This window comes from Sedimenticola hydrogenitrophicus (assembly GCF_025175675.1).
Lineage (GTDB): Bacteria > Pseudomonadota > Gammaproteobacteria > Chromatiales > Chromatiaceae > Sedimenticola > Sedimenticola hydrogenitrophicus.
On the sequence record NZ_JANIOA010000011.1, the window covers coordinates 57,672 to 115,342 of the forward strand.

Sequence of the window (57,671 nt, forward strand, 5' to 3'; positions counted from 1 at the left end):
GCCTCGGGGATCAGCATCATCATGGCGTGGGCCAGGGAGTAACCCCCTTGCACCAGCAATTCCAGGGCGTTATCGAACGACGCGGAGTCGGACTGTCCCTCCGGGATCAACGGCCATACCTTGGCCAGGTCGTCACCCAGGATCTCGGAGGCCATGGAGTGCTTGCGTGCCGCCATCCAGTTGACGTTGCCGCGCAGGGTATTGATCTCGCCGTTGTGGGCGATCATGCGGAACGGATGGGCCAGATCCCAGGTCGGGAAGGTGTTGGTGGAGAAGCGCTGATGGACCAGCGCAAGCGCCGAGACCATGCGCTCGTCCTTCAGGTCGGGATAATATTCGCCCACCTGATCGGACAGCAGCATCCCCTTGTAGGTGATGGTGCGGGAGGAGAGGGAGGTGAAGTAGAACGACTCGCCCTTCTCCAGGCCGGTTTCACGAATCACCTTCTCGATCTGTTTGCGAATGACAAACAGTTTGCGCTCGAAGGCCGCCCGCTCCGGGCAATTGGCTCCACGGCCGATAAATACTTGTTTGATGGAAGGTTCTGTTGGCTTTACGCTGTACCCAAGACCTTCATTATCCACCGGCACCTCGCGCCAGCCGATAATCTGCTGCCCCTCATCCTCGACAAACCGGTTGACCGTGCTCTCGGCCCGTGCCCGCGCCGCCTCATCGCGCGGCAGGAACAGCATGCCGACCGCATACTCGCCCGGTTCCGGCAGGGTGAAATCCAGCTGCTCACGGAAAAAGTGATCGGGTATCTGAATCAGGATACCGGCGCCGTCACCCGCGCGCGGGTCCGCGCCGACCGCACCACGGTGCGTCAGCCGCTCCAGGATTTCCAAGCCCTGTTCGACAATCCTGCGGCTCTTACGGCCCTTGATATTGGCGACAAAACCGACGCCACAGGCGTCGTGTTCGTTACGGGGATCATAGAGTCCCTGCTTCGCTGGCAAAGCGCCTTGGCCCATCGTAAACCTCATCTCATCGGGGCAGAATACGGCAACAACTGCTCTCTACCCGTTGTAAACATGGACGTAAGACCCGAAAAAACACTCTTCGAGGTTCGTCCAAAATGGCCGAAGAATGTCCATCACAAGGAATTCCGGCCGGACAGAACCCTGCAGGATAATGGAAAACTTTATTCCAGGCCAGCAATTTACTGAACAGCTTTAATTTCCCTAGATGGAGTGGGTATCCGCTACGGATTTCCGTCCTTTATTTACCCATGGCCGCCTGGACGGAGGCAAAGGTACGGGGCCAGACACCGCTATTGCGCAGCGCGGGCGGCAGGGTCTCCCGGCCCTTGAGGGCGCTGGATCGGTCCCCATAGACGCCATGGATCACCGAGTACCATGGTTGGCCCGACCGGGTCGTCTTGAAGTAGGCAACGTCCCCGCGTAGCCGGTGTTGCTCGATAAACCGCCTGGCGGCCGGCTCATCCCTGACACCCACCAGCTGCAGTGTGTAGGCAACGGGACTCCGGGTCAATATCCAACGCTCGTCCCGAAGGCGCTTCCCGGCGGTGGGGGTCGCCGAATCCGCGCCATCAGTCGCGGCGGCGGGCCTTGCCGCGAGCCCTGGCGACTCGGCAGCGGCATCCTCTTCGACCACGGGCGTGCCGCCCGCCCCGGGAGCGTCCTCGCCGGCCGGCAGATTATCGGGTGGTGACGCCTCACCGGCAGGTGACACATCGTTAACCGCGCTGGCCACTTCCCCGGCGGCCGGCGCTGTGCCGGGTTTGGGTGTGGCCGGTTCATCCGTCACGCCCGGTTGCGACGCCATCGCCTCCGCGGCAGTCGGCGGGATGACCGCCGGCCCTGGCGCCTGCTCTGTTTCCGTTGCTGTTTCCGGTTCCGGTTCCGGTTCCGGTTCCGTTGCTGTTTCCGCTTCTGGTTCCGGCCCCGCTAACAGCTGCGGCGGCTGGTCCGTCCGGGGAGCCGTCCCCAGGGGCGGCGCTTGCTCCAGCCGCTCCCCTATCCCGGGGCCTTCCGTCTCGCGCGCCGTTCCCGACCCGGGTTGCGGAAGTTGCAGGGGATGCAACCTCCCATCTGTGAAGCTCGTAACGCCTTCCACGGCCGGATCGGCTTCCGTCTGATCGAACAGCCGATTGATCTCATCCTGAAAAACCAGTGTCAGCAGCAGCAGTACCAGCAGCAAGGGCGCGCCCATCAGCACCGACAGCGGCAGGTCTGACACCACCGCTCGAATACCGAACCGTTGCTTTGCGGTGGATTGCGCAACCACCGCCTCGGCAGGCTTGGAGGCACCGGCAAAAACGCCCTGCAGTCGCTCTTCCAGCACGCCCGGCACTCCCGCGGCGTCCCTGATAATCCGCTCAATTCGTCCGGGCGCCAGTTTCAGGCCCGCCGGCTTACCCTCGGTATCGAGCAGAAACCCGATAAATGCCTGCGCCTGCGCCGCATCAAACAGCGGCATCTCAAGAGACTGGACACTCTGGAGATTCATCGCCTGCAGTTGCGGCGTCTGGAACTGCGCATTGATCTCGGGCGTGGCAAACAGCACCACCCGAATCAGCGCCCGGCTGCCGGGACGACGCTCAAAAAGCCGGAACAAGGCGATCAGTGTCGCTACCGGGAGCAGCTGGGCGTCATCGACCACTATCACCGGTAACCGTCCGGCGGCATGCAGCATCTCGAAGCGCTTGAGCAGCTCCTCGATATTCATCGCCGCGGGACCGGTCAGCCCGAAACGCCGATAGAGGAGTGAGAAGAACTGGTCGGGCTGCAGCATGTGGTCCGCCGTCAGACAGCAAAGCGCCCAATCCTCCCGGGATAAATCGCGGAATTGTTGCAGCAGGGTACTCTTACCGGAACCGGTGGCCCCTTTGATTAACAGTATTTTCTCACTGTTATCCGTCAGATGCCGCAGCAGATCCAGGCGTTGCCTGAGCTCCGGAGTTGAAAAAAACGCCTCAGATCTCCCCGGGGTGGGCGTCCTGTCATGCCGGTGAGTTGATTCGGCGCTCGCTACCGCGTCAGCCGGCCGCTGATCCATACTCATTCAGGTCCATACCCATTCAGGGTCACCTTCAAAAGTTCTGAATCAAAATCATCGGTCACTACGGAAGAGCCCAGCTGATTCATCAGAACCAAGCGAATTTTCTGTGCCAGCACCTTCTTGTCAACCGACATCAGTTGCATGAACCGATCGGCATCGATGCTCTCCGGCGGATGGGTGGGCAGGCCGGCTCGGGCGATCAGTGCCGTGATCCGGGCCTGATCGGACGCCGTCAGCCAACCCAGCCGGCGGGAAAAATCCGCCGCCATGCAGATACCGGCGCCGACGGCCTCACCATGCAGCCACTCACCATAACCCATCCCCGTTTCGATGGCATGGCCAAAGGTGTGTCCCAGGTTGAGCAGGGCACGATTGCCGGCCTCGCGTTCGTCCGCCGCCACGACACCGGCCTTATCGCTGCAGGAACGCTCAATGGCATAGCTCAGCAGAGCCTGGTCCCGGGCCATCAGACTGTCCATATTCTGTTCCAGCCAGACAAAAAATTCCGGGTCGCCGATCAGCCCGTATTTGATCACTTCCGCCAGCCCGGCGGAGAGTTGGCGCTTGTCCAGGGTAGCCAGCGTCTGAATATCGGCAATGACGCACTGTGGTTGATAAAATGCGCCAATCATATTTTTTCCCAGCGGATGATTCACACCGGTTTTACCGCCAACCGATGAATCCACTTGCGCCAGGAGCGTGGTGGGCACCTGGATGAAATAGACGCCCCGTTGGTAACAGGCGGCGGCGAAACCCGCCATGTCGCCCACCACCCCACCACCCAAACCGATCACCGTACAGCGCCGGTCGAAGCGGTTTTCCAGCAATGCATCAATAATCCCTTGCCACACCGCCAGGGTCTTGTACTGCTCGCCATCCGGCAGAATGACCGACTCGACCCGAAACTCCCGAAGCGCTGCCTGGACCGTCTCCAGATAGAGGGGCGCCACCGTGGTATTCGACACGATCAGCACCTGCTGTCCATGGATATGGGGGCGGTAGACCGCACTGTCGCCAAGCAGATCGGTACCAATATAGATGGGATAAGAGCGCTCGGCGAGATTAACATTCAAAATGCTGGTCTGGTTATTCATTATGCGATAATAATTCTGGTTAATAACTGGGTTTGGCAAAAAAATGGTAACTATTCAAAAGAACCACGGATGGACACAGATACACGCGGAGAGGGGGTCAGCATTCTGAATCTGTGTTTATCTGTGTGAATCCGTGGTTCTACAGTGCGGTTGGAGTGAAGTACGCACCCCAACGAGCCGAGCCTTGCGCATAGGGCGGGCCGTACCCGCCGACGGCGCCCATGGGGCGCCCTATGGCCGGTTTCCGGGGTATCGAAACTGCGCGTAAACCAGAAATAAGCCATATTTAGAATTGCCGCCGGGAATCACTCGGCCCTGAGCTTTCTGACAATCTCATTGGCCACCGCCGAAGCACTACGCTTCTCTGAAGTCACGACGATATCCGCCGTCTCCCGATACAGGGGATCGCGCTCCGCCATCAGCGCCTGCAGGGTGCCCAGAGGATCCTCTGTCTGCAACAGCGGCCGACTCCGGTCCCGCAGGGTACGTTCATACTGCTGTTCCGGGCTACAGTAGAGATAGACCACAAAACCGCGGCTGCTCAGGTTGCGTCGATTATCCGGATCGAGGATCGAACCACCCCCGGTGGCCAGCACCAGCCCCGCTTGTTGGGTAAGATCTTCGATCACGGCGCTTTCGCGCTTGCGGAATCCCTCCTCACCCTCATAGTCGAATATGGTGGGAATATCGACCCCAGTACGTCGCTGGATCTCGTGATCGGTATCATCAAAATCCAGGCCGAGCAATGCGGCCACCTGACGACCGATGGTGCTTTTACCAGCCCCCATGGGCCCAATCAGAAAGATATTGTTTGGATGATTCATAGAGCGCTAGGTATGCCAGATTTTCTATCAACAGACAATTAAAAATGGACCATCAACACGAATCGCCGGATATTTCCGGGCTATCGGCAGAAATCCTGGTCCAGTTGTTCATGGGCCACCCGTTGCGCGGTCCCGGACCACGGCAAACTTTTCCCCGTCATTGCGAGGTGCCGCCGCACCGTTCCCGGCCATTGCCAGGGGTTTGCGCGACGCAGCAATCCCAGGCTTCGGATTGGCGGGCCGCTTCGCCGTTGTGCTCCACGCAACGCCCGCAAGGCATAAGCGCTTCACGCGCTGCGTTGTCCGGCCGCCCCAAACAAGAAGGGTCTATCCGCGCGGATAGACCCTTCCGGGTGCAACCAGGAGAGCCGTGTATCAGCGGGCTGACAGGGTCTCCTTGAGGATCTTCGGGGTGACGAAGATCAACAGTTCCCGGTTCTCATCCGTACGCAGTTCCTGTTTGAACATGAAGCCCACATAGGGGAGATCGCCGAAGAATGGGACACGTTCATTTCTGCGCGTCTCCGAACGCTCGAATACACCGCCCAGGACCACGGTTTCGCCGTTCTCGACCAGCACGGAGGTCTCAACCTCCCGCGTATCCACTGGCGGCACGCCCAAGACCGAACGGGAGAAGTCGGGACTGTCCTTGGAGATATTGAGATCCATGATAATCCGATCATCCGGGGTGATATGGGGGGTCACCTCAAGCTTCAGCACCGCCTCCTTGAACGAGACCGTGGTCGCGCCACTGGAACTGGCCTCCTGATAGGGGATCTCGACACCCTGCTTGATCACCGCGGTACTCTGATCCGATGTGACCACCCGGGGGCTGGAAACGACCTCGCCCTTGCCCTCCTGCTGCATGGCGGAGAGCTCCAGCTGCAGCAGATAGGAACCGAGCTTCCCGGCGATAAAGTTTATTGCCCCGCCCCTGGATGAACTCAGGGTCTGTGGGAGATTGACCAGCAGCCCCTCCATACCGGAACCGGCGGGCGACTCCAGGGAGCCCTCATGCAAGCCGGCCGTGTTACCGATGTAGCCCGCCTGGGTGCCATTGATATCCAGGAAGTTACCGTCCTGCTTGAGGTGGGTGCTGAGGCCGAAACGCACGCCGATATCCCTGGCGAAATCATCATTGGCGATCACCACACGGGACTCGATCAGCACCTGCCGGACGGCCACATCGAGCCGCGTGATCAGCCGCCGGATATCGTCAAGTTTGGCGGCGGTATCGCGTACCAGCAGGGTATTGGTCCTTTCATCGAAAGTGACATTGCCACGCTCAGGCGTCAGCAGCTGATTGCCTTCCGCCTTCAACAGTTTCTGTATATCGGTCGCCTTGGCATAGTTCAGCTGTATGTATTCCGAAAACAGCGGCGCCAACTCCTCGATCTGGCGCTGCGACTCCAGCTCCAGCTTTTCGCGCGCGGCTATCTCTTCGGTTGGCGCAATCAGCAGGACGTTGCCATTCTGGCGCATGGAGAGACCGCGCGTTTTCATGATGATGCTTAGCGCCTGATCCCACGGAACATTCTTCAACCGCAGGGTGATATTGCCGCTAACCGTATCCGAGGTGACCAGATTCAGACCGGTGAAATCCGCCAGCAGCTGGAGTACGGCGCGCACTTCGATATCCTGGAAATTGAGAGACAACCGTTCACCGGTGAACGTCTCCTTGCGCCGCTGCATCTCCTCTCTTTCCTCCTTGGTCAGGGCGCGAAATTCGACAGTAAAGAGATCATTGGCCTGGTAGGCGAGGTGTTCGTACTCACCCATTGCGGTGATCTCGATATGCACATTCTCGCCCTGGCTGGTGACCTCGAACTGTTTTACCGGGGTGGAGAAATCGCCCACATCAAACTTGCGCATCAACCGCTCCGGCAGCGAGGTATTGAGGATATCCAGGACGATCCGGCCTGACTCCTCGCGCATATCCACGGCGGCTGCCGGATTGCCCAGGGTCAGGATCACCTGCCCCTCGCCGCCATCACCCCGCCGGAAATCCACATTGCGCAGACTGTCCACCGGCTCCCCGGCCGTGTCCGGGGAAGCTGGCACGGCGGGTGCCGCCGCGGTGGCTGTTCTGCCGGAGGAGGCCACCCGGGCACCACCCTTGATGGTGATTTCCAGCTGGTTTCCGTTCACCACGATATCGTGGCCTGTCGCTTCAACCAGATTGACCACCACCCGGGTGCGGTCTCCCGCCTCAATAGCCGTGACGCTACGGGTATTGCCAATCCCGATTGCCTGGGTTTTGCTGCTCAGCCCGTTGGACATGCCAAAAAAATCCAGCGCAATGCGTGCGGGATTATCGGTGGTGAACATCTGTGGCCGTTCAATCGGTTTATCCGCACGCAGCGTAATGACCACATCGTCGCCAGGCAACGCGGAGAAAGTCAGTTCTTTCAGCACATTGTCCGCCGCGAAAACGGGTGTCAGCGAACACAGGAACAGGAGAACAACTGCCAGGAACAGCCGCCGGGAGGAGTGGTGCAGGGGTGCACCGTTTACGGACCCAAGGATGGAGGAGGGGTACAGGGATGTACCGTTTACGAACCTGAGGATGGAATTCATCACATCCGTCGCCACACCCTGACCCTGAGGCTGGTTCCACCGTTTTACGTCAAGTGGTTTATTTTTCATTAACATAGCCCTGTTACTCTCCTGCCAATGCCAAGGAGGCCTGCCGCTCACGGTAACCGCCCTGACCGTCCGGAATGATCTCCGTCAACTCAACCTGGGTTTCATTGATCTGGGTTATCTGCCCGTGGTTTGTCCCCAGATAATTGCCCGCCTTAACCCGGTGAATCGTTCTCTCTTGTGTCTGGATCAACGCCCATGTAATCCCCAACTGCTCCAGCAGCCCCACCATGCGCAGCGAATCCAGCGGATAACTCTCCAGCTCCTCCTTGCGGCGGTTGAAGTCCGGCCCGAATCCATCGCCTGCATTCTGTCCGAGCGACTCCTCGCCCTGGGCCTGTGACTCAAACGGGCTGCGCCGGCCGTCGCTTAGATAGGCGAAAGTCTCAATCGGCTTGATTTCCGGCAATGGCTCAATGTGCCCGGCCTTCCTGGATTTCACTTCATCCACATAGCTTTTCAGATCGTGCATGCTCCGGTCGGCACAGGCAGACAGCAGGAGAACAGCGGCCAGCAAAGGTACAAGACGAATGATCTTGTTATACGTCATCAATTCGCCTCCTCTTCCAGATAGCGGTATGTCTTTGCCGTCGCGGTCATCACCAGCACCCCCTCGGCGCGGGGCGTCACGGAGACGTCATGGATGGTGACGATGCGCGGCAGGGCGGCCAGGCCACTGATAAAGGCCCCCAGTTCATGGTAATTGCCGAATACCCGCAGCTGTATCGGCAATTCGGCGTAAAACTCGCGCGGGACTTCAGCCTGCGGACCGAACAGCTCGAATTCCAGGCCCGCGGCCAAACCGGTTTGCGATACATCCACCAGCAGATCCGCCACTTCGGTCTTGTTCGGCAACTGTCGCAACATGGCGCCGAAGGACTGCTTCATCTCTTCCAGCTGCTTCTTGTATTTCTCCAGATTTACCGCTTTGGCCTGCTTGCGCTCAAACTCGGCACGCAGGCTCAACTCCTTCTTCTCTGCGGTCTCCAGGTTGAGCAACTGCTCTTCGGTGTTGTAATAGTACCAGCCGACGGCGACTCCGACGCAGAGCAGGATAATAATAAACGCCTTTACGGGCGTCGGCCAACCGCCGATATTGTTGAAATCAAGTTCATTCAACTCCTGAAGGTTCACTGCTGATCCCCCTTTTCCTTATTGCGGTCGATCTGTTTGGCCGTCAGGGTGAATATACCCTTGGATCTTTCGGTGCTGGTGATCACCTGCAGGGACGGCCCACCCAACCAGGCCGAAGTATCGATATTACGCATGTAGGCGGAGACGCGGGCATTGGACTCGGCGACTCCATTCAATGTTATCGCCCCCCCCTTCTGATCCAGCTTGGTCAGGTGGGTACCATCCGGAATGGTAGTAACCAGTTCGTCAAACAGGTGCACGATCTGCGGTCGGCTGCCCTGTAGTGACTGGATCACATTCATGCGCGCAATCAGTTGCGCTTTCTGCTTCTCCAGATCCTGTATCTCTTTGATTTTTTTATCGACGATCGCAATCTCTTGCCCCAGATAGCCGTTGCGCGCTCCCTGGTGGCTGATCATATCCTCGATATAGAAGTGCACTCCCCCCGCGGCGGCACCGGTCAGTATCAGCGCAAGCAGCACCGACATGCCGAAGTCCTTTTGGCGCTTTTTTCTGAGGGTTTCCCGCCAGGGAAGTAGATTTATATGGGCCATATCAGTCGAAACTCCTCAATGCGAGTCCGCAGGCAATCATCAGCGACGGCGCGTCGTTACTCAGTCCCTGGGGTTTTACATTGGATGATACCGACATGTTGGCGAAGGGATTGGCCACAACCGTGGGCGTGCCTATCTTCTCCTCGATCAGTTCATCAACGCCCGGGATTGACGAACTCCCGCCGGCCAGGATGATGTAGTCGACACTGTTATAGGCGCTGGACGAGAAGAAGAATTGCAACGAACGACTTACCTGTTGAGCCATCGCCTCCTTAAACGGCTCCAGCACCTCAGGCAGATAATTATCCGGCAACCCGCCCTGACGTTTTGCCATGCCGGCCTCCTCATGCGAGAGACCGTAACGCCGCTGAATCTCCTCGGTCAACTGCCTGCCGCCAAAATTCTGTTCCCGCGTATAAATGATCTTGCCGTTGCGCAGCACATTCAGCGTCGTGGTGGTCGCCCCGATGTCCGCGATGGCAACCGTCTGATCGTCGCCGCTGTCCGGCAGCTGATCGACGATCTGGCTGAAGGCGTTCTCCATGGCGTAGGCTTCGACGTCGACAACGCTGGCCGCCAAACCGGCAATTTCCAGGGCCGCCACCCGGTCATCGACATTTTCGCTGCGCGAGGCCGCCAGCAGCACATCCATCATTTCCGGGCTCTTCTCCGAAGTCCCCAGGACCTCAAAATCCAGGTTCACCTCTTCCAGCGGATAGGGGATGTACTGATCGGCCTCAAGTTGAATCTGACTCTCCATCTCCGCATCGGAGAGCGAGGCGGGCATGGTGATGATCTTGGTGATTACCGCAGACCCGGAGACGGCCACCGCAGCCTGGCGTGCCTTGGTACCGGAACGCCTGACCACATTCTGAATGGCCTGACCGACGGCGTCGACATCGGCTATATTCTTCTCCACCACGGCATTTGCCGGAAGCGGTTCTACCGCGTAGGCTTCAACCCTGAACTGGGCGCCCGACCGGCCTGACGACTTACTCAACTCTAGCAGTTTGACTGCCGTGGAACTGATATCCAGGCCAAGCATCGCCTGCTTCTTGGAGCCGAAAAAAGGGACCATCGCGTTTCCTTTCTCGCAATTAAAATATAGCTTTACGGAGAACTTTTAGGTTTTCCTTTAATTAGAATAGTTAACTATATAGCAGTAAATGATTTTCTTGTGAAGTATTTTTTATCCAAGACTGTCACAACAACACATATTTGGTAGTATAGCCACATATTCTGGACAATATATTCTGGATCCCCATCAATACACAATCCGTGAACTGGCTCATGAAGTGGTTAATGAAACCGATCAAGTTTTTCCTCTGGCTCAGCCTGCTGGGATCCCTAACCGGCGCCCTCACCGTCGCCTCACTCTACTATTATCTCGAGCCGTCACTCCCCTCGATCGAGAGCCTGAAAAGCGTCCAGTTCCAGGTCCCGTTACGGGTCTACTCGAGTGACGACAAACTCATCGCCGAGTTTGGTGAAATGCGCCGCATCCCTCTGGCCTATGAAGATATCCCAGAACCCCTGGTCCAGGCCTTTCTGGCCGCCGAGGATGACCGCTTTTTCGAACACCCGGGTGTCGATTACAAGGGCTTGCTGCGCGCCGCCTATCAATTGTTGCTTACCGGCGAACGCCGACAGGGCGGCAGCACCATCACCATGCAGGTGGCACGAAATTTCTTCCTTTCCAGCGAAAAGACCTTCACGCGGAAATTCAGCGAGATCTTCCTATCCCTCCGGATTGAACACGAACTGACAAAACAGGAGATCCTGGAGTTATACCTTAATAAGATATACATGGGAAATCGCGCCTATGGGATCGGCGCGGCCGCCATGGTCTACTACGGCAAGACCGTAGACCAGTTGACCCTGCCCCAGATTGCCATGATCGCGGGCCTGCCAAAGGCGCCCTCTCGCTACAACCCGCTGGCCGACCCGGAACGATCAATGCAACGGCGGGACTACGTCCTCGGCCGGATGGCCAAGCTGGGCTTTATCAATGATGCGGAAGAGCAAGCGGCGCGGTCCGTACCCCTCACCGCAGCACTGAATACCGCACAGACCGAGGCCGATGCCCCTTACGTCGCCGAAATGGTCAGGGCGGAAATGTATGAGCGTTATGGCAACGACGCCTACACCACCGGCTTTAATGTCTATACCACCATCGACAGCAAGCTGCAGTCCGTCGCCAACCAGGCGCTCAGAAACAACTTGCAATCCTACGACCTGCGGCATGGCTACCGCGGTGCGGAGCAGCACCTCAAGCTCTCGGGTGACGAAGATAACCAGACGCTGGATGCACTGCTCAGGGATCACCGGATAGTTGGCGACCTGCTGCCCGCCATTGTCACCGGCATCGAGGAGAAAAGCGCCACACTCTATCTCGGCGAAGGCCGCCATGAAACCCTGTCGTGGACCGGGATGGAGTGGGCTCAACCATTCAAGAGCGAAAATCAGGTTGGCGCAAAACCCCGGCAGGCCAGCGAGATCATTCAACCGGGGGACCTGGTCAGGGTGCTGATCAGCGAGAGCGATACCGGGCCTACCCTCCGACTGGCCCAAATCCCCGCCGCCGAGAGCGCTTTTGTCGCACTGCATCCGGACAATGGCGCCATCATGGCCCTGACCGGTGGCTATGATTTCTATCACAGCAAGTTCAACCGGGTTACCCAGGCCATGCGCCAGCCGGGATCCGGCTTCAAGGCCATCATCTACTCCGCCGCGCTCGAGGCCGGCTTCACTGCCGCCAGCCTGATCAATGACGCCCCCGTGGTGTTCGATGATCCCAGCCTGGAAGGGGCCTGGCGCCCGGAGAACTACAGCGGAAAGTTCTTTGGTCCCACCCGACTGAGATATGCGTTGACCAAGTCGCGCAACCTCGTCTCCATCCGCCTGCTGCGTTCCATGGGGATTGCCCACGCCCTGGAACACGCCAAAAAGTTCGGCTTCAATCCCGCCGATCTGCCGCACAACCTTTCGTTGGCCCTGGGCAGCGGCGCGGTGACCCCGCTGCAGATGGCCTCGGCCTATGCCATTCTGGCCAATGGCGGGTTCAGGATCGAACCCCACTTTATCAGCCGCATCGAAAGGGACAATGGTGAACTGATCTTTCAGGCCACCCCGGTCACGGTCTGCGACGGCTGCACAGCGGCGGGCAACAGTGAACTGCCGCTCGCGGAACGGGTGATTTCACCGCAGAATCACTACCTGATGAATTCCATGATGCGCGATGTCATCACCCAGGGCACCGCCGTCAAGGCACGCAGCCTGGGGCGCTCGGACCTTGCCGGCAAGACCGGCACCACCAACGACCAGCGGGACGCCTGGTTCAACGGCTTCAACCGCTCTCTGGTGGCGATCACCTGGGTCGGCTTTGATTCGTCCAAACCGCTCGGCAGGGGCGAAGTCGGCGGCCGCGCCGCACTACCGGCCTGGATCGAGTTCATGGGAAGCGCATTAAAGGATATCCCCGAACAGCCGCTTAAGGTACCAACCGGTATGGTCACCGTACGCATCGACCCACAAACGGGAAAGCGTGCCAGCGTCGATCAGTCCGACGCCATATTTGAAGTTTTTCGTAGCGAAAACGCCCCCAAGGAACTCTCCGGTGAGGCGGTGTCGAACAGCGAGCCGGGACAGCCCATCAAGGGAACTGCCAGTGAGGAGCAGATATTCTGAGGGCCTGGAAAGCAATAACAGTTCTAGCTTGTGCCGGATTTTCGTTAGCCTTCAAGGCACGCAGAACGCCCGAAGCAAGCCTTGGCGCAACACCGAGGGTGGACGAAAAGACCTGCAAGATGTGATGGTTGATTATTGACCAGCCCTAACCAGGAGCATCATTATCATGCCCCGTCGTTCAGCGCCCCGCGCGCTCAGACATCAGATCGCCATTGAGGCTGCGCAATTGATCGCCGAACAGAGTGATCTCAGCTATGCCCAGGCTCGCACTAAAGCCGCCAGGCGACTGCGCTGCACGGACCAGCGCCAGCTACCGGAAAACCGCGAAATCGAGCTGGCCCTGAAAAACCACCTGGAACTGTTTCAGTCGGCGACCCAGGGCGCGCAGCTGCGCCAGCTCAGGGAGAGCGCGGTGGCGGCCATGCGACTGTTCAGCCAATACCATCCGCGCCTTATCGGCCCGGTACTGAGCGGGATTGCCAACCAGCACACCCCCATCAGCCTGGTGCTCTTCTCGGACACCGTGGAGGCCGTGGCCATCTCATTGATGGACTGGAAGATCCCCTTTCGACAGCGTGAGCTGCCGTTGGATTACAGCAATAAAAAGCGCGCCGCACGGACGTTATTCAGTTTCCATGCCGGAGAGCACCGGCTGGAACTGCTGGTCCTTCCGGAGTCGGAGCGGCACAACATGCCGCTGGACCCGACAGAAGGACGCCCCCAGAAGGGGGCGTCGCTGAACAAACTGCTAACGATGCTCGAGTCAGACTAACGCTTGCCCACCGGGACGTAATCCCGCATCGGCGCGCCGGTGTAGAGCTGGCGTGGGCGCCCGATTCTCTGCTCGGGATCGTCCATCATCTCCATCCAGTGCGCCACCCAGCCGACCGTCCTGGCAACCGCAAACATCACGGTGAACATGCTGGTCGGGATACCCAGGGCCTGATAGATGATACCGGAGTAGAAGTCGACGTTGGGATACAGTTTGCGCTCGACGAAGTACTCATCCTCCAATGCCACCTGCTCAAGGCGCAGGGCCAGCTCGAACAGAGGATTATTGTTGTCCTTCATGTTCTCGAGCACTTCGTGACACACTTCGCGGATCAGTGTGGCGCGCGGGTCGAAGTTCTTGTAGACCCGGTGACCGAAGCCCATCAAACGGAACGGGTCGTTCTTATCCTTGGCTTTGGCGATATACTTGTCGATCTGGGAAACATCCCCGATCTCTTCCAGCATATCCAGAACCGCCTCGTTGGCGCCGCCGTGCGAGGGGCCCCACAAGGAAGCGATACCGGCGGCGATACAGGCGAACGGATTGGCCTGCGAACTGCCGGAGAGACGAACGGTTGAAGTACTGGCGTTCTGCTCATGATCGGCATGCAGGATGAACAGCATATTGATCGCCTTCACCGCGACGGGATCCGGGGTGTAATCCTCGCAGGGATTACTGAACATCATGCGCAGGAAGTTTTCGCAATAATCCAGATCATTTCGCGGATAGATGAAGGGTTCGCCAACATTGTGCTTATAGCTGGCCGCCGCGATAGTCGGCATCTTGGCAATCAGCCGGTGGGCGGAAATCTCACGATGCCGCGGATTATTGATATCCAGCGAGTCGTGATAGAAGGCGGAGAGCGATCCAACCACACCGACCATGATACCCATGGGGTGGGCGTCATACTGGAAACCATCGAAGAAGTTCTTCAGGGTCTCCTTGATCATGGTGTGGTGGCGGATGGTGTTATCAAATGAGGCCAGCTCCTCGGCCTTCGGTAGCTCGCCATACATCAGCAGATAGGCGACTTCGAGAAAGCTGGCCTCTTTGGCCAACTGCTCGATGGGGTAGCCGCGATAACGCAGGATCCCCTTGTCTCCATCAATGTAGGTAATCGCGCTACGGCAGCTTGCCGTGGCCACGAAACCGGGATCGTAGGTAAACATCCCGGTGTTCTTGTAGAGGGTCGAGATGTCGGCGACTTCAGGTCCTTCAGTGCCCTTATACACAGGCAGCTCTACAGAGGTTCCATCCACTTCGTTGGTTAAGGTTACTTTTTTATCTGACATAAGTTCACTTTCTCCTGCCATAAACTGGCTAACTGGCCTTTTATATAACAGTCGGCCGATCAGAACAACCCCTCAGACACTTAATAGGACAACCATCCAAACATAGTTTTCCTTGTACTGCCTGACTTTTCGGCAAATTATTAAATAAAATCGGTTGCGGCCACGTTGAGACGCGGAGTCTTTCGGGATTTTGCAATCGCCGCAATGCTACCAAAACCTTATTTGGACGCAATGACTGCATTTTTTAATACAGCACATTGAAATAATGAATACTGCCGAATACCAGAAGGCGAAAGGGTGTCGATTATGCGTTGTGCAAAGACGCGTTAAGCATAGTCCATCGGTTTGAAAACGCCCGGATTCGAGGCCGGTGCAATCAACGCCGGGTGCGCCCGAGCCAGGACCGCCTGCGGTTGCGGGGCCACTAGCGCCTCTCAAGCGGGCGGCAAAGCCGCTCCCGGCCATCATCCCTGGCCTCCACGGCATATTTCCATCCCTGAATAAAATAAAAGGCACCGAAGTGCCTTTTATCTGTTTTCTGCTTTACGCTACGCTCAACCGCGCGAATAACGCTTGCGGAACTTGTCTACACGGCCAGCGGTATCCATGATCTTCTGTTTTCCGGTGAAGAACGGATGGCAGGCTGAGCAGACTTCCACGTGCAGATCCTCGCACAGCGCTGAACGGGTGGTAAACTCGTTCCCGCAGCTGCAAGCCACTTTAATCTCTTCGTATTTGGGGTGGATATCCGCTTTCATGACAGCCTCTGAATAAACTCAAACTACCCGCAAAATTAGGACGGGGTGAACGGGGCATTATAGCCAACTCCACCATTCCCCGCAATACTTACCCGGTGATTGCCTAGTTTCGCCTGCCGCGCCCGGGAAGCAGCGGGATGACCTTTGCCGACTTTCCGCTGCCCGCCCGGGCGGAGTACGCGCCGCTGCCGAGATCGTGGAGGCGGTCGACCAGCCCGCCCTCACCCATCATCTGCTCCCACATCATCCTGGATATACGGATGCAGGCCCCCATCGGGCTACCGGAGCGTCGTCGCTCCTGGTCGATACGCCACTGCAGCCGGCGCAGCCTATCCTGTTGCGCCTTGGGTGCCTGCCTGATGACTTCATCGATAGTCGAGCGGCGCAACGCCTCGAAGGCCAGCAGGTCGGTACTGGCCAGCTTCAGCCAACAATCAAAATCCAGCTTGCCTCCCGTCCGCTCCATTGACCATCCCTCCTTACCAACGCCTGCCGCTCCCTCCACCGCTTGGCGGCCTCACAGTGAAATCCTAGCACAGAGCACGACCGGCTGCCCTGAGTCGCAATACCACCCGGGACCTAAGAGGCTGATAGTTATAATATTGGTCGTACTTTAGGAGACTGTCGGCACACTGACGCGCCACGCACCCGCGCAAGAATAAGTTCCTGTATTCGGTCGCCCCTGGACCCCGCTGGCGGCGTTACGCTATTTGGCAAGGGAACAAAGCGCGCCTTGCCAGCGGGGTCCAGGAACGCCCTCGGTACCACGGAATTATCCTTGCGCGGGTCCAAATCAAAGCAGTCCGCCCACCACGTCGTCCAAAAACAGCCAGGCGGCTTCCGATGTTCTGACAGTGCCGGCCTCGTGGAGCAACATGCCCCGTTCCAGCAGATTTGCCAGCCTGCCCCACAAATACGCCTCGTCCAGCCCCGTGCGCTCGGCAAACAGCGCCACCGCGAAGCCCTGCTTCAGTCTCAGCGTGTTCATCATGAATTCAATAAAAAGGTCCGCGCCATCGAGTCGGCTCTCTCCGGAGAGCGCCCCCCTGCGGCCGGCGCCGCGCAGATACTCCTCCGGACGCTTCACCCGCCATCTGCGCCGCACCTGCCAGGGGGGGGCGGAGGTGAGCTTGCCGTGCGCCCCCGCTCCAATACCGATGTAGTCGCCGAACTGCCAGTAATTGAGATTGTGCCGACAGACTCGGCCGTTGTGCGCGTAGGCCGACACCTCATACTGCCGATAGCCGGCCGCCGCCAGCAACCGCCGCCCCTCGGCCTGGAGATCGGCCGCCGCGTCCTCGCCCGGCATGGCCCGGGGCGACTGGCGATGGAAGGGGGTATTCGGCTCCAGCGTCAATTGATAATAGGAGATGTGATCGGGAGCGGCGTCGATGGCCAGTCGGACATCCTCGCCGGCCATCGCCAGGGTCTGCCCCGGCAGGCCGCACATCAGGTCCAGATTGACCGACTCAAACCGGGCCGAGCGGGCACTGTCGATCGCCGCATGGACCTCCTCGGGGCCATGGATCCTGCCCAGCCGGACAAGGGAGTCTTGCTGAAAACTCTGCACTCCGATGGAGAGGCGGTTCACCCCCGCTTGCCGATAGCCGAGATAACGTCCGTGCTCGAGGGTGCCGGGATTCGCCTCCAGGGTCACCTCCATACCCGCGACACAGGAGATCCGCTCGCGCACGCCCCGCAGCAGCCGCTGGATCGACTCGGCGGAAAACAGGCTCGGGGTGCCGCCGCCGATAAAAATGCTCTGCAACTCACGCATCCGGGCCCAGCCGCCGGCCAGCTCAAAATCGAGATCCGCCAGCAGGGCCTCGATATAGGCCGCCTCCGGGATGCCGGTCCGCGCCTCGTGGGAATTGAAGTCGCAATAGGGGCATTTGCGCACACACCAGGGCAGGTGGATATAGAGCCCCAGCGGCGGCAACAATGGCATTTGACTCATCTATCCTTCCTCATTCCATAACCATCAAATCCGGTTTTCGCCCCATCAACATTAACCGCTTTGCAACACTGCGAACAGGGGGTAGCATATTGGCCCATTTGTCACTAATCACTCGCATGAGGATAAAAATGTTTGAACAGCTCAGTGCCGCGCCGGCCGATCCCATCCTTGGTTTGACGGAAGCCTTCAAGAAGGATACCCGCACCGGCAAAATCAATCTCGGCGTCGGAATCTACAAGGATGAGGCGGGCACCACCCCTATCCTCTCATGCGTCAAAAAGGCTGAAGAGCAGCTGCTGACCCAGGAGACCAGCAAGAGCTATCTCAGCATTGAAGGCACCTCCGAGTACGGCCTGGGCGTGCAACGCCTGCTGTTCGGCAATGACAGTGACATCATCAGCAGCGGTCGCGCGCGTTCGGCCCATGCCCCCGGCGGCACCGGCGCCCTGCGCATCTGCGCCGAATTTATCGCCCGGCACATGCCCAGCCGGCGCATCTGGGTGAGCAACCCCACCTGGGCCAACCACGCCAACATCTTCCAGGCGGCCGGCCTGGAAGTGATCACTTACGACTACTACGACGCCGAAGCCAAGGACAAGGACTTCGCCGCCATGAAAAATTCCCTGCAGCAGGTGGCTGCCGGTGATACCGTGCTGCTTCACGGCTGCTGCCACAACCCGACCGGTATCGACCCCACCACCGCGGAGTGGGAGGAGCTGGCGAAGCTGTCGGCGGCCGGCGGCTGGCTACCCCTGTTCGACTTCGCCTACCAGGGTTTCGGCAAGGGCATTCAGGACGATGCGACCGGCCTGCGCATCTTCACCGAACACAATCCCGAGCTGCTGGTGGCCAGCTCCTTCTCGAAGAATTTCGGGCTCTATAACGAGCGCGTCGGCGGTATCACCCTGCTGGCGAAAGAGGCCGATCAGGCGGATAACGCCTTCAGCCAGATCAAGTCGATCATTCGTGCCAACTACTCCAATCCGCCATTCCACGGCAGCGGTATCGTCACCACCATCCTCAACAATGCCTCCCTCTATGCCGAGTGGGAGAAAGAGGTGGCCGAGATGCGGGACCGCATCCAGGCGATGCGCGATCTGTTCGTGGCCACCCTGAAAGAGAAGGGGGTAAGCCAGGACTTCAGCTTTATCAGCCGTCAGTGCGGCATGTTCTCCTTCTCCGGACTGAACCCGGACCAGGTGAAACGCCTGAAAGAGGAGTTCGGCATCTATATCGTCGGCTCGGGCAGGATCAGCGTCGCCGGCATGACCCGCAACAACATGGATGCCCTCTGCAGCGGTATCGCCCAGGTGCTGTAAATCTGGGCTCGCCTGGAGGAGATAAGCGGCGGTCAGCGAACATGCTGGCCGCCCTTATTTATCGATGGCCGGGCTGGGTTGTACCGTTTCGATCAGGCGGTACCTGGCGGCACACGCCATCCATCCAAGACCGCTCCCGCCATCCCCGGACGTAACTACTCACGGAGTGATTGGCCTGCCTTGTTGGCCGATCTTGGTGGCGCCTCGAATCCGGCCCCGTTTTCAGATTCAAGCCTGCCCTTGTTTGAGCGAAGCGAGTTTGGGCAGGCGCTGAAAATGGGGCCGAATTCGAGGAGGCAAGCCATCGTGTGAGGCCGGCAAGGCAGGTCAATCACTTCCAGACCGGGTGAGTAGTTACCCCCGGACAAAAAAGCGCCCGGCTCAAACCGGGCGCTTTTTTATCGGCTTGGCGTCCGCTATCAGGTGTTGGCAAACTCCACGCCTTTGGCAATGTTGCTCTCCAGGGTCGGCAGCATCTCGTCGAACAGCTGCTGCTCGTAGGCACTCAGGGTACCGGCCGGCAGGATCTCCTCCACGCCGTTCTTGCCCAGGCGCACCTGCAGGGAGAGGAAGCGGGTCGGCTGATTCTCCACCTCGACATAGGTACAGACCACCGATTCTTCGCCACCCAGTGCTTTCAGCAGGGTCAGGGCGAAACGGGCGCCGGCATCGGCCATGGAGAGGGTGGCGGAGCCGCCGCCCGCCTTGGCCTCGACCACCTCGGTCCCCGCATTTTGAATGCGCGGGGTCAGGCTCTCGATCTCCTCCTGGGAGAATTCGATACCGATCTGGGAGAGCAGGGGCAGGATGGTATTGCCACTGTGACCCCCGATCACCGGGATATTCAGGCTGGTGGGATCCAGGCCCTTCAGCTCCGCCACGAAAGTGTTGGAGCGGATGATATCCAGGGTGGTGATACCGAACAGCTTGCGCTTGTCATAAACACCGGCCTTCTTCAGCACCTCGGCCGCGATCGCCACGGTGGAGTTGACCGGGTTGGTGATGATGCCGTAGCAGGCATTGGGACAGACCTTGGCGCCGGTCTCCACCAGCGCCTTGACAATACCGGCATTGACATTGAATAGGTCATCGCGGGACATGCCCGGTTTACGCGGCACACCGGCCGGAATGATCACGATATCGCTATCCGCCATCGCCGCTTCCAACTGATCGGCACCGTAACCGGAGACCTTGACCGGAGTTGGAATGTGGCTCAGATCCGCCGCAACGCCTGGTACCATCGGATTAACATCGTACAATGCCAGCTCGGAACCAGCGGGCATGGCATTTTTGAGTAGGAGGGCCAGTGGCTGACCGATGCCGCCGGCAGCGCCAAGAACGGATACCTTCATGAGATTAATCCTCTGCAGTAGTGTTGGGAGTTAACTTAGAATAGCTGAAAATCGGACGAAATCTTACGGCATTTCCCGGCAAGAATCCATGTTCACGGCAAAAAACCGCAAAATAAATAGGACATTCATACTAATTTTTCATTAAATTCTGGGAATAGCCGAAAAATAGCCCTAAACTTGCAAAATCCAGGTTACTATTTGTTGGCATTGGTATAATCTATTCGATAATTCTATAGTCATTATTTGTTTTTTTAATCTAAGCTGAATCACCAACCCCCGTATATATAAGGAATAGGACATGTCAGACGAGCTCAGCGAGGCGTCACTTCAGTATCACCGTTACCCAAAACCCGGGAAGCTGGAGATCGTTGCCACCAAGAAAATGGTCAACCAACGTGATCTCGCACTCGCCTACTCACCCGGCGTTGCCGCCGCCTGTGATGAGATCGTGCGTGATCCCAATGAGGTGGCCAATCTCACCGCCCGCGGCAATCTGGTGGGCGTTATCACCAATGGCACGGCCGTACTCGGTCTTGGCGCCATCGGTCCGCTGGCGGCCAAACCGGTCATGGAGGGGAAGGCGGTACTATTCAAGAAGTTTGCCGGGGTCGACGTTTTCGATATCGAACTCGACCTGACGGACCCGGAAAAGATCATCGAAACCGTCGCCGCCATGGAGCCGACTTTCGGCGGCATCAATCTGGAGGATATCAAGGCCCCGGAGTGCTTTGAGATTGAGCGTCGACTGCGCGAGCGGATGAACATCCCGGTGTTCCATGACGATCAGCACGGCACCGCCATCGTGGTCGCCGCCGCCGTGCGTAACGGACTGCGGGTCGCCGGGAAAAAGATCGAGGAGGTACGGCTGGTCTGTACCGGCGCCGGCGCCGCGGCCCTGGCCTGCCTCAACCTACTGGTCAGCATGGGACTGAAAAAGGAGAACATCCGGGTGGTCGACCGGGATGGGGTGGTCTACAAGGGTCGCAAGGCGGACATGGACCCCTACAAGGAGGTGTATGCGGTCGAGACCGACCAACGCACCCTGGATGATGTCATCGAAGGCGCCGATATCTTCATGGGCCTCTCGGGACCCGGCGTGTTGAAGCAGCATCAGGTGCAGAAGATGGCCAGTCCGCCCTTCATTCTGGCCCTGGCCAACCCGACCCCGGAGATCACCCCGGAAGAGGTGCTCGCGGTGGCCCCGGACGCCATCATCGCCACCGGTCGTTCCGATTACCCGAATCAGGTCAACAATGTCCTCTGTTTCCCGTTCCTGTTCCGCGGCGCCCTGGATGTGGGCGCCACCACCATCAATGAGCAGATGAAAATCGCCTGTGTCGAGGCCCTCTCCGACCTGGCGATGAAGGAGGCCTCCGACCAGGTGCAAGCCGCTTACGGCGGCCAGGCGCTGCAGTTCGGTCGTGAGTACCTGATCCCCCGACCGTTCGATCCGCGGCTGATGACCGACCTGCCGCCGAAGATCGCCCAGGCCGCCATGGACTCCGGCGTCGCCACGCGGCCGATCCAGGACTTCCATGAATACCGCAGAACCCTGCGCGAGTTTGTGTTCCGTTCCGGTCTGGTGATGAAGCCGGTATTCGAACGGGCTATCGCCAATCCCCAGCGCGTGGTGTTTGCCGAAGGTGAAGCGACCCGAGTATTGCAGGCGGTGCAGGTGCTGGTGGATGACAGCATCTGCAAACCGATTCTGATCGGCCGCCCGGAGGTGATTGAGGAGAAGGCCAAGGGGCTCGGCCTGCGCTTCCAGCTGGGTCAGGATGTCAAAGTCGTGAATATGAATGACAACCCGAACTTCGAACGGGACTGGCAGCATTATCATGAGATCGAAGGACGCAACGGCGTCTCACCCGCCTTCGCGCGCGGCGTGGTCCGTACCCGCTCCACCGTGCTCGCCGCACTGCTGACCCGGCAGGGCGATGCGGACGCCATGATCTGCGGCGTGGAAGGCGCCTATATCCAGCACCTGAAATATATCCGCAGCGTTATCGGTATCCGCGAAGACACCACCGACTGCTCGGCCATCACCATGCTGATCCTGTCCAAGGGTACCTTCTTTCTCACCGATACCCATGTGACCCCCGATCCCTCGCCGAAACAGATCGCCAAGAAGACGGCCATGGCGGCGGAGATTGTACGGCGCTTCGGCATGTCGCCCAAGGCGGCCCTGCTATCCCACTCCAACTTCGGCAGCCGGGATAACGCCTTCTCGCGCAAGATGAAGGAGGCACGGCGGATTCTGCACGAGCAATATCCCGGGGTGGTCGTGGAGGGCGAGATGCATGCCGACTCGGCGCTCTCCGATGAGATCCGTGACAAGGTATTCCCCCATTCACGTTTCAAGGGCGCGGCCAATCTGCTGGTGATGCCCAACCTGGATTCGGCCAACATCGCCTACAACATGGTCAAGATGCTCGGCGAAGCTGTCCCGGTGGGCCCGATGCTGACCGGGCTGAAATATCCGGCCCATGCGGTCTCCGACTCGATCACGGTACGCGGCATTGTCAACATGAGTGCCGTGGCGGTGGTTGATGCGATTGACTGGCAGACGACCCACACCGCGGGCTGAACCACAAAGCGGGATATCCGCATCACTCAGGCGCGTACCGATCAACTCGGGCGCGCCTGATTTTTTCTGTTCATGTAACGCAACCTCCGTCCGTTTTATCAAACTGCGTAAATGTTGCGCCTGCAACTGTTTATTGGCCCGCATGATGATACCGTCGATGCAACCCCAATCTTCACGGGTGTTATAAATTCACGATTCTATTTGCACTCCCTGAGTTGATCGCATATATATAAGCTTCTACGCTGTTCAGATAATAACTGTAAACAAGACAGAGGAGATCCAGATGAAGCGTCGTGATTTTCTAAAAAAGGCGGCAGTGGGTGCTGCGGTTGCCGGGGCCTCAGCCACGCTCATATCTTGCGGGCAACAACAACAGCAGCAAGAGACGACCAAAACCACCAGCAAAAAAATCAAATGGCGCATGGCCACCAGTTGGCCGAAGGCGTTTGACACCATCTATGGTGGCGCCGAAACCGTTGCGGCACGGGTCAAGGCGATGACCAATGGCCAGTTCGAGATCATCCCCTATGCCGGCGGTGAGCTGGTCGGCGGCCTCGAGGTCTTCGATGCGGTATCCCAAGGAACCGTGGAGATGGGACACACCGCCTCTTACTACTATGTTGGCAAGAATCCGGCCTTTGGCTTTGATACCGCCATCCCCTTCGGCCTTACCTATCGCCAGCAGAACGCCTGGCTATACAACGGTGGCGGAATCGAGGCAATGCGCAAGATCTACGCCGAGCACAATATCGTCAACTTCCCCGCCGGCAATACCGGTGTGCAGATGGGTGGCTGGTTCCGCAAAGAGGTCAACACCGTAGCCGATCTGCAAGGCCTGAAGATGCGCATCCCCGGGCTGGGTGGCAAGGTGATGAGCCGGCTCGGCGTTACCGTGCAGGTGCTGGCGGGTGGAGAAATCTATCCGGCACTGGAACGTGGTGTCATCGATGCCACCGAGTGGGTGGGTCCCTACGATGACGAGAAGGCCGGCTTCTACAAGGTGGCCAAATACTACTACCATCCGGGCTGGTGGGAGCCCGCCCCGACCCTGAGTCTCTATGTCAACCAGAAGGCGTGGGACAGTCTGCCGAAAGAGTATCAGGAGATCATCGCCTCCGCCGCCGCCGAGGCCAATCTGGATATGATGGTCGACTATGACTCGAAGAACCCGAAGGCCCTGAATAGTCTGGTGAGCAAGGGTGTGGAAATGCGTGAATTCTCCCAGGAGATCCTGGAAGCCGCGCGTAAGGAGGCCTATGCGCTATATGATGAGCTGGCGGCAGGTGATGCCCAGTTCAAGAGTATCTACGAGGGTTGGAAGGCGTTCAAGGAGGAATCCGATCCCTGGTTCAATACCGCCGAGGCATCCTACTCGCGCTTCAACTTAAAATAATCATACCGCTGGCAGGCAAAGCGGTTCCTGGAAAAAAGCCCCATCTCCTGAGGGAGTTGGGGCTTTTTTTGTCCTAAGGGACCGGCGCCCTAAGCAGACTGACCAACCCCCATACTCAGCAATCCCGTCACCAGTTGCGGGAAGTAGAACAACGCCAGCAGGCCGATCAGCTGTATCACGATGAAGGGTACGGCGCCGCGGTAGATATCGGCCGTGGAGACCGAGCGGGGTGCCACGCCGCGCAGATAAAAAAGTGAGAAGCCGAACGGCGGCGTGAGGAACGAAGTCTGCAGATTCATGCCGATCATGACACCGAACCAGACCAGCGCCATGCGGCCCGGCTCATCGAACTCGGCAAACATCGGCGCAAGAATCCTGACCACCACGGGCGCCAGCAGCGGGACGATAATAAAAGCGATCTCGAAGAAATCGATAAAGAACCCGAGAACAAACACCAGCAGGTTGACCAGCACCAGGAAGCCCACGATGCCGCCCGGCAGGGAGGTCAGCAGATCCTCCACCCAGAGATCACCGTACAGGCCACGGAACACCAGCGAGAACGCCTGGGAACCGACCAGGATAAACATCACCATACTGGTCAGTTTCGCCGTCTCGGTCATGCTGTCCAGCACCGAGCTGAGGGTCAGGCGGCGCTTCAGCACCGCCAGCACCATGGCGCCGATCGCACCAAAGGCGCCCGCCTCGGTGGGTGTCGCCCAGCCGGCAAAGATACTCCCCAGCACCACCACGATCAGCGCCAGCGGGGGGATCATCACCAGGATGATTTCCCGGCTCAGTTTTTTCCCGTTCAGATTTCGCGCCTCTACCGACATCGCCGGGGCCAGTTTGGGCCGGGTCAGTGCAATAAGGCCGATATAGGCCATATAGAGTCCGGAGAGCATCAGCCCGGGAATCAGCGAACCGACAAACAGATCACCCACCGGGGCGCCCAGTTGATCCGCCAGTACAATCAGGACGATACTGGGGGGGATCACCTGGCCCAGCGTCCCGGAGGCGGAAATAATCCCGCAGGCCAGGGACTTGGAATATTTGCTCTCAAGCATGATCGGCAGGGCGATCAGGCCCATCGCCACCACCGTGGCGCCAACCACGCCGGTCGCGGCGGCCAGCAGGGTACCCACAATCACCACCGAGATCCCGAGCCCGCCGCGCATCCGGCCAAAGGCGATGCCCATAGTTTTGAGCAGATCCTCCGCCAGTCCTGTTCGCTCCAGCACCATACCCATCAGGATGAAGAAGGGCACCGCCAGCAGGGTGTAGTTCTGCATCACCCCGAAGATACGCTGCGACATCGCCTGCAACAGGGCAAAGTCCAGCAGCTCCATGTTGATGCCGATGGCGGCAAACGCCAACGCCGTGCCGCCCAGGGCAAAGGCCACCGGGTAGCCCATGAAGATCAGCAACAGTGCGCCACCGAACATGATGGGACCTAACAGATCAGGGTTCATATGCCTTCCTCCTCATGTACCTGGGGGAAGGGGATAAACCCGTTGAGGAAGGCGACCTGCTTGATCAGCTCGCTGATGCCCTGAAAGATCAGCAGGATAAAGGCGATGGGTATGGCCGATTTGATCAGATAGCGTGGCAGGCCGCCCGGATCGGGGGATCCCTCCAGGATTGCCCAGGAGTCGGCCGCATAACTGTAACTGACCCACAGGATCAATGCCGACAGCGGGAACAGAAACAGGCAGGTGCCGATAATGTTTATCCACGCCTTGAACCGATCCGATACCCGTGCGTAGAGAATATCCACCCGCACATGGGCCTGGTGTTTCAGCGCATAACCGGCGCCCCACAGAAACACCAGACTGAACATAAACCATTGCGCCTCGATATAGGCATTGGAGCTCAGATCAATACCGATCGTCTGACTCAGCTTGCGGGTGATGGCATTGTAGGCGCCCAGCAGCACCATAATCACAACCAGCCAGGAGATCAGCCGTCCAATCCGTTCATTCACGGCATCGATGATGCCGGAAAGACGTAGAAACTTTTGCATAGAGTAAAACCCTTAGGCTAATTTTTATGGGTTACTGCAGTTAAGGGCTCGCGCAAGAATAAGTTCCGGTGTTCGGTCGCCCCTGGACCCCCTCGGTGCTACGGAATTATTCTTGCGCGAGCCTAAACCATTGAACCATACAAGATTCAACGACTGGAAACCACCTCCATGCGAGCAATGGAAATCGACTGATAACCCTGCAAAGGCCACGCTTTACGCCCCTTTACGCCCGCGGGGTTGTAGGCGAGAATCCATTGGGTAATCCTCGGACATTCAGGTAACAAACATCATGACCACTCTCTACGGCGCTGTCGACAGTGTGCTCCCCGCACTGACCGAACTGCTCGGCGAACGGCTTTCCACCGCCTCCGCGGTCCGGGAGCACCGCGGACATGACGAATCCGGTTTCAAGACCGTACCACCGGATGCGGTGGCGTTTGCCCACAGTACGGAGGAGGTGAGCGCGATCGTGAAGATCTGCGCCCGCCACAAGATCCCGGTGATCGCCTACGGTACCGGCACCGCCATCGAAGGGCATGTACAGGCGCTGCGGGGCGGGGTCTGCATTGACCTCAGCGGGATGGACCGGATTGTGGAAGTCAACCCGGAGGACATGGACTGCACGGTGCAGGCCGGGGTCACCCGGATGCAGTTGGAGAGTCACCTGCGCGACACCGGCCTGTTCTTTCCAGTGGATCCGGGGGCCGACGCCTCCCTCGGTGGTATGGCGGCCACCAGCGCCTCCGGCACCAACGCCGTGCGCTACGGCACCATGAAGGAGAATGTGCTGTCGCTGAAGGTGGTCATGGCCGACGGGCGCATTATCCGCACCGGCACCCGGGCGAAGAAATCCTCGGCCGGCTACGACCTGACCCACCTGTTCATCGGCTCGGAGGGCACCCTGGGGATCATCACCGAGGTGACGCTGCGGTTGCATGGCCTGCAGGAGGCGATCTCCTCTGCGGTGTGCAGCTTCCCGAGCGTGGACGACGCCATCAACATGGTGATCCTCACCATCCAGTCGGGCATCCCGATCGCCCGTATCGAACTGCTCGACGGCTTGATGATGCACGCCATCAACCGCTATTCGAAAATGGACTACCCGGAGCAACCCCACCTGTTCCTGGAATTCCATGGCAGTGCCGCCAGCGTCAAGGAGCAGGCCGAGGCGGTGCAGGAGCTCGCCAGCGAGTTTGGCGGCGGTAATTTCAGCTGGGCCACCCGCAGCGAGGAGCGCAACCGCCTGTGGAAGGCGCGCCACGACGCCTACCCGGCGGCGCTGCAGCTGCAGCCCGGCACCCGGGCCATCACCACCGATGTTTGCGTGCCAATCTCGCGGCTGGCGGAGTGCATCCGCGAGACCCGCGAGGACATCGACCGGGCCAGCATGCCCATCGTCATGCTGGGCCATGTGGGCGACGGCAATTTCCATCTGGCGATCCTGCCGCATCCCGACCGTCCCCAGGATATCGAAGAGGCCGAGGCGCTGAATCACCGCCTGGTGCGCCGCGCCCTCGCCCTGGACGGCACCTGTAGCGGCGAGCACGGCATCGGCCAGGGCAAGATCGGCTTCCTGGAGGAGCAGAACCCGGAGGGGGTGGTGCTGATGCGCCAGCTCAAGCAGACCCTGGACCCGGACAACCTGCTCAATCCGGGCAAAGTGTTGCGGATGGATTGAGCAGGCTCATGGTAGAAAAACTGTTCTGGCAGGATCCCTATCTGACCCGACTGGAGACGAGGGTAGCGACGGTTAACGGTGGCTCGGTCACCCTGGAGCGGACCATCTTCTTTGCCTTTTCCGGTGGCCAGGAGAGTGATCGGGGCAACATTGGGGGTTACCCGGTGATCTCGGCAGACAAGCAGGACCGGGAGATCATCTATACCCTGGAGGATGATCACCAGCTGAAGCAGGGAGATTTGGTGCTGATTGAAATCGACTGGCCGCGCCGCTATCGACTGATGCGTCTGCACTTTGCGTGCGAGCTGGTACTTGAATTGGTCTACCGGGCACTGCCGGGCATCAACAAGATCGGCGCCCATATCGCCGAGGACAAGGCGCGGATCGATTTCCTGCATGCGGAAAGTCTCGGTAGCTTGCTGCCAGATCTGACCAAACAGGTCAACGCCATGACCGCAAGAGACCTGCCGATTATCAGTGACTTCAGCGACCGCGCCGGTGAACGGCGCTTCTGGGCCATTCAGGATTTCGCCCAGGTGCCATGTGGCGGCACCCATCTGAAACGTACCGGGGAGCTCGGTACGGTGTCGCTGAAACGCCGGAATCCGGGCAAGGGCAAGGAGCGCCTTGAGATCCTGGTCGACTGATTCCGACGATGCACGCGGATATCGGAACCTACCACCCGCCGGCGGATAACGGCCTTGAAATCCTCTATCAGGATGAGGCGCTGCTGGTACTGAACAAGCCCAGCGGCCTGCTCTCGGTACCGGGACGGGGAGAGGAGAAGCAGGACTCGCTGGCGCGACGGGTACAGGCGCGGATTCCCGATGCCCTGGCCGTCCACCGCCTGGACATGTGCACCTCCGGTGTCATGGTAATGGCGCGGGGAGGCGAAATGCACCGCACGCTGAACCGGATGTTCCAAAAGCGGGAGATCGGCAAACGCTATATCGCCGTGGTCGACGGCCGGCTGGCACCGGCCTGCGGCAGCGTCCGCCTGCCGCTGATCTGCGACTGGCCGAACCGGCCGCGACAGCGCGTCGACCACGAAATCGGCAAACCCTCCATCACCCATTACCGGCGGCTGGAGTACCGGCCGGAGAACGACAGCAGCCGCATCGAACTGATCCCCGAGACCGGACGCTCCCACCAGCTGCGGGTGCACATGCTGGCGCTCGGTCATGTCATCCTGGGGGACAACCTGTATGCCGACCCGGTCAATCGGGAGCGGGCACCCCGCCTGCAGCTGCACGCCTGTGAGCTGAGCCTGCGCCACCCCCTGAGCGGCGAACCCATGACCTTCCACTCTCCGGCGCCGTTCTGAACGAGGCCCTGGAGAACCACGGATTCACACAGATAAACACGCAGGTGAGGTGTCGGAGTCAAACCAGGCTCGGTCGGGTGGCCTGATCGCACGGCGGGCGGCTGGTTTGACTCCGACACCTGGGGGTTCCGGCAAGGTGGGCACAAACTACGTGCCCACCCTACGCGGCTGGCCTCATCACAAGCAATCGTATCGTAGGGTGGATAAGCCGGTAGGCGCATCCACCGTAGCACTGGTGAGGAGTGGTACAGGGATGTACCGTTTACGGACCTGAGGATGGCTTGCGCCTCTGGCTTATCCACCCTACAAAAAACACTGGGGAACCACGGATTCACACAGATAAACACGGATTCAGAATTCTGATCTCCTATCTGTGTAAATCCGTGTCCATCCGTGGTTCCTTATTAACCGGGTTGGGATAATCAGGCTATTGAAAGCCATATTTAGCTCGGTAGGGTGGGCACGCTTTTTGTGCCCACACGGAAGGTGCGGCACCGGGCAAAAAGGTGGGCACAGACTACGTGCCCACCCTAAGCGTCTGCGGATCACCAGGCGGTCAGCTCAGTCAGACTTCACAACGGCTGCAGGTTGGCATAGGCCGCCACCAGCCACTTGGCGCCCACCTGTTCGAAATTGACATGCACCCGGGCGCTGCCGCCCTGGCCCTCGGCGTTGAGCACCACCCCCTCGCCGAACTTGGGATGCAGCACCCGCTGGCCCAGTTGGAAGCCGCAGGCGGGATCGGCAAAGCCGGACGAGGCGGCGCCATAGACCGGTCGGCTGATCTGCGGCCGGGAGCGGATTTCGCGAACCAGCTCAGCCGGGATCTCGCGCAGAAAGCGCGAGGGCAGGGGATAGGACTCGCTGCCGTGCAATCGCCGGCTCTCGGCATAGGTGAGGTAGAGCTGCTCCATGGCCCGGGTCATGCCCACGTAGCAGAGGCGCCGCTCCTCCTCCAGCCGCTCCGGATCCTCGGCCGACATGCTGTGGGGGAACAGCTTCTCCTCCACCCCGGCGATGAACACCAGCGGAAACTCCAGCCCCTTGGCCGAGTGCAGGGTCATCAGCTGCACGCAGTCCTCGAACTGGTCCCCCTGGTTCTCGCCGGCCTCCAGCGCCGCATGGGAGAGAAAGGCCGACAGCGGGTCCAGCTCATCCTCATCCTCGGCCACCTCGTAGGTGAACTCGCGCGCCGCATTGACCAGCTCCTCCAGGTTCTCCACCCGGTCCTGGCCCTTGCCGTCGCGACCCTTGCGGAAGTGCTCCGCCAGGCCGGCGGCCGAAATCACCTGATCCGCCAGCTCGTGCAGCGCCAGCCCCCGGGTGGACGCCTGCTGTTCGGCGATCAGCTCCAGAAAGCCGTTCAATGCCGAGGCCGCGCGCTTGGCCATGGCGCCACCCTGCACCAGCTCCTGGGCGGCTTGCCACAGGGAGCAGCCGAAGTCCCGGGCGTGGGCGCGCACCGCATCCAGGGTGCGTGGGCCGATGCCACGGGGCGGCTGATTGACCGCCCGCTCGAACGAGGGGTCCTCCTGGGGATTGGCCACCAGGCGCAGATAGGCGAGGGCATCCCTGATCTCGGCGCGCTCGAAGAAACGCAGCCCGCCGTAGACCCGATAGGGCAGCTGGGCGTGGATCAGGGCCTCCTCGAACTGGCGTGACTGGGCGTTGGAACGGTAGAGGATGGCGCACTCGTCACGGCGGTGACCCTCCTCGGTAAAGTGACGAATCCGCTCCACCACAAAGCGCGCCTCATCCACCTCGTTGAAGGCGTTGTAGAGCAGGATCGGCTCGCCCTCTTCACCGTCGGTCCACAACTCCTTGCCCAGCCGTGATGGGTTATTGGCGATCACCGCGTTGGCCGCCTTGAGGATGGTGGCGGTGGAGCGGTAGTTCTGTTCCAGCCGCAACAGCGGCGCGTTGGGGAAGTGCTTGCGGAAGTCGCGGATATGCTCCACCCGGGCACCACGCCAGCCATAGATCGACTGGTCATCGTCGCCCACCGCAAACAGGTGGTTCTGTTCCCCCGCCAGCAGCCGCAGCCAGGCGTACTGAATGGTGTTGGTGTCCTGGAACTCATCCACCAGGATGTGCTGGAAGCGTTCGCGGTAGTGATGCAGGATATCCGGCCGGTCGCGCAGCAACTCATGGGCACGCAGCAGCAACTCGGCAAAATCGACCACGCCGCCGCGCTCGCAGGCGGCCTGATATTCGCTGTAGATGCGGATCATGGTGCGCTGGTAGGGATCGCCCCCGTCGTCCATGTGCTGGGGCCGTACCCCCTCGTCCTTGCGCCCGTTGATGAACCACTGCGCCTGGCGCGGCGGCCAGCGCGCCTCGTCCAGGTCCATCGCCTTGAGCAGGCGCTTGAGCATCCGGTACTGATCGTCGGAATCGAGAATCTGGAAACTCTGCGGCAGGTTGGCATCCTTCCAGTGGGCGCGCAGCAGGCGGTGGGCGAGGCCGTGAAAGGTGCCGACCCACATGCCGCCGACCGGCTGGCCCAGCAGGGTCTCGATGCGCCCCTTCATCTCCCGGGCCGCCTTGTTGGTGAAGGTCACCGCCAGGATATTCCAGGGCGCGGCCCCCACCACCTGCAGCAGCCAGGCGATGCGGTGCACCAGCACCCGGGTCTTGCCGCTGCCGGCGCCGGCCAGCACCAGCATGCCGCCCGGTGGCGCGGAGACCGCCTCACGCTGCGCATCGTTCAAACCTTCGAGAATATGTGAAACGTCCATCGGACTATATTAACAGCGGCGGGGCGGGATCACGACCGCTTGTGCAAAGCCGGGCGATTAACATCAAAAACGCCATTGACCGAAGAGGGGGTGTTGTTTAGTTGACCGCGGTCATTTCCTTACTATTTGTAGCGTTTTATAAAGGAGGCCCATGGAACAACAGTAGGGGGAAAATTCAAGGTTGGTCGTGTAATCAACAATAAATCCCGCGTGCAGGGAGTCGCGCACCAGGGGATCCGGGATGGAAGCTAACGGGCATTGATCGCGTCATGCCCGTTTTTTTTGCCCCGGGATGGGCGGGAGCGGCTTTGCCAGGGGCCCATATTCGCACCACAGATAGAGAGAGGCCGGAGCCGCTACGCCTGCACTGCTTCGGCGTAGCGCTCGCGCAACCGTGGCTTCTCGATCTTGCCGGTGGCATTGCGCGGCACGCGGTCGAACAGGTAGCGGCGGGGACGCTTGTAACGGGGCAACCGCTCCGCGAAAGTTGCCAGTGCCTGTTCCGTGAGACTATGCCCCTCCTTGAGCTGGATGATCGCCGTAACCAACTCGCCGAGGCGCTGGTCCGGGGTGCCGATCACGGCGATATCCTGGATGCTCGGGTGTTCGAGAAAAAAGTGCTCGATCTCCACCGGCGAAACGTTCTCGCCACCGGTGATAATCAAGTCCTTCTTGCGATCCACCAGCCAGATGAAGCCCTCCCGGTCCATCCGGGCGATGTCGCCGGTATGCAGCCAGCCATCCTGGAGGGTCTCGGCGGTCGCCTCCGGGTTGCGGTAATAGCCCTGCATCACCCCCGGTCCCTTCACCAGCAGTTCACCGGCCTGACCCGAAGGCAGGCGCTTGCCCCGGTCATCGACAATACACGCCTCCCAGTCAAACCCGGGCTTGCCGATGGCGCCGATCTTGTGGCTGTTGCCCGCACCGAGATGGATACAGCCGGGACCGCTGCTCTCGGTCAGGCCGTAGTTGGTGTCGTACTCATGGTGCGGAAACAGCTTCCTCCACGCCTTGATCAGGTTAGGCGGCACCGGCTGGGCGCCGATATGCATCAGCCGCCACTGATCCAGGCGGTAACGGCCGAAATCGAGTTCGCCGTTCTCCCAGGCGATCAGGATGTCGTGGGCCCAGGGCACCAGCAGCCAGACGATGGTCGCTTGTTCCTCGGAGATCGCCTCCAGGATCCACTCCGGGCGCGCGCCCTTCAGCAGCACCGCCCGGGCGCCGACCACGAAATTGCCGAACCAGTGCATCTTGGCCCCGGTGTGGTAGAGCGGCGGTATGCAGAGAAAGTTGTCTTCATGGGTCTGCCGGTGGTGCTGGTTCTCCACATAACAGGCGTGTTCCAGGTTGCGGTGGCTCAGGCTCACCGCCTTGGGCAGACCGGTGGTGCCGGAGGTGAAGTAGAGCGCCGCCTGGTCGGTGATCTCCAGGTCGATCCGCGGCGGGGTATCGGCAGCCCCGCTGACAAAGCGGTCGTAGGCGATGGCAAAACCGGGGCAATCCTGGTCCGGCCCCACATAGACATAGTGGCGGACGGTTCGGTCCAGCGCCGGTTTCACCGCGGCAATGCGTTGGCTGAATTCCGGCCCGAACAGCAGCACCCGGGCCTCGGCAAGCTCATTGCAGCGCTGGATGATCCCGGCCTCGAAGCGGAAGTTGAGCGGCGCGGCGATGGCGCCGGCGCGCAGGATGCCGAAGTAGGCGGGCAGCCACTCGAGCGAGTTCATCATCAGGTGCAACACCCGATCCCCCCGGGCGACGCCGTGGGCCAGCAGGGCGTTGGCCAGGCGGCTCGCCTCGCGATCAAACATCCGCCAGCTGATCTCCCGCCGGCGGTTGGCGGCCGGATCACGCTCAACCAGCGCGATCTCGTCGGCATACATACGTCCGTTACGGGACAAAATCTCGGTAATCAACATCGCTGGGAATGGCCTGTCGCTCGATTGGTGGCGACCCCTGCCCCCCCGCATGCCCTGTACAAACCGATGAAGCGGGGCTGGAATCAGCACAGGTCTTGTGGGGTTAATTTATCACAGAAAAAGAGGGGCCGTGAGGAGTGGTACAGGGACGTACCGTTTACGGACCTAAGGAGGGAGGAGTGGTGCAGGGATGTACCGTTTACGGAGCCGAGGATGCCATGAACCGTTTACGGATCTAAGGATTGAATAAACGCGAACAAGGTTATTGGGGATCCGGTTGACCTGGGTCGGGTGGGCACGCTTTTTGTGCCCACGCGGAAGGTACGGTACGTGGCAAAAGGTGGCCGCAGACTACCTGCCCACCCTACGCAACTCAACCGGATAAACGGCGCTATTCGCGTTCGATCGTGGCGATGGTCCCCAGCGCCGTCTCGATCTCCGGGTAGCGGGGCAACCACGCCTCCGACAGGTCGGCCATGGCGCCGAAGCAGCGCAGGCGCATTACATTGGGCTGGCTGTCGGACTGCAGCCAGAGATCGTAGTAGCGGGATATCAGCGGCTCGCCGATCTCCCTTTCGGAAAGGGAGAACAGCCCCAGTCCAGCCACCCGAACAGAGGGCTGTCCGACGATCTGGGTGTTGCCCAGTTGAACCTGTTTTACCGCGAAGGTGTCGGGCGCTATCTGTTGCGGTGTCTGTTTCAGATCCCGCACCTCGAAGCTGCAGCTGGGCCAATACTGGTCCAAATCGGAATGGCCCGTCACCGCGCCGCGCTGCAGGAATACCCGGGTATGTCCCGACCGGATATCCAGCGGTTGATTCAGCACAATACGACTGCCCACCGGGACGCGGTAGAAGGGCGAGTCCGGATTCCGCACCGCCTGCTGGACACAGGAGCTCAGCAGCAGGGGTACAACAAGGGTCAGGGTCAGTTTCATCAGGCCGTTCATTCGCCACCTCACCGGTTACTCTAATACCGTAGACAGGCCGGTACAGACCGGGTTCATCCATAGTATACGACCGGATCGAATGCGCATCCGCAATTCCGGGGAAAACGAGTCCTCTGCGCCGGCCAGGGTCTATAATCCAGGGTGCCTTTTCTATCTTGCACACAAGGAACACACCATGAAGTCAATTACTGCTGTACTGTTGAGCGCCCTGTTGCTGGTTACCGCAGGCAATCTCCTGGCCGCCAAGAAAGAAGGCAAGGCCTACGGCGCCGGCGGCGTCTCGGAAGAGAAGATGAGCGACTCCGCCGCCGAACACCGCAAGGCTTATGCCGGAGAAAACGAGAAGAGGATGAGTGAAGAGAAGGAGATGAAAGAGGAGAAGATGAAAAAAGCGAAGAAGCAGAAATAAGATCATTTTCTGCCCCTCAACCTCCCGGGGATCGGTGCTGGGCCAATCGACGCTTGCCCAGTCGCCCCCAGTACGCCGCCTGGCACCGCCCCCCCCACCACCCCGCGGGAGACCGCCGGGGAAGTCGCCGCACCCGGCCGAACCTGCGGCAATATATGCTTTACTTAAATAGAGCATTCGAGATCACGGCACAGCGACATACAAGGCTGTCCACACCAACAACCAGAAAATAAGGACCCGGTCATGAGCGAAGCATTCGATCAAGTCGATGAACTGGGCCCGGCCAAGATTATCCACGTCTACGAGCCCACCCATCAGCTGAAGGCGATCCTGGTGGTCGACAACGTGGCCTGCGGACCGGCCATCGGCGGGCTGCGCATGGCCCCCGACGTGAGCACCCGGGAGTGCGCCCGGCTGGCCCGCGCCATGACTCTGAAGAATGCCGCCGCCGGACTCGATCACGGCGGCGCCAAATCGGTGCTGTTCGGCGACCCGAAAATGCCCCGCGAACAGAAGGAGCCGCTGATCCGCGCCTTTGCCTGCGCCGTGCGCGGCAACGAGGAGTACATCTTCGGCCCCGACATGGGCACCGACGAGAGCTGCATGGCCTGGGTCCGGGATGAGCTGGGCGGCCGTGCCGTGGGGCTGCCCCGGGCGCTCGGCGGCATCCCTCTGGATGAACTCGGTGCCACCGCCTGGGGCCTGAGCAGCGCCGTGGACGCCGCCCTGGAACACGTGGACTTCCGCCTCGACGGCGCCCGCCTGGTGATCCAGGGTTTCGGCTCGGTCGGCTTGCACGCCGCCCGTTTCCTGCTGGAGAAGGGCGCCGTGCTGGTGGCGGCGGCCGACTCCCGGGGCGCCACCTACCACCCGGACGGCCTCGATCTGGACGAGCTGATCCGCCTCAAGGGCGAGGGCGCGAGCGTCGCCAGCTATCCCAAGGGGGAAAAGCTGGCGCGCGATGCGGTGGTCGGCATCGCCTGCGACATCTGGATCCCGGCGGCACGGCCTGACGTGGTGCATGCCGGCAATGTCGGACTGATGGACACCCGGCTGGTGGTGCAGGGGGCCAACATCCCGTTCACCAGCGAGGCGGAGACCGCCCTGCATCAGCGCGGCGTGCTGGTGATCCCGGACTTCATCGCCAACGCCGGCGGCGTCATCTGCGGCGCCATGGAGTATCGGCACATGAGTCAAAAAATGGCCTTCGAGGCCATCGCCGAGAAAGTCAGTAGCAACACCGCCGGGGTGCTGGAACGGTCGGCCAGGGAAAAGATACCACCCCGGGAGGCGGCGGTGGCCATGGCCGGCGAACGGGTACGTCGGGCCATGCAGACCCGGCGCTGGTCCATCTTCTGATCCGCAATGCCACCCCGGCGCAAGGAGTACATGATGCCACCGCTGAACAGCAGCTACCTCCACCAGGGCAGTGACTTCCCGCTGATCGGCGACACCATCCCGCAGTGGCTGGCGCGGGTGACGGCGGCGCAGGGCGGGCGCGAGGCGGTGGTTTCGCGTCCCCAGGCGCGACGCCTGAGCTATCGGCAACTGGCGGACCAGGTGGACCAGCTGGCGCGGGCTCTGCTGGGATTGGGCTTCAACCGCGGCGACCGCATCGGCATCTGGTCCACCAACAATATCGAGTGGCTGCTGCTACAGCTGGCCACCGCACGCATCGGCGTCATCCTGGTCAACATCAATCCCGCCTACCGCAGCCATGAACTCGCCTACGCCCTGCAGCGTTCCGAGGTGCAGGGGCTGTTCCTGATCCCCGCGTTCCGTTCCAGCGACTACCTGGCGATGCTGCTCGAGCTGCTGCCGGAGCTGCGCCAGGCACCCCCCGGGGAGTGGTGCAACGCGCGCTTCCCCCACCTGCGCCGGGTAGTGTTGTACGACCCCCGCAACCCCGAAGCCACGGCACCGGCGGCACCCGGGATGAATGTCTGGCGCGACCTGTTGGAGGCGGCGGAGGCGGTCTCCGGCGCCACCCTGGAGGCGGCCACGGCGGCGCTGGACCGGGACGACCCGATCAACATCCAGTACACCTCCGGTACCACCGGCTCACCCAAGGCGGTGCTGCTGAGCCACCATAACCTGATCAACAACGCCTGGTTCGCCGCCCAGGGGCTGCAGTTCGGCCCCGATGACCGGCTCTGCGTCTCGGTGCCGTTCTACCACTGCTTCGGTATGGTGCTGTGCAACCTGCTGGCGCTTTCGGTCGGCGCCTGTGTGGTGATCCCCTGTGAGCACTTCGATCCGCTGCAGGTGCTGGAGACGATCGAGGCGGAGCGCTGTACCGCACTGCACGGGGTGCCCACCATGTTCATCGCCGAGCTGGACCATCCCCGGTTCAGTCGCTTCGACCTCGGCTCCCTGCGCACCGGCATCATCTCCGGCGCCCCCTGTGCCCCGGAGCTGCTGCGCCGGCTCACCGAACAGATGCACTGCGGCGAGATCCTGGTCGGCTACGGCCAGACCGAAGCCTCGCCCCTGACCCATCTCTCCCGTCCCGACAGCACCCTGCAGCAGCGTACCGAGACGGTGGGCATCAACCTGCCGCACCAGGAGGTGAAGCTGGTCTCCACCGAGAGCGGGCAGACCGTGCCGATCGGCGCGGTGGGGGAGGTCTGCTATCGCGGCTATCACGTGATGCGCGGCTACTACGGCGATGCCGAGGCCACCGCCCAGGCCATCGACCCGGCGGGCTGGCTGCACTCGGGGGATCTGGGGGTGATGCAGGCGGACGGCTACCTGCGCATCACCGGCCGACTCAAGGAGATGATCATCCGCGGCGGCGAGAACATCTACCCCCGGGAGATCGAGGACTTCCTGTTCACCCACCCCAAGATCGCCTCGGCGGCGGTGTTCAGCCTACCCGACCCCTTCTACGGCGAGGAGGTGGTCGCCTGGATCAAGCTGCGCGCAGGTGAACAGGCCAGCGAGGCCGAAATCCGCGACTACTGCAAGCAGCGGATCGCCCACTTCAAGGTACCGAAGCAGATCCGCTTCGTCGACGAGTTCCCGATGACCGTCACCGGCAAGCTGCAGAAATTCCGCATGCGCGAGCTGATGCTGGCGGAGACGGACCAGACCCACATTATCTAAACGCGTAAATGCTTGAAAGGGAGGATCTGCCCAGAGTTAGATGGCGTCGTCCCGGGAGACGGATACCCCGATTGATAACCACTACCACTTGGATATACTGAAACCATTGTTTTTACCGATGGTTAATCCATGAACCTGCGGGACCTGAAGTACATCATCGCCGTTGCCGAGACGCGGCACTTCGGCAAGGCGGCTGAGCGCTGTTTCGTCAGCCAGCCCACCCTTAGCGGCCAGATCAGGAAACTGGAGGAGGAGTTGGGGGTGGCGATCTTCGAGCGCAGCAACCGCTCGGTGACCATCACCCCGGTGGGCGAAGAGATCCTGGGCCATGCCCGGCAGATGCTGGAGCAGGCGGATGCAATCCAGCAGGTGTCGCGGCGTCACCAGGACCCGCTGGCCGGCCCCCTGCGAATAGGCGCCATTCCCACCCTCAGCCCCTACCTGATGCCGCTGATTCTGGCGCCGCTGAAAAAACGCCACCCGCAGATGCAGCTGGTGCTGTCGGAGGAGATGACCGAGACCCTGCTGCAACGCCTGCATCGGCACGAGATCGATGCCGCCCTGCTGGCCACCCCGGCGGACGCGCCGGACCTGCGGAGCCTGCCGCTGTTCAACGAGCCGTTCTGGGTCGCCTTCCCCCGCAGCCACCCGTTCTACACCCGGGAGCGGATCACCCAGGCGGACCTGAACAACGAAAACCTGCTGCTGCTCTCCGAGGGCCACTGCCTGGCCGACCAGGCGATGACGGTCTGCCACCTGCAGCAGCGTCAGGCGGAAGGCGGAATGGCGGACCTGCGGGCGGCTAGCCTGGAGACCCTGATTCAGCTGGTCGGCGCCGGTTACGGCATCACCCTGATCCCGGCGTTGGCGATGCGCGGCTCCTGGGCCAGCGGCAGTGGCGTGGTGGCCCAACCTCTGGCCGCGGCAGACGCCTCGCGAAACGTGGTCCTGGTCTATCGCCAAAGCTTCCCCCGCCAGGAGGCACTACACGCCCTGGCCGCCGTGCTCCTCGACAACCTCCCCAACACCGTGACCCCTCTCGCCGCCGACAGACCGACCGAATAGCGGCATCCAGCGCAGCGCCCCCTTTTGGGTAATCGATAGTCCATTATGGCTGTCCCGTTAACAAACACTGCCATGTTGTAAAGGGTGATTTTCCTTGGCCTACAGTGTGTTTTTCAGAATTGAGACACGAATTCTCAGTGACTTCTCCCGTCATTCCGGCGCAGGCTGGAATCCAGCAGTTTCAACGACTTACTGGATGCCGGCCTGCGCCGGCATGACGGATGAAAAGTTAACGGGACAGCCGTGATAGGTTATGCCTATCAATTTTATAGTAACAAACGATTTTACCTATCTATTGCCAGCCCCGATAATCCTCCCATCGCCAGCAACAACCCAGGCCGGAAGGAGGGTAAGCCATGACCAAGACATTCACCTTTGCCGCCGTGCATTTCAGTGTCGCCTTTTCGGTGGCCTACCTGCTGACCGGCAGTCTGCTGGTGGGGGGCGCCATCGCCCTGGTCGAGCCGGCCATCAACACGGTCGCCTACCACATACACGAATGGCTCTGGATGTGCTGGCGGCAGGCACACGACAACAGCGCCGGCAACCGCGTCCGCTTTGCTTGAAACGATCAACCCTGACTTATTGAAACGGAGAAAACCCATGTTTAAAAATCACGAAGGCAACAACGTACCCCAGGTCACTTTCCGCACCCGTCGCAACCACGAGTGGGTCGATGTCACCAGCGACGAGCTGTTCAAGGGCCGGACCGTGGTGGTGTTCTCACTGCCAGGCGCCTTTACCCCGACCTGCTCCTCCACCCACGTGCCGCGCTACAACCAGCTGGCACCGGCCTTCAAGGCGCAGGGCGTGGACGAGGTGATCTGCATCTCGGTCAACGACGCCTTCGTCATGAACGAGTGGCAGGCGGAACAGCACGCCGACAACATCACCTTCATCCCGGACGGCAACGGCCACTTCAGCGAGGGCATGGGGATGCTGGTGGACAAGCAGGAGCTGGGCTTCGGCAAGCGCTCCTGGCGCTACTCCATGCTGGTGAAGGACGGCGTGGTGGAGAAGATGTTCGTCGAGCCGAACAAGCCGGGCGACCCGTTCGAGATCTCCGACGCGGACACCATGCTCGGTTACATCGCCCCCAACGCGGAGAAACCGAAGGACATCACCGTCTTCACCCGTCCGGGCTGCGAGTTCTGCGCCCGGGCCAAGGGCATGTTGCACGACGCCGGCCTGCAGTTCGAGGAGCTGGTGCTGAACCGGGACTACACCGAGGCCAGCCTGCGGGCGGTCGCCGGCCAGTCCACGGTGCCCCAGGTGTTCATCAACGGGGAGCACATCGGCGGATCGGAGGCGCTCGAGGCGTACATGGCCGAGGCCAAGGCTGCCTGATACGGCATGCAGCCACCCCGGGGTTGTTGTCGTGGGACAGGGAGGTCCCGATGCCGTTCCGGCTATCCCCCGGTGAAGTAAAACCAGAACGGTATTGGCGCCACCGCCACGACCAGCAGGGCGAGATAGCCCCAGTAGGGCACGAGCCGGCTCATGCCCACCATCAGGCCGATACCGCCACCGCCGCCGATCAGCGCATTCCCCGGCATATTGAGAATCGCGGCAATGCTCAGGTAGCGGTGATTGACCAGGAACAGCGCCACCTTGTCCGGCAGTTGATCCTGCAGCAGCCGCAGACGCTCGCTGCGGCCCAGCGGCTCAAGCTGCAACACCAGCAATCGTGCGCGCTCGAGGTGGAGCCACTGAAGGAATCGGCAGACCAGTGCGGATGGTATCAGGCGCCCCACCAGGTAGCTGATAGAGAGCGCTGCCAGGGTGGAGAGGTAGACCAGCACCGCCCCCTTGCTGCCCAACAGCATCATCAGACCGAGACCGATCTCCATACCTGGCATGAAGGGCATCGCCATCAGCAGGATATAGAACAGCACCACCCCCAGGATCAGCAGGTCGCGCATCGCCGCCTGCCGGGGAGTGATCCCACCAATATTGATCTGCTCCTCAAGCCACACACCGGTGAAGTGAAGCCCCACCAGCACCAGGATCAGCAGCAGGAGCTTGAGATAGCGCCCGCGCCTGACGGCCCGGTCCCGGCTCTGATTCACTAACAGCATTCAGTACCTGCTTATCGATTAGTAGCGGCTCCCCCGGACGGGGGGTGGCGGGACCGGATCACTCCACCGGAGTGCGGATCACCGCCAGCTTATCAGTCGCCGACTCCGGTAGCCAGACCTCCCCCGGGCGGCCGTGGATCTGCCGGACCATCGCGTTCCGGCTCGGCAGGGTGATCGATTCAAAGGCCTCTGACACGGGATCGAAGCGCCAGATGGCATTGCCGCCGAAATCGGACACCCATACCCGGTCCGCCGCGTCGACATAGACCGCATAGGCCCTGGGCCGGTCGCCGGGGAGCGGCCATTCACGCCACTGCCCGGTAGCGGTGTGGTAACGGCCGAGCCGCCCGGCATTCCACTCGCTGACCCAGATGTGGCCCTGCGAATCGCCCCATACCCGCCGCGCACCCTGGCGCGGGGTCGGCGGCTCAATTATCTCCGCCGACCCCGTCTCCGTGTCCACCCGGGCGATATGCGAGCCGGCGAGCGAGGCGTAGTAAATGTTCCCGTCCACTCCGCTGCTGATGCCGTAAGGCCCGCGCCCGCGCGGCGCCTCGAACACCCGCACCTCGCCGCTGTCCGGATCGACGCTACCGTAGTAGCCGGCCTGGCCGGTGAACCAGAGTATCCCCCGGGCATCGAAGGCGGCGGTGTTGAGATTCATGTAGGGGGTCCCGGGAGGCGGTGCGAAGCGCCGCACCGCCTGGTTGTGCGGATCGACGCGCAGCACGGCATTGAGACCGGAGTCGGTGACCCAGGCGGCACCATCGGGGCCGACGATCACCCCGTGGGGACTCGAGCCGTCACCCAGGGGGATGTGGCGGGTGGCGCCGCTGGCCGGATCAAGCCAACCCAGGGCGCCGGCGTGCTGGGCGGTGTACCAGACCCCGCCATCCGCCGCCGGGGCCACGTCGTGGGGGTGATCGCCGTCCGGCACGGCAAACTCCTGCACCTCGGCACCAAATGCCGCCACCCCCGGCAGGCTGAACAGCACCAGCAACAGGTAGCGGATCAACTGTCTCGGGGGCATAGTCACACCTCCTCTCGGACCGACCGACGCCTAGTTACGTAGGTTGGGTTAGCGGCGCGCAGGCACGACGCCTGCAGACCACGACAATGCCCGGGCGCCGCGTAACCCAACAATTTCCCAGTCGCCCGACGGCGGGTTCGGGTGCGCACCTGACAACATGCTCGGAGATTGCCTTTCGGTTCGAGAGGTAACGTTATGCCTCCGTCACCTATCCTGCGCCGATATAGGTACCGTTAGCAAAGTATAGCGCCCTCCCGCGGTGATTCCCGTCCGGGCGATGCGGCGCTGCCATCGGGGGCAGGCTATAGTTGTGGTTGGTATCCACACGGAGGTTGCTTCCCATGGCACAACTGATCGCCGGTCTCGTTCTGTTCTTCGCCAGCCACTCCATATCGATCATCAACCAGCCCTGGCGCGACCGCATGGCCACGCGGCTGGGCGAGAAGGCCTGGCAGGGGCTGTATGGCCTGGTGGCGTTGGCGGGGCTGGTGCTTATCGTCCGGGGCTACGGCGTGGCGCAGCAGGCACCAGTCGTATTGTACGCGCTTCCCGGCTGGGCCCGGCCGGTCAGCCTGCTGCTGATGCTGCCGGTGTTCCCGCTGCTGATCGCCACCTATTTCCCCGGACGCATCCAGGCGGCGGCAAAACATCCGATGTTGCTGGCGACCCTGCTCTGGGCCCTGGCTCACCTGCTGGCCACCGGCACCCTGGCGAGCCTGCTGCTGTTCGGCAGTTTTCTGTTATGGGCGATGGCCGACCGGCTCTCCATGAACCGGCGGGAGCAGCGCCCGATCCCGGGCGCACCGCCCACTGCTTGGAACGATGCCGTCGCCCTGCTGGCCGGGCTGGCGCTCTACGCCGGCTTCCTGTTCTGGCTGCACGGCTGGTTGTTTGGGGTGGCACTGATCCGCTAGTCGGAGCAATCCAGCTCCGGGTAGTGGCGGAAGATCCCATCCTCGTTGAACGGCAGGCGCCGGGGGGAGGCCAGGTAAGCGGCGATGTTCGGCCTTTGTTTCACCCGATCATGCAGCGCCACCAGGCCGGGAAGCGACGGCTCCAACTGCTCCATCAACTGCGGAAAGGCGTAGCGCAGGCCTGCGACCACCTGGAACAAGGACAGATCGACATAGCTCAGGCGACGAGCCACGCCGTAACCCCGGCCGCCGGAATTGGTCTGCAGCACCTGCTCGAAATAACCCAGCAGCTCCGGTGCCCGCTCCCCGGTGAAAAACCCGGCTCGGCGTCGCGCCTCATCCCGCTGCTCAGCGTAGTAGAGGCTGCCGCCCACCGGGTGATGGGTGTCATGCACATCCACCACCAGGTCCTCCACGGTCAACTGCAACTGGTGCGCCCACAACCGGGCGCTCTCCGATTCCGGCGCCAGGCCCAGGCGGGGGCCGAGAAAGTGCAGGATGTTGGCGGTCTGGGCGATCACTTGGTGACCGGCGCGCAGGAAGGGCGGGGCGAAGGGCGGTCGCGTCAGCTCTCTACCCGACATCAGGCGCTGCATCGCCGCGACACCCCTGCCGCGTCCCCGCTCGCGGGCCACGTCGATGTACTCCGCGCTCGCCTCCTCCAGGGCGAGGCGCACGAATTCACCCCGCCCCTGGATCGAAGGCCAATAGAACAGTTCGTAACGCATGGATCCCTCCTGTGCATGACTTGGAACGGGCGAGAGGCCGACACCTTCAGCTTAGTCGTGTATCGGACGGGAGGTTGGTAGGGTGGGTACGCTTTTTGTGCCCACGCTGTTATGGCGTGGTATGCATTCCCACGCGGAGAGACTGTGAAAGTATTCAGGCTGATCAACGCGGCAAAAAAATTGACCGCCTGAGAAGCCCGTAGAGAGGCGATCGCCATCTCGGGAAGGGTTTGGGTACCCCCCTTTTCGCGTCATTTGGCAATTCTTTCACAGTCTCGGAGCGTGGGAACGAGGAAGGGTTCACTTTACGGATACAGCTGCACGATGCCGCTCCTGCCTTCGAAATCCCCCACAATCCAAATCTGCTCAAAGACGTGGTCACAGGGCACATCGATATGGTGCTGCAGTGTTTCAATCTCCCGCGCGGTCCAGGCCGGGTGGGCATTGCGGATCACCAGCCAGACCTGCCGGGTCTTGTAGCGCTTGGTGGCCTTGTTGCTCAGGATGCGGTTCAGCGCCTTGAGCAGCCGCTGGTGGGGGTCGCTCTCCCGCTCCAGCCGACGCAGTTCGTGCCGCGTCTCGCCGCTCAGGTTACGACCCAGAATCTTCATCGCCTCCTGCTCAGTACCGTAGAGGTGGGCGATCTCCAGGTCCAGCCGCTCACCCTCCAGCCTGCAGGAGACATCCGGCTTGCTCGGCCGGTTGTGCCAGATATGGCGGATCTTCCTGCCCGTATCGTGCTCGTACCAGCGCATGAACAGCTTGGCCGCCTGGTGCTCCAGCTGGATTTTTTCATGATCACTCGACTGGTTGGGCGGCATGGGCGACGACTACAGGCTCTGGACGAAAACCCTGATCCCGTTCAACAGCATCTGGGTGGCCAGTATCACCAGGATCATCCCCATCAGCCGTTCCAAAGCGCGCGCCCCCCGGTTACCGATCACCGACAGCAGGTAGGGCGAGATCAGCAAAAGGAGTGTGGTTGCAAACCAGGCGATCAGCAGCGCCAGGCTCCACTCCAGCATCCGCCCCGGCTGGTTGGAACTGAGCAGCAGCAACACCGCGATGGTGGAGGGCCCGGCGATCATCGGCACCGCCAGGGGGACGATGAAGGGATCGTCGTCCTCCTCACCCTGCTCGACGGCGCGGCCGGGAAAGATCATGCGTAGCGAGATAAGGAACAACAGCACACCGCCGGCGATACTCAGCGACGGCTGGCTGAGCCCGAGAAAACCGAGTATGAAGTTACCGGCAAACAGAAAGCCCAGCAGGATGATCAGCGCAATTACCAGCTCCCGCGCCACCACCCGCACCCGGCGCCCTCGATCCAGCTTTGCCAGGACCGCATTGAACACCGGCCCATTGCCCAGCGGGTCCATAATCAGAAACAGGGTCACAGCGGCGGAAGCGATATCGGTCCAGTTCAAGTTTTTCCCCAATCGTAAAGCCAGGATTGTCCATGGCTGACAGACGCCGGTCCATGCGTCGATCGGCATTCCGGGCCCATTGAAGTCGTTGCCTTTATACCGCAGGCGCAGGGATTTCACCAACCACCGGAAAATGCCCCTCTTGATAGCGCCTGGCCGTGCCCGATGGCCCAACTTATTCGCAGGCCGGCAAAACCGCTCCCGCACATCCCTGTGCTTCGTGGCATAAGTCCTTCCTTGGACGTAACTACTCACGGGGTGATTGTCCTGCCTTGCCGGGATAAAAAAAGCCCGTCGGGATGACGGGCAATGGGAGGTTTGCTATACAGGTCGGCCGGATTGGCCGGCATTTATGGCCTCACGGCTTTTCTTTGTACCGAGGTGAAACAAAACATTGGGTCATGATTAATGCAACTATTGGGTAAACCTATCAGCCTTAGCCCGGGTTAGGGGCCAGCTTACCGGGAACCGGCTCGTCCACATCCAGATTGGTTGCTACGGCCTCGCCCTGTTCCTTCCAGGTACGCTGCTCTTCCTCACTGGCACGTGGCGAAAACAATCCCGTCTGGGCGTAGATCAGGCCAATGACCGGGGATACCCAACAGGCAAATGCCAGTGGGATATACAACAGGTTTTCGATATTTCCCTCCGCCACTCCCAGTCCCAATGCACTAATCACGAATGCACCACCCGCGTTCCACGGAATCAGCGGGGAAATCAGCGTACCGCCCTCCTCAATGGCACGTGACAGGTTCAGGGTCGAGTACTTCATTCCACGATAGATGGGGGCATACATGCGACCGGGCAGGGCAATCGACAGGTAGGGATCACCGGCGACCAGGTTGGTGGATATGGATGTACATACGGCGGCTGTCTGCACCCCTTTGAAGGTGCGAATTTTCGTCATGATGGCGCGAATAATCGCTTCCAGGCAGCCCGTCCTTTCCAGCGCACCACCGAAACCCAGCGCGATAAGCACCAGGGAGATGGTCCACATCATCGATTGAATACCGCCGCGGTTGAGCAGGCTGTCGATGGTGGCGATCCCGGTCTCAATGGAATAACCGCTGTTGGCGAAAGTGAGCAGCTCATGCAGACCGCTGCCCTGTGCCAGCATGGCGGCAACCGCGCCTGCCAATACGCCGGCGAACAACGACGGAATGGGGGGCATGCGTTTCACCGCCAGCACAATCACCAGGGCAGCCGGCAGCAGCAGCCAGGCGGAGATGGTGAAGTTCGCTTGCAATGATGCCGTAATGGCATTGATTTTTTCGAACGAAGCGTTTCCGCCATCAATCAGGGTGAAGCCGGCGATAAGATAAATGGTGAACGCAATCAGCATGGCCGGTATGGTGGTCGGCATCATGTTCTTGATGTGTGAAAACACATCCGTCCCGGTGACCGCCGGGGCCAGGTTGGTGGTGTCCGACAGGGGGGAAACCTTGTCACCAAAGAAGGCGCCCGAGACCACGGCTCCGGCTGTCCAGTAAACCGGAATGTCAAAGCCTGCCCCGATACCCATCAGCGCCAGCCCCACGGTTCCCACGGTCCCCCAGGAAGTACCCAGCGACACCGAGACCACCGAGCAGAGTATCATGGCGGCTGCCAGGAATATCTGTGGCGACAAAAGTATCAACCCGTAGTAGATCAAAGTGGGCACGGTGCCGCTGGCAATCCAGACACCAATGATCATACCAACGCAAATCAATACGGACACCGAGGGGAGCGATACGTGAATCACGTGAAACACACCCTCTTCAATGTGTTTCCACTTAAACCCCAACCTGATGCCGACCAGTCCGGTAATGGCCAGGCCGATGGCCAGGGGAATGTGGGGAGTGAAATCCCCGAAATAGAACAGCTGCACTCCCAAAACGATCAGGGTTAAAACGACGGGAGTGAGTGCCAGGAGCAGGCTGGGTTGCCTGGGGTCTCTCATCTGGGTTGGTTCTGCCATAGTGATCTCCTTTGATGGATGTTCGTGCAGGGCCGACCCCTCGGTATATCGAGAGGCCTGTCGCGAAAAAGTGCCCTGGTTCAGTCCGAACTCCGCTGCGTCGGTGAAAACCGGTTTCAACCTTTTACGCGTACTGCCTACGCCCACGTCTGTTGCCAGATATCGCAAAACCGCAAAGAAGGCCGGGAGTCGTTCTGACTGCGAATCGAGATCCTGTTGCGCTATCTGATCGGTTCTTATTCGTCAGGCCTTCTTGTCTACATTATTAGACTTTTTACCTAGGAATAGGCTCTAAATAATGATTATTTGCCTACCTTATGGCCTATTTATTCCAATTAAATAGGCAATAAGCCTAAATGATTGATCGCATCGACAAACTGATTCCGCATCAGCTTCAGGAACATGGACATATGTCCATAGTTGAATTGGCGAACAGAGTGAACCCGACCAAAACGCCTTGTGCCCAGCGTGTATGCCGGCTTGAGAAGGCCGGCATTATTCGCGGCTACCGCGCCGACCTCGACTCGCAACAGCTGGGGGCGGGGCATGTGCTGGTGGTGCAGGTGACGCTGGACAAGACCAGCGAGGACGCGCTGGAACGCTTTAACGAGGCGATACGGCGCATTCCGGAAGTGCAGAGCGGCTACATGGTGGCGGGGAATTTTGACTATTTACTAAAGGTCAGGACCCGCGATATCGCCCACTATCGCAGCGTACTGGGTCATGAAATCGGTCAGCTGCCCCATGTCCACCAGACCCACTCCTACGTGGCGATGGTGGTGGTGAAGGACGAAGTGACCGTGCCCATAGAGGTGAAGGGGATTACCTGGCGCGGAACAAGGATTTACCGAGCATTTGGTAATGTTCCTCAAAACAGCCGGCAAGGCCCAACGCTCCCGCTGATTGATTATGCAAAACCGATAGTGAACTGTTTTTTGAACTCTTCGATCTCATGCAGGAAATCGTGGCCGGGATGTTGCGGCAGTGTATCCAGACGCTCATCCACGTCCACCTGTAGTTCCCACGGTTCGACATGCTGGTTGATAAACAGTAGTTCGGTATCGGGGAATACCTGCGTTACACCCTCGGTGATGTCATGGATCGTGAGGTTGCGGGCCACCAGGTCATAGATATCCGGTTGCAGGTCGGCATCCAGCAACCCGTCCAGTACCCTTGTCGCATCTTCCACATGGATATAGGCCCGTGCCTGGTTACCCGACCCGTTCACCGTAATCCGTTGTCCGGACGCCGCTTCCATCATGTAGCGGTTAATACGCGCATCAAAGCGCATGCTCTTGCTGTAGCCGTAGACATTGGCGATGCGTACCGTGTAGGCAGCCATTTTCTCCCGTAAACGGTCAACATGCTCTTCACCGCGCAGTTTGGAGATGCCGTAATAGGTCGTCGGGTGCGGTGGGGTTTGATGATTCACCATAGCGCTTGAGGTACCGTACACCGCCGAACTGCTGGTGTAGATCAAGCGCGACACGCTACTCTCTTCTACCGCGTACACCAACTCCGAGGTGCCCCAGTGATTGACCTGCTCCAACAAGTGGGGGTTGTGGTCTGAAAACGGCTTGGTCACGCTGGCCGCGAGGTGGTAGACGACGTCGATCCCTTCGAGGGATTGTCGCAGCTTGCGGGTATCGAGCAGATCGCCGTGGATGAAACGGACCTTGCCCAGCGGAAACTTCCTTACCCCGATAAACAGGTTGTAGTTGCTGCGACTGAGGTTGTCGTAAATCACCACCTCGGCGATATCGTCGCGACTGGCCAACTGATAAGCGAGTTCGGTCCCCAGGTAACCTGCACCGCCGGTTAATAGTACTTTCATCGGTTACTTCTCTATCAGTTGGGTGTGTAATCCACACTCGGTTTTTTTCATGCCAAACCAGCGTCCCTGGCGCTCATCCCCGTCCGGGTCCACTTTACGGGTACAGGGCTCGCAACCAATGCTCAGATAGCCCTGCGCTTCCAGGGGATGAGCCGGCAGATCGTGCAGTTTCCGGTAGTAGAAGATATCCTTGTTGTTCCACTCCAGCATCGGGTGGTAACGCAAGGTGCCAAACGGCCCCTTCGCGGTCTCTCCCATCTGTCGTCGCGTTTCACTCTGGTCGGCGCGAACGCCGTTGATCCAGATATCGCGCTCGATCAAAACGGGCTCCAGCGGTTGAATCTTGTTCAGGTAGCAGCAGTGGTCCGGATCGGAGGCAAAATAGAACGAGCCATTGGCATCGCATTGCAAACGCTTGCTCACCAGCGAGCGGGTGCTGATGACATTCAGGTCCAGTTGTTGGGCAATCTGATCTTTAAATCGGATGGTGTCGGGAAAATGAAACCCGGTATCGATGAAGTAAACCGGAATTTCCCGGGAGATGGAACGGACGATATGCAATAACGGAATACTGTGGCTTTGGAAGGAGGAGCCGACAAACAGCTTTTTTCCTTCGCCAAGAAAGTCGCCAATCCGTTGCCGGATCGGCGCCGTCTTTTGCTCAAAATACGTCGCGTCCACGGGGCATCCTAGGCGACCGCAGCCGGTCCCTTGTAGGTTTCAACTACGCCACGCTGGGCCAGCAGTTCGATCACCTGGTCGACACACTTTTCCAGACTCTGCTCACCGGTATCGACTACCAGTTCAGGAGACTGCGGCGCTTCGTAGGGAGAAGAGATTCCGGTGAAGTGAGGAATCTCGCCGGCACGCGCCTTGGCATACAGCCCTTTCACATCGCGCTTTTCGCAAACATCCAATGAGGCGTCGCAGAATATTTCATAGAAATCACCATGCGGGGTGACGTTTCTGGCGATTTCCCGGTCGGCCTGGAACGGTGAGATGAATGCGGTCAATACCACGCTGCCGCTCTCCAGAAACAACTTCGCCAGTTCGCCGATACGCCGGATATTCTCGGTACGATCTGCATCGGAGAAACCGAGATCGGAGCAGAGGCCGTGGCGAACGTTGTCACCGTCCAGCACGAAGGTACGGCTGCCCATATGGTAGAGTCGATCTTCAACCGCATGGGCCAGTGTCGATTTACCGGAACCGGACAGGCCGGTGAACCAGAGCACGGCCCCTTTGTGCCCATTCTGCTTTTCCCGCAGTTCCCGGGTGATGGTCGCATTGTGCCAAACGATATTGGTGCTCTTGCCCGCTTTTTTGTCGCTCATGTCATTAACTCAGCTAATCTATGCATATGGAATAATTATGTTTGGCATGATGCCAGCGACAGGGCCCGTTGAAAAAGTATTTCTGGTTATCAGCTCATACCGATACTGAATAAGCCTAAAAAGAGAGGGGTGTCGGCAGGCAGGGCCGCCGCCAGCCACCCGATAGAAAGGGTTAAGATGGATTAATATCGCATTTAGACAAGGCAGTTCGGATTAAAATTCGGCTCTGGGTTCGGGTTTCTTCCAGCTGAGAATGCATCATCAAGGCGTTATTTGAGTAATATTACTTAATGAAGCCGGGGCCGGACTTCTTCCTGATCACCGGCCATGCGATCCGGCACAAGCTGTCCGGCACTGTCTATATTTGCATAGGGATCGCGGCAGGCAATGCCGTCTATATCGGTATTGCCATTCTGGGCTGGACCGGGATTCGGGACAATCCACGGCTTTTCTCCCTCATCGAGGTCGTTGGCGCCTGTTATCTGTTATGGGTAGGCTGGCAACTGATCAGAAGCAAACAGGCACCGACTATGCCCGCGACAACAGTGCTTCACTCCCCTTCGGCGTTCAAACAGTTGCTACTCGGAGTTAACTCGGCGCTGCTGAACCCCAAAAATGCCCTGTTCTATATGAGTCTGATGACCGTTATTTTGGGAAGCGAGGTGACCGTTTCTCAGCAACTTGTATGTGGCCTCTGGATGTTCATGGCTGTGTTGGTCTGGGATCTATCGCTGGCTGCCCTGGTAGGGCAACCCGGAATTCAGCGCTGGCTGAACCGTAGGATTCATCTCGTCGAGCGCGGTGCCGGAGCGGTATTGATGAGCTTTGGCCTCGGCCTGTTTATTGGAAGCAGTGGCAAGTCTTAGTAATCATGTGGTCAGAGTCATTGATTTTGCAATGTACCACTGCCCGCCCCGAGTGCCCGCTGCATCAGCACCGTGTCGACCCACCGGCCAAGCTTGAAGCCAACGGCCTCGAGCGTGCCCACGCTACGGAAACCGAGCCGCGCGTGCAGGGCGATGGAACCGGCATTGCCGCTGTCCCCGATCACCGCCACCATCTAAGGTCAGACTCCATGAGTTTGCCCACTATCGTAGTGTGCAGGGTCATGAAATCAGTCAGTTGCCCCATGTTCACCAGACACACACCTATATGGCAAGGGAGGTGGTGAGACGAAGTGACCGTGCCCATTGAGGTGCCGGGAATTACCTGACGAGACGGCCATCCTCGCCAGCTGGCGTTATCAATAATGACGAGGAACTTGTAGCTAAACAAAAAATAATGGGAGGGGAGTGTTCGTGCTATTCAATGGGATAGGCGTATTGTCGCTCAGTGAATGAATCAGGGATGACTTGCCGTTTCAATGATGGGATTCGACAGCGACACACGGCTTCTCGTATGTTGCGGCCAGCATTACCTTGGCCACAAACGGGGAGGTCATTGCACGGACCAGCGCACTGTAGTTCAGTCCGAATCTGATCTCGGCACCTACTTGGGGATGGTTGCTATCGGACTGGGTGATCAGATGGTCGCCGCTGGCGCCCAGTATCCGGGTGCCGTTTGGCGCCTTGAGACCCGACGGATCGACGTCCTGGTGGCCGATGGCGAGAATCGCCCGCGAGATGTCCCCTCGACAGGCAACGACGCTTGCCGCTCCGAACGCGGTTTGCGCGATCGTGCCCCATGGGCGCGCCGGCTTGAGCTTTGCCTCGATCACCTCGCCAACCAGCGTAATCGCATCGAGGTGCAGGCCCTCGATCGGTCGCCGGTGGAGCGGCTCACAACCGAGCAGAATGGCCTCACCGAGACGGAGGTTGTTGATTCTCCCGATCTCTACGCCACTCAATGCCCAATCCAGGTTGGCCGAGTTTCCACCCGACACCAGATCAAGACTCACACCGAAGGTGGCCTCGACCGAATCCGCCAGCGCGGACAGCGCGGACATGTTGTCCGCATCGGGTGAGATACCGCCATGGCATGCCAGGTTGGCACCGATACCGCTGAGTACGATGTTCGGCAGTTGCAGCACCGCATGCACTATGTCGTTGAGGTCAGCGGGCATGATACCTTCGCGGAGGTCACCAAGCTCAACCATGAGCACGACCTGGTGCGTCCGCTGCGCTGCCCGGGCAGCGCACGAAAGCCTGTTGATCACCGCCAGCTCGGTATTGAAGCTCAGGTCGGCTTGTCGCACGACCCGGTCGGCCTGGCTGAGCATCGGAGAGCGGATCAATATCATGGGTGCCGCAACGTGCTCGCCACGCATCGCCTCGATATTCTCGATACGCGAATCGCCAAGCGCGCTCACGCCGGCGCGCAGCAACACCTTGGCGATATCGGCTGACCCGAGACTCGCTTTCGTCACGCCCGTGACCGAGATGCCACGCTCGACCAGTCTCTCAACCAGGGTACGGGCGTTGTGATGAATCTTATCGAGATCTATTTCCAGTCGCGGTGCCGTCACTTGGCGCCAACTGGTAGCTTCTCCTGAAGACCGGGGAACGCCGCGAAGACCATCTCCAGCAGACGCTGAGGTGACCGGGCCAACGCATCGGTGGTGGGGATTTCGAGTTCGGTTTCATACTTGTCGATGGCCGCGCTGATCTCGGCATCGCTCATATACTCATGGTTGATCGTGAGCCCGATGACCCGTGTATCGGCGAAGGTCTGAATCAAGTTGATCTCGCTGGCCGGCGACGGCATGGCCATCTGGTTGAAGTCACAGCGGGCCACACGTCCCGGTGCATGCTGCAACACCACCGCATCGGGGCAACTGCCGCGCAGAATGAACGATGTGGTCGAGAACGCCGGATGACTCAGCGCGCCTTGCCCCTCGATGATAATGACATCGGGCTGCTCTGCCTCGAACGCTTCGACGATGGTGGCTTCCAGTTCGCCGGCACAGAACTGCGACGGCACTGCATCCATCGCGATGCCGTAACGGGCGCCCTGGATCAGACCGGTTTGCCCCGTGCCGACCAGCACCGCCTTTAAACCGACATCCTTGAGGGCACGGGCGAGAACGGTGGCCGTAGTGCGCTTGCCAATGGCGCAGTCGGTGCCCAGCACGGCGATACGCGGGCAGGTTACCTCGTTGATACGGCCGCTGAACATCCGCAGATCCTTCTTCGGGCGAGGCTTGCGAACGTCAAGAATACTGACGTTGTTGGCTATGCGGGCCGCCGTGAACTCCGGATCATCGTTCAAGAACTCATGCAGACCGTTCACGATATTCATGCCGAGGCCGATGGCACTGAGCACGAGCTCACGCTCGTACACGGATAACATACCACTGGCGGGCGCCATACCAAAGATGAAGTAATCCGGCACACAGCCCGCCTGCTTGAGTGAAGCGGTCAGATCGTGACAAATCGGGATGCCGTTTGGCTTATCGTCGAGCACCGTGCCGGTATCGAACCCCGCCTTCTCGCTGTCGATGACCGAGAGAATCTGATACTTTTCCGAGTGCCGGACCAGCCCGTTCGCGGTCTTTCCATCAATCTCGCCGAAGTTTGCCTCGCAATAGACAATCGCGGTGGCAGCCGGTTTACGTACAGCACCGTCGCTATCAATGAGGCCAAGCTTTACACGTATCGAGGATGGAGATGGGAGAGTTTCGGTATAAGCGGCGAGCGGTGAAGCGGGGATGAGAAGTGGCGCAACGGCAACCGGAGGGCCCTGCGGAGAATACGGGCGAGCCCGCTGCGGACCGGAATAAACTATGGACATAAGGGTTCCTTGAGCTGGACGGGGCTCAGAGGGCGCAATGTAGTGATTGCCGGACTGATATACCCGGTTGTCAAGAAGAGTCCCCACTAAGCGGTGGGGTTAAGCGACCCTCAGGTTAACACGGATCTTCCGAAGAGTTGGGAAATACTTGAGGTTTCCGACCAAAGGTGGTCACAGTTACTCATCAGCGGTAGCCATGCAGCGTCCAATTGTATTGCTGTACCTCGCCTCCCGGAATGACAAGACCAGCGAACGATGGGGTCAGACTCGATGAAAGTTAGGTTCTGGTGGTCTTTGCGGGGACAGGCGCTTAGTTGTCCCCGCGCACATCATATTCCTCATTGCCTTCGCTGCACTTACTGTTCTGCATACAGCACGATCACACCCCGGGAACCGCACCACTCATCCTGTTCTGCAAGGTACCACTGCCCGCCCCCAGTGCCCGCTGCATCATGACGGTGTCGACCCACCGGCCAAGCTTGAAGCCAACGGCCTCGAGCGTGCCCACGCTACGGAAACCGAGCCGCGCGTGCAGGGCAATGGAACCGGTATTACCGCTGTCCCCGATCACCGCCACCATCTGGCGCCAGGGGCCGGTTTCGCAACGGGCGATCAGAGCGGCAAGCAGGGCCATCCCGATACCCCGACCCTGCATCCCGTCCGCCACGTAGACCGAATCTTCGATTGTATTACGATAGGCGGGACGGGGCCGATAGGTCGTCGCATAGCAGTAGCCGACGACCCCGCCGTCCAGTTCCGCAACCAGGTAGGGGAGACCGAGGGCAAGTACGTTTTCCCGCCGAAACAGCAACTCGTCCGCCGTGGGGGGAATCTCCTCGAAGGTCGCCAGGCCGTGCAATACCTCTTGCTTATAGATCTGCTTGATTGCGGGGATGTCCGCGTTCGTTGCATCCCGGACGATGACTCCGGAATTCAGCGTTGAGTTAACCTGCCACATCGGCACACTACTGCAATGAACTTAAGGGCGTTAGCTGCACAAATTATGGAACTTGGTTAAAAGTGCCTTATTGCCTCGCTTATTCCCGTAGATTAGCGACAAACCGATGATCTCCGGAGTGCTTTCGCATTCGGTACAAGGTCGCAGGCCGCCCCCGCTCCGTACGCTGCTGTCCTGTATCGATCAACAAATCTGCTTGCTCTATCCGGCGCCGGAATGATTTCTTTTGTAGGGGTTTGCCGAGCAATACTTCATGGACATGCTGCAACTCTGGCAAGGTAAATTTGTCCGGAAGCGTATAGGCCGGGACGATAGAGTAAAGCGCCTTCTGCCGAAGGCGCTCTACCCCAATCCGGATAAGTTCCTGATGATCGAAGGCCAAACTGATTCTATCCAGTCCCGCAATATCAAACCATTGCGCATCCTGGACCGTTGAAATACCCGCTTCGCAGACTTGGTAGCCGATAAGCGCGGTGTAGCAAACCGTGACGGACCAACCCCGTTTATCCCGTTTGCTGTTACCCATGGTCGCCAACTGGTCAATATAGGGAGGAGCGACACCGGTTTTTTCTTTCACTTTCCGAATCACAGTTTCTTCCAGATTCTCGTCGGCCTGCATGTCGACAAAGCCGCCGGGAAGGCACCATTTACCCCGGTCCGGATGATTGGCGCGCTCAACAAGAAGCACTTTCAAGGCGCCTTCATGGAATGTGAAAAGCACTGCATCCACCGTGACCAGCGGGCTATCGTGGTCTTTTGGATTGTATGCCTCCAAAAAGGCTTTCTCACTCATTCATGGCCTCACAGTCTGTCGATTTAATCCTAGATTACCCTCGCATTGCGACTGTGCGCAACGAATTTGTGTCTTTTTGACAAAAACCTTGACATATAGTGTCTTATAGTCACTATAATGCAAGTGACAGTTAGTCACTAACAATGAAATCAAGGAGAGCAGCCATGTTAGGTATAAAATTTTACAAAGCCGATTCATCCACGTTTGTCATCAAGAGTTCCGATGGAAGGATACGCCGAAAGGGCAAGGGGCTGAGTTTCTTCTATAGCCCGGCCACCACATCGATCGCCTCGATTCCCGTCAACGTACAGGAGGCACCGTTCATATTTGGACTGCAGACCGCAGACTTTCAGGAAGTTCGGGTTCAGGGACAGATAAGCTACCGCATCGTCGATCCGGAACGCATAGCCGATGTGATGAACTTTAATCTCAACCGCAAAGGGTAAAATTACACATCCGAGGATCCATTAAAGCTCAACGACCGGGTGGTGCGGGCCGTGCAAACCGTCATCCAGAGTGAGGTGGAAGGGGTTTCGTTGCGGGAGTCACTGCAACTTAGTAAGCCACTCGTGGAAATCATCAAAACTCAGCTGGGCGACCAGACCGCGATCGGCTCCCTGGGTATTGAAATAGTGGATGCCTCCATATCCGCCATCAAGCCTTCTCCGGAGACCATTAAGGCGCTGGAGGCGGAAACCCGTGAATCGATATTGAAAGAGGCGGATGACGCCATCTACCTGAGGCGCAAGGCCGCAGTCGAGCAAGAGAGAACCATCAAGGAGGCGGAACTGGAAACGGAACTCTCCATTCAGCGGAAAGAGCAGGAGATCGAAGAGTCGCGTATAACCAATGAGCGGTCGGTGCTACACGGCGAAGCCGAGACAGAGCAAGAACGGATACGGGCTCAGATTGACGCCGAGGAGAAGCGCAAGCAGTTGGTAATTTTAAACGCCGAGAACAGCGGGCAGAAAGCGGATGCGGAAGCCTATGCCATCGAGGCCAGGATGCAAGCATTCAAAACGCTTCCGGTTGAAAATCTCAAGGCGATGGCGCTGGCCAATATGAACCCGGAACAGCTGATGGCGATGGCGTTTGATTCCCTGGCGCAAAACGCAGGAAAAATCGGTGAGTTGAACATCAGTCCCGATTTGTTCGGCAAGCTGATGAAGAGGTCGGTATCAAAATGAGCAATAAAAATGCTATGCGAAAAAGGAACTAGACGCGCTACATTCTGGTCACCCGCAAGACCCGGCTTCAGGAGCTGGTTGAACGCTTCAATACCTGGTCACAGG

At 59.7% G+C, this 57,671-nt stretch carries 51 protein-coding genes and 1 pseudogene (1 of these 52 only partly in view); 19 read left to right on the forward strand and 33 right to left on the reverse strand.

Going from position 1 to position 57,671, the window contains the following annotated elements:
- The 9 genes from gltB to NPX02_RS08075 all read right to left on the reverse strand — a co-directional run.
- Positions 1-971 carry the beginning of a glutamate synthase large subunit gene (gltB, locus tag NPX02_RS08035; RefSeq protein ID WP_260292990.1) on the reverse strand. 3,670 nt of this gene lie to the left of the window's left edge, so the window shows 971 of its 4,641 coding nt (coding positions 1-971); it begins with the start codon at positions 969-971; the stop codon falls past the left edge of the window.
- A gap of 247 nt (positions 972-1,218) precedes the next feature.
- Positions 1,219-3,024, reverse strand: coding sequence for an AAA family ATPase (locus tag NPX02_RS08040; RefSeq protein WP_260292991.1), 1,806 nt, complete (start codon positions 3,022-3,024; stop codon positions 1,219-1,221).
- Positions 3,021-4,115 carry a 3-dehydroquinate synthase gene (aroB, locus tag NPX02_RS08045; RefSeq protein ID WP_260292992.1) on the reverse strand — a complete coding sequence of 365 codons (1,095 nt, stop codon included), beginning with the start codon at positions 4,113-4,115 and terminating at the stop codon, positions 3,021-3,023. The genes NPX02_RS08040 and aroB overlap by 4 nt, the downstream gene beginning before the upstream one ends.
- 305 nt (positions 4,116-4,420) lie before the next feature.
- A complete protein-coding gene (gene aroK / locus NPX02_RS08050) occupies positions 4,421-4,939 on the reverse strand; it encodes a shikimate kinase AroK (protein WP_260292993.1) in 519 nt (172 codons plus the stop codon).
- A 375-nt stretch (positions 4,940-5,314) separates the two neighbouring features.
- A complete protein-coding gene (pilQ, locus tag NPX02_RS08055) occupies positions 5,315-7,354 on the reverse strand; it encodes a type IV pilus secretin PilQ (protein WP_260292994.1) in 2,040 nt (679 codons plus the stop codon).
- Positions 7,355-7,598: 244 nt separating this feature from the next.
- A complete protein-coding gene (locus NPX02_RS08060) occupies positions 7,599-8,132 on the reverse strand; it encodes a pilus assembly protein PilP (RefSeq protein WP_260292995.1) in 534 nt (177 codons plus the stop codon).
- Positions 8,132-8,716: a type IV pilus inner membrane component PilO gene (locus NPX02_RS08065; protein WP_260292996.1), complete on the reverse strand. Its 585-nt coding sequence runs from the start codon at positions 8,714-8,716 to the stop codon at positions 8,132-8,134. The genes NPX02_RS08060 and NPX02_RS08065 overlap by 1 nt, the downstream gene beginning before the upstream one ends.
- Complete coding sequence (locus NPX02_RS08070; protein WP_260292997.1) at positions 8,713-9,270, reverse strand: PilN domain-containing protein; 558 nt, start codon at positions 9,268-9,270, stop codon at positions 8,713-8,715. The genes NPX02_RS08065 and NPX02_RS08070 overlap by 4 nt, the downstream gene beginning before the upstream one ends.
- Before the next feature lies 1 nt (position 9,271).
- Positions 9,272-10,348: a pilus assembly protein PilM gene (locus NPX02_RS08075; RefSeq protein ID WP_260292998.1), complete on the reverse strand. Its 1,077-nt coding sequence runs from the start codon at positions 10,346-10,348 to the stop codon at positions 9,272-9,274.
- 224 nt (positions 10,349-10,572) lie between these two features.
- Here NPX02_RS08075 and NPX02_RS08080 point away from each other — a divergent pair, with 224 nt between their 5' ends.
- Together NPX02_RS08080 and NPX02_RS08085 are read left to right on the forward strand one after the other, a co-directional pair.
- A complete protein-coding gene (locus tag NPX02_RS08080; RefSeq protein ID WP_260292999.1) occupies positions 10,573-12,957 on the forward strand; it encodes a penicillin-binding protein 1A in 2,385 nt (794 codons plus the stop codon).
- A gap of 166 nt (positions 12,958-13,123) precedes the next feature.
- Positions 13,124-13,729, forward strand: coding sequence for a hypothetical protein (locus NPX02_RS08085; protein ID WP_260293000.1), 606 nt, complete (start codon positions 13,124-13,126; stop codon positions 13,727-13,729).
- On the opposite strand, the gene NPX02_RS08090 is transcribed toward NPX02_RS08085, so the two are convergent.
- From NPX02_RS08090 to hemW, 4 genes are all read right to left on the reverse strand, one after another.
- A complete protein-coding gene (locus tag NPX02_RS08090) occupies positions 13,726-15,021 on the reverse strand; it encodes a citrate synthase (protein ID WP_260293001.1) in 1,296 nt (431 codons plus the stop codon). The two genes, NPX02_RS08085 and NPX02_RS08090, sit on opposite strands and share 4 nt — an antisense overlap.
- Positions 15,022-15,575: 554 nt before the next feature.
- On the reverse strand, positions 15,576-15,779 hold the full coding sequence (gene rpmE, locus NPX02_RS08095; RefSeq protein WP_260293002.1) for a 50S ribosomal protein L31: 204 nt from the start codon (positions 15,777-15,779) through the stop codon (positions 15,576-15,578).
- A 103-nt stretch (positions 15,780-15,882) separates the two neighbouring features.
- Positions 15,883-16,245, reverse strand: coding sequence for a DUF3135 domain-containing protein (locus NPX02_RS08100; protein ID WP_260293003.1), 363 nt, complete (start codon positions 16,243-16,245; stop codon positions 15,883-15,885).
- Between the two features lie 327 nt (positions 16,246-16,572).
- Positions 16,573-17,736 (reverse strand): radical SAM family heme chaperone HemW, encoded by a 1,164-nt coding sequence (gene hemW / locus NPX02_RS08105; protein WP_260293004.1) that lies wholly within the window; start codon positions 17,734-17,736, stop codon positions 16,573-16,575.
- A gap of 128 nt (positions 17,737-17,864) precedes the next feature.
- Here hemW and NPX02_RS08110 point away from each other — a divergent pair, with 128 nt between their 5' ends.
- On the forward strand, positions 17,865-19,055 hold the full coding sequence (locus tag NPX02_RS08110) for an amino acid aminotransferase (RefSeq protein ID WP_260293005.1): 1,191 nt from the start codon (positions 17,865-17,867) through the stop codon (positions 19,053-19,055).
- Between the two features lie 419 nt (positions 19,056-19,474).
- Here NPX02_RS08110 and mdh read toward each other — a convergent pair whose 3' ends face one another.
- Positions 19,475-20,407: a malate dehydrogenase gene (gene mdh, locus NPX02_RS08115; RefSeq protein WP_260293006.1), complete on the reverse strand. Its 933-nt coding sequence runs from the start codon at positions 20,405-20,407 to the stop codon at positions 19,475-19,477.
- 298 nt (positions 20,408-20,705) lie between these two features.
- Here mdh and NPX02_RS08120 point away from each other — a divergent pair, with 298 nt between their 5' ends.
- Both NPX02_RS08120 and NPX02_RS08125 read left to right on the forward strand, forming a co-directional pair.
- Complete coding sequence (locus NPX02_RS08120; RefSeq protein WP_260293007.1) at positions 20,706-22,994, forward strand: NADP-dependent malic enzyme; 2,289 nt, start codon at positions 20,706-20,708, stop codon at positions 22,992-22,994.
- A 283-nt stretch (positions 22,995-23,277) separates the two neighbouring features.
- Positions 23,278-24,387, forward strand: a complete 1,110-nt coding sequence (locus NPX02_RS08125; RefSeq protein WP_260293008.1) for a TRAP transporter substrate-binding protein — start codon at positions 23,278-23,280, stop codon at positions 24,385-24,387.
- Positions 24,388-24,476: 89 nt separating this feature from the next.
- Here the strand turns inward: NPX02_RS08125 and NPX02_RS08130 are convergent, their stop codons facing one another.
- Together NPX02_RS08130 and NPX02_RS08135 are read right to left on the reverse strand one after the other, a co-directional pair.
- Complete coding sequence (locus NPX02_RS08130) at positions 24,477-25,856, reverse strand: TRAP transporter large permease (protein ID WP_260293009.1); 1,380 nt, start codon at positions 25,854-25,856, stop codon at positions 24,477-24,479.
- Complete coding sequence (locus tag NPX02_RS08135) at positions 25,853-26,407, reverse strand: TRAP transporter small permease subunit (protein WP_260293010.1); 555 nt, start codon at positions 26,405-26,407, stop codon at positions 25,853-25,855. Before NPX02_RS08135 ends, NPX02_RS08130 begins: the two co-directional genes overlap by 4 nt.
- Positions 26,408-26,696: 289 nt before the next feature.
- Here NPX02_RS08135 and NPX02_RS08140 point away from each other — a divergent pair, with 289 nt between their 5' ends.
- Genes NPX02_RS08140 through NPX02_RS08150 form a run of 3 tightly spaced genes read left to right on the forward strand, consistent with a single transcriptional unit; the run spans position 26,697 to position 29,409 of the window.
- Entirely contained in the window at positions 26,697-28,085 is a 1,389-nt protein-coding gene (locus NPX02_RS08140) for an FAD-binding oxidoreductase (protein WP_260293012.1), read from the forward strand.
- An 8-nt stretch (positions 28,086-28,093) separates the two neighbouring features.
- Positions 28,094-28,732: an alanyl-tRNA editing protein gene (locus NPX02_RS08145; RefSeq protein ID WP_260293013.1), complete on the forward strand. Its 639-nt coding sequence runs from the start codon at positions 28,094-28,096 to the stop codon at positions 28,730-28,732.
- A gap of 8 nt (positions 28,733-28,740) precedes the next feature.
- Positions 28,741-29,409 (forward strand): pseudouridine synthase, encoded by a 669-nt coding sequence (locus NPX02_RS08150; protein ID WP_260293016.1) that lies wholly within the window; start codon positions 28,741-28,743, stop codon positions 29,407-29,409.
- 572 nt (positions 29,410-29,981) lie between these two features.
- On the opposite strand, the gene uvrD is transcribed toward NPX02_RS08150, so the two are convergent.
- From uvrD to NPX02_RS08165, 3 genes are all read right to left on the reverse strand, one after another.
- Positions 29,982-32,147: a DNA helicase II gene (gene uvrD, locus NPX02_RS08155; RefSeq protein WP_260293018.1), complete on the reverse strand. Its 2,166-nt coding sequence runs from the start codon at positions 32,145-32,147 to the stop codon at positions 29,982-29,984.
- Between the two features lie 356 nt (positions 32,148-32,503).
- On the reverse strand, positions 32,504-34,069 hold the full coding sequence (locus NPX02_RS08160) for a class I adenylate-forming enzyme family protein (protein ID WP_260293020.1): 1,566 nt from the start codon (positions 34,067-34,069) through the stop codon (positions 32,504-32,506).
- A gap of 391 nt (positions 34,070-34,460) precedes the next feature.
- Entirely contained in the window at positions 34,461-35,018 is a 558-nt protein-coding gene (locus NPX02_RS08165; RefSeq protein ID WP_260293021.1) for a hypothetical protein, read from the reverse strand.
- 175 nt (positions 35,019-35,193) lie between these two features.
- Here NPX02_RS08165 and NPX02_RS08170 point away from each other — a divergent pair, with 175 nt between their 5' ends.
- From NPX02_RS08170 to NPX02_RS08195, 6 genes are all read left to right on the forward strand, one after another.
- Positions 35,194-35,427, forward strand: coding sequence for a hypothetical protein (locus NPX02_RS08170; RefSeq protein ID WP_260293022.1), 234 nt, complete (start codon positions 35,194-35,196; stop codon positions 35,425-35,427).
- A 243-nt stretch (positions 35,428-35,670) separates the two neighbouring features.
- Positions 35,671-36,786, forward strand: a complete 1,116-nt coding sequence (locus NPX02_RS08175; RefSeq protein ID WP_260293023.1) for a Glu/Leu/Phe/Val family dehydrogenase — start codon at positions 35,671-35,673, stop codon at positions 36,784-36,786.
- A 33-nt stretch (positions 36,787-36,819) separates the two neighbouring features.
- Entirely contained in the window at positions 36,820-38,532 is a 1,713-nt protein-coding gene (locus NPX02_RS08180) for an AMP-binding protein (RefSeq protein WP_260293024.1), read from the forward strand.
- A gap of 129 nt (positions 38,533-38,661) precedes the next feature.
- Complete coding sequence (locus NPX02_RS08185; protein WP_260293025.1) at positions 38,662-39,597, forward strand: LysR substrate-binding domain-containing protein; 936 nt, start codon at positions 38,662-38,664, stop codon at positions 39,595-39,597.
- Between the two features lie 356 nt (positions 39,598-39,953).
- A complete protein-coding gene (locus NPX02_RS08190) occupies positions 39,954-40,163 on the forward strand; it encodes a DUF2061 domain-containing protein (protein ID WP_260293027.1) in 210 nt (69 codons plus the stop codon).
- 37 nt (positions 40,164-40,200) lie between these two features.
- A complete protein-coding gene (locus NPX02_RS08195) occupies positions 40,201-40,944 on the forward strand; it encodes a glutathione peroxidase (RefSeq protein ID WP_260293028.1) in 744 nt (247 codons plus the stop codon).
- Between the two features lie 62 nt (positions 40,945-41,006).
- Here NPX02_RS08195 and NPX02_RS08200 read toward each other — a convergent pair whose 3' ends face one another.
- Entirely contained in the window at positions 41,007-41,675 is a 669-nt protein-coding gene (locus NPX02_RS08200) for a hypothetical protein (RefSeq protein WP_260293029.1), read from the reverse strand.
- A gap of 58 nt (positions 41,676-41,733) precedes the next feature.
- Positions 41,734-42,705: a Vgb family protein gene (locus tag NPX02_RS08205; protein ID WP_260293030.1), complete on the reverse strand. Its 972-nt coding sequence runs from the start codon at positions 42,703-42,705 to the stop codon at positions 41,734-41,736.
- Between the two features lie 341 nt (positions 42,706-43,046).
- Between NPX02_RS08205 and NPX02_RS08210 the strand changes: the two genes are divergently transcribed.
- Positions 43,047-43,619 carry an NnrU family protein gene (locus NPX02_RS08210; protein WP_260293032.1) on the forward strand — a complete coding sequence of 191 codons (573 nt, stop codon included), beginning with the start codon at positions 43,047-43,049 and terminating at the stop codon, positions 43,617-43,619.
- Here NPX02_RS08210 and NPX02_RS08215 read toward each other — a convergent pair.
- The 4 genes from NPX02_RS08215 to nhaC all read right to left on the reverse strand — a co-directional run bounded on the left by NPX02_RS08215 (position 43,616) and on the right by nhaC (position 47,851).
- Positions 43,616-44,347: a glutathione S-transferase gene (locus NPX02_RS08215; RefSeq protein WP_260293033.1), complete on the reverse strand. Its 732-nt coding sequence runs from the start codon at positions 44,345-44,347 to the stop codon at positions 43,616-43,618. The two genes, NPX02_RS08210 and NPX02_RS08215, sit on opposite strands and share 4 nt — an antisense overlap.
- A 305-nt stretch (positions 44,348-44,652) precedes the next feature.
- Positions 44,653-45,168 (reverse strand): hypothetical protein, encoded by a 516-nt coding sequence (locus tag NPX02_RS08220; protein WP_260293034.1) that lies wholly within the window; start codon positions 45,166-45,168, stop codon positions 44,653-44,655.
- Positions 45,169-45,177: 9 nt separating this feature from the next.
- On the reverse strand, positions 45,178-45,774 hold the full coding sequence (locus tag NPX02_RS08225) for a MarC family protein (protein ID WP_260293035.1): 597 nt from the start codon (positions 45,772-45,774) through the stop codon (positions 45,178-45,180).
- 436 nt (positions 45,775-46,210) lie between these two features.
- Positions 46,211-47,851 carry a Na+/H+ antiporter NhaC gene (nhaC, locus tag NPX02_RS08230; RefSeq protein ID WP_335342533.1) on the reverse strand — a complete coding sequence of 547 codons (1,641 nt, stop codon included), beginning with the start codon at positions 47,849-47,851 and terminating at the stop codon, positions 46,211-46,213.
- Positions 47,852-48,087: 236 nt separating this feature from the next.
- On the opposite strand from nhaC, the pseudogene NPX02_RS21605 reads away from it, so the two are divergent.
- Positions 48,088-48,495 (forward strand): annotated as a pseudogene (locus NPX02_RS21605) (Lrp/AsnC family transcriptional regulator); the annotation flags it as partial.
- Between the two features lie 143 nt (positions 48,496-48,638).
- Here NPX02_RS21605 and NPX02_RS08240 read toward each other — a convergent pair.
- The 3 genes from NPX02_RS08240 to cysC are packed head-to-tail and all read right to left on the reverse strand — an operon-like array spanning position 48,639 to position 50,899.
- Positions 48,639-49,565 carry an NAD-dependent epimerase/dehydratase family protein gene (locus tag NPX02_RS08240; protein WP_260293036.1) on the reverse strand — a complete coding sequence of 309 codons (927 nt, stop codon included), beginning with the start codon at positions 49,563-49,565 and terminating at the stop codon, positions 48,639-48,641.
- Positions 49,566-49,568: 3 nt separating this feature from the next.
- Positions 49,569-50,246 (reverse strand): phosphoadenylyl-sulfate reductase, encoded by a 678-nt coding sequence (locus tag NPX02_RS08245; protein WP_260293037.1) that lies wholly within the window; start codon positions 50,244-50,246, stop codon positions 49,569-49,571.
- Between the two features lie 8 nt (positions 50,247-50,254).
- Positions 50,255-50,899, reverse strand: coding sequence for an adenylyl-sulfate kinase (cysC, locus tag NPX02_RS08250; RefSeq protein ID WP_260293038.1), 645 nt, complete (start codon positions 50,897-50,899; stop codon positions 50,255-50,257).
- Between the two features lie 290 nt (positions 50,900-51,189).
- Here cysC and NPX02_RS08255 point away from each other — a divergent pair, with 290 nt between their 5' ends.
- Positions 51,190-51,765 carry a LysE family translocator gene (locus tag NPX02_RS08255; protein WP_260293039.1) on the forward strand — a complete coding sequence of 192 codons (576 nt, stop codon included), beginning with the start codon at positions 51,190-51,192 and terminating at the stop codon, positions 51,763-51,765.
- 17 nt (positions 51,766-51,782) lie between these two features.
- On the opposite strand, the gene NPX02_RS08260 is transcribed toward NPX02_RS08255, so the two are convergent.
- The 5 genes from NPX02_RS08260 to NPX02_RS08280 form a co-directional block, all read right to left on the reverse strand.
- Positions 51,783-51,959, reverse strand: a complete 177-nt coding sequence (locus NPX02_RS08260; RefSeq protein WP_335342534.1) for a GNAT family N-acetyltransferase — start codon at positions 51,957-51,959, stop codon at positions 51,783-51,785.
- A 300-nt stretch (positions 51,960-52,259) separates the two neighbouring features.
- Positions 52,260-53,363 (reverse strand): alanine/ornithine racemase family PLP-dependent enzyme, encoded by a 1,104-nt coding sequence (locus tag NPX02_RS08265; protein WP_260293040.1) that lies wholly within the window; start codon positions 53,361-53,363, stop codon positions 52,260-52,262.
- Positions 53,360-54,628, reverse strand: a complete 1,269-nt coding sequence (locus tag NPX02_RS08270) for an N-acetyltransferase DgcN family protein (RefSeq protein WP_260293041.1) — start codon at positions 54,626-54,628, stop codon at positions 53,360-53,362. The genes NPX02_RS08265 and NPX02_RS08270 overlap by 4 nt, the downstream gene beginning before the upstream one ends.
- 379 nt (positions 54,629-55,007) lie before the next feature.
- Positions 55,008-55,586: a GNAT family N-acetyltransferase gene (locus NPX02_RS08275; protein WP_260293042.1), complete on the reverse strand. Its 579-nt coding sequence runs from the start codon at positions 55,584-55,586 to the stop codon at positions 55,008-55,010.
- Positions 55,587-55,665: 79 nt separating this feature from the next.
- Positions 55,666-56,379, reverse strand: a complete 714-nt coding sequence (locus NPX02_RS08280; protein WP_260293044.1) for an NUDIX domain-containing protein — start codon at positions 56,377-56,379, stop codon at positions 55,666-55,668.
- Positions 56,380-56,543: 164 nt separating this feature from the next.
- Here NPX02_RS08280 and NPX02_RS21470 point away from each other — a divergent pair, with 164 nt between their 5' ends.
- Both NPX02_RS21470 and NPX02_RS08285 read left to right on the forward strand, forming a co-directional pair.
- A complete protein-coding gene (locus NPX02_RS21470) occupies positions 56,544-56,825 on the forward strand; it encodes an SPFH domain-containing protein (protein ID WP_335342535.1) in 282 nt (93 codons plus the stop codon).
- Positions 56,826-56,876: 51 nt separating this feature from the next.
- Entirely contained in the window at positions 56,877-57,566 is a 690-nt protein-coding gene (locus tag NPX02_RS08285) for an SPFH domain-containing protein (protein WP_335342536.1), read from the forward strand.
- The last annotated feature ends 105 nt before the right edge of the window (positions 57,567-57,671 follow it).

What these genes read in the sequence shown, in the direction of transcription:
- NPX02_RS08170 (WP_260293022.1), top strand. Translation starts at nt 35,194, where the DNA reads ATGAAGTCAATTACTGCTGTACTGTTGAGCGCCCTGTTGCTGGTTACC.
- NPX02_RS08110 (WP_260293005.1), top strand. Translation starts at nt 17,865, where the DNA reads ATGTTTGAACAGCTCAGTGCCGCGCCGGCCGATCCCATCCTTGGTTTG.
- NPX02_RS08190 (WP_260293027.1), top strand. Translation starts at nt 39,954, where the DNA reads ATGACCAAGACATTCACCTTTGCCGCCGTGCATTTCAGTGTCGCCTTT.
- aroK (WP_260292993.1), bottom strand. Translation starts at nt 4,939, where the DNA reads ATGAATCATCCAAACAATATCTTTCTGATTGGGCCCATGGGGGCTGGT.
- NPX02_RS08100 (WP_260293003.1), bottom strand. Translation starts at nt 16,245, where the DNA reads ATGGAGCGGACGGGAGGCAAGCTGGATTTTGATTGTTGGCTGAAGCTG.
- NPX02_RS08240 (WP_260293036.1), bottom strand. Translation starts at nt 49,565, where the DNA reads ATGAAAGTACTATTAACCGGCGGTGCAGGTTACCTGGGGACCGAACTC.
- cysC (WP_260293038.1), bottom strand. Translation starts at nt 50,899, where the DNA reads ATGAGCGACAAAAAAGCGGGCAAGAGCACCAATATCGTTTGGCACAAT.
- NPX02_RS08070 (WP_260292997.1), bottom strand. Translation starts at nt 9,270, where the DNA reads ATGGCCCATATAAATCTACTTCCCTGGCGGGAAACCCTCAGAAAAAAG.
- NPX02_RS08180 (WP_260293024.1), top strand. Translation starts at nt 36,820, where the DNA reads ATGCCACCGCTGAACAGCAGCTACCTCCACCAGGGCAGTGACTTCCCG.
- NPX02_RS08175 (WP_260293023.1), top strand. Translation starts at nt 35,671, where the DNA reads ATGAGCGAAGCATTCGATCAAGTCGATGAACTGGGCCCGGCCAAGATT.
- NPX02_RS08200 (WP_260293029.1), bottom strand. Translation starts at nt 41,675, where the DNA reads ATGCTGTTAGTGAATCAGAGCCGGGACCGGGCCGTCAGGCGCGGGCGC.
- rpmE (WP_260293002.1), bottom strand. Translation starts at nt 15,779, where the DNA reads ATGAAAGCGGATATCCACCCCAAATACGAAGAGATTAAAGTGGCTTGC.
- NPX02_RS08280 (WP_260293044.1), bottom strand. Translation starts at nt 56,379, where the DNA reads ATGAGTGAGAAAGCCTTTTTGGAGGCATACAATCCAAAAGACCACGAT.
- hemW (WP_260293004.1), bottom strand. Translation starts at nt 17,736, where the DNA reads ATGAGTCAAATGCCATTGTTGCCGCCGCTGGGGCTCTATATCCACCTG.
- NPX02_RS08150 (WP_260293016.1), top strand. Translation starts at nt 28,741, where the DNA reads ATGCACGCGGATATCGGAACCTACCACCCGCCGGCGGATAACGGCCTT.
- NPX02_RS08205 (WP_260293030.1), bottom strand. Translation starts at nt 42,705, where the DNA reads ATGCCCCCGAGACAGTTGATCCGCTACCTGTTGCTGGTGCTGTTCAGC.
- NPX02_RS08075 (WP_260292998.1), bottom strand. Translation starts at nt 10,348, where the DNA reads ATGGTCCCTTTTTTCGGCTCCAAGAAGCAGGCGATGCTTGGCCTGGAT.
- NPX02_RS08145 (WP_260293013.1), top strand. Translation starts at nt 28,094, where the DNA reads ATGGTAGAAAAACTGTTCTGGCAGGATCCCTATCTGACCCGACTGGAG.
- aroB (WP_260292992.1), bottom strand. Translation starts at nt 4,115, where the DNA reads ATGAATAACCAGACCAGCATTTTGAATGTTAATCTCGCCGAGCGCTCT.
- NPX02_RS08135 (WP_260293010.1), bottom strand. Translation starts at nt 26,407, where the DNA reads ATGCAAAAGTTTCTACGTCTTTCCGGCATCATCGATGCCGTGAATGAA.
- NPX02_RS08215 (WP_260293033.1), bottom strand. Translation starts at nt 44,347, where the DNA reads ATGCGTTACGAACTGTTCTATTGGCCTTCGATCCAGGGGCGGGGTGAA.
- NPX02_RS21470 (WP_335342535.1), top strand. Translation starts at nt 56,544, where the DNA reads ATGTTAGGTATAAAATTTTACAAAGCCGATTCATCCACGTTTGTCATC.
- NPX02_RS08160 (WP_260293020.1), bottom strand. Translation starts at nt 34,069, where the DNA reads ATGTTGATTACCGAGATTTTGTCCCGTAACGGACGTATGTATGCCGAC.
- NPX02_RS08260 (WP_335342534.1), bottom strand. Translation starts at nt 51,959, where the DNA reads ATGGTGGCGGTGATCGGGGACAGCGGCAATGCCGGTTCCATCGCCCTG.
- NPX02_RS08130 (WP_260293009.1), bottom strand. Translation starts at nt 25,856, where the DNA reads ATGAACCCTGATCTGTTAGGTCCCATCATGTTCGGTGGCGCACTGTTG.
- NPX02_RS08125 (WP_260293008.1), top strand. Translation starts at nt 23,278, where the DNA reads ATGAAGCGTCGTGATTTTCTAAAAAAGGCGGCAGTGGGTGCTGCGGTT.
- uvrD (WP_260293018.1), bottom strand. Translation starts at nt 32,147, where the DNA reads ATGGACGTTTCACATATTCTCGAAGGTTTGAACGATGCGCAGCGTGAG.
- NPX02_RS08140 (WP_260293012.1), top strand. Translation starts at nt 26,697, where the DNA reads ATGACCACTCTCTACGGCGCTGTCGACAGTGTGCTCCCCGCACTGACC.
- NPX02_RS08195 (WP_260293028.1), top strand. Translation starts at nt 40,201, where the DNA reads ATGTTTAAAAATCACGAAGGCAACAACGTACCCCAGGTCACTTTCCGC.
- NPX02_RS08165 (WP_260293021.1), bottom strand. Translation starts at nt 35,018, where the DNA reads ATGAACGGCCTGATGAAACTGACCCTGACCCTTGTTGTACCCCTGCTG.
- NPX02_RS08120 (WP_260293007.1), top strand. Translation starts at nt 20,706, where the DNA reads ATGTCAGACGAGCTCAGCGAGGCGTCACTTCAGTATCACCGTTACCCA.
- NPX02_RS08270 (WP_260293041.1), bottom strand. Translation starts at nt 54,628, where the DNA reads ATGTCCATAGTTTATTCCGGTCCGCAGCGGGCTCGCCCGTATTCTCCG.
- mdh (WP_260293006.1), bottom strand. Translation starts at nt 20,407, where the DNA reads ATGAAGGTATCCGTTCTTGGCGCTGCCGGCGGCATCGGTCAGCCACTG.
- NPX02_RS08090 (WP_260293001.1), bottom strand. Translation starts at nt 15,021, where the DNA reads ATGTCAGATAAAAAAGTAACCTTAACCAACGAAGTGGATGGAACCTCT.
- NPX02_RS08275 (WP_260293042.1), bottom strand. Translation starts at nt 55,586, where the DNA reads ATGTGGCAGGTTAACTCAACGCTGAATTCCGGAGTCATCGTCCGGGAT.
- NPX02_RS08185 (WP_260293025.1), top strand. Translation starts at nt 38,662, where the DNA reads ATGAACCTGCGGGACCTGAAGTACATCATCGCCGTTGCCGAGACGCGG.
- NPX02_RS08210 (WP_260293032.1), top strand. Translation starts at nt 43,047, where the DNA reads ATGGCACAACTGATCGCCGGTCTCGTTCTGTTCTTCGCCAGCCACTCC.
- NPX02_RS08080 (WP_260292999.1), top strand. Translation starts at nt 10,573, where the DNA reads ATGAAACCGATCAAGTTTTTCCTCTGGCTCAGCCTGCTGGGATCCCTA.
- NPX02_RS08040 (WP_260292991.1), bottom strand. Translation starts at nt 3,024, where the DNA reads ATGAGTATGGATCAGCGGCCGGCTGACGCGGTAGCGAGCGCCGAATCA.
- NPX02_RS08255 (WP_260293039.1), top strand. Translation starts at nt 51,190, where the DNA reads ATGAAGCCGGGGCCGGACTTCTTCCTGATCACCGGCCATGCGATCCGG.
- NPX02_RS08085 (WP_260293000.1), top strand. Translation starts at nt 13,124, where the DNA reads ATGCCCCGTCGTTCAGCGCCCCGCGCGCTCAGACATCAGATCGCCATT.
- NPX02_RS08060 (WP_260292995.1), bottom strand. Translation starts at nt 8,132, where the DNA reads ATGACGTATAACAAGATCATTCGTCTTGTACCTTTGCTGGCCGCTGTT.
- NPX02_RS08220 (WP_260293034.1), bottom strand. Translation starts at nt 45,168, where the DNA reads ATGCCGCCCAACCAGTCGAGTGATCATGAAAAAATCCAGCTGGAGCAC.